At 66.5% G+C, this 56,537-nt stretch carries 51 protein-coding genes and 1 tRNA gene (2 of these 52 running past the window's edge); 35 read left to right on the top strand and 17 right to left on the bottom strand.

The features are described 5' to 3' along the window. A protein-coding gene (locus QPK29_RS22015; RefSeq protein ID WP_371771330.1) for a putative bifunctional diguanylate cyclase/phosphodiesterase crosses the window boundary here: on the top strand, positions 1-1,502 show its 3' portion. 277 nt of this gene lie to the left of the window's left edge; 1,502 of the gene's 1,779 nt are visible here — the last part of the coding sequence; the start codon falls outside the window, past its left edge; it ends in the stop codon at positions 1,500-1,502. Between the two features lie 88 nt (positions 1,503-1,590). On the opposite strand, the gene QPK29_RS22010 is transcribed toward QPK29_RS22015, so the two are convergent. The 3 genes from QPK29_RS22010 to QPK29_RS22000 form a co-directional block, all read right to left on the bottom strand. After that, entirely contained in the window at positions 1,591-2,070 is a 480-nt protein-coding gene (locus tag QPK29_RS22010; RefSeq protein WP_056123914.1) for a chemotaxis protein CheW, read from the bottom strand. A gap of 123 nt (positions 2,071-2,193) precedes the next feature. Next, positions 2,194-3,309, bottom strand: coding sequence for a tRNA 2-thiouridine(34) synthase MnmA (gene mnmA / locus QPK29_RS22005; protein WP_371771329.1), 1,116 nt, complete (start codon positions 3,307-3,309; stop codon positions 2,194-2,196). Between the two features lies 1 nt (position 3,310). Beyond that, entirely contained in the window at positions 3,311-3,814 is a 504-nt protein-coding gene (locus QPK29_RS22000) for an NUDIX hydrolase (protein WP_056123922.1), read from the bottom strand. A 247-nt stretch (positions 3,815-4,061) separates the two neighbouring features. Between QPK29_RS22000 and QPK29_RS21995 the strand changes: the two genes are divergently transcribed. From QPK29_RS21995 to QPK29_RS21985, 3 genes are read left to right on the top strand one after another with little or no spacing between them, the layout of a single operon-like run. Continuing rightward, entirely contained in the window at positions 4,062-5,174 is a 1,113-nt protein-coding gene (locus QPK29_RS21995; RefSeq protein WP_371771328.1) for a Re/Si-specific NAD(P)(+) transhydrogenase subunit alpha, read from the top strand. A 16-nt stretch (positions 5,175-5,190) separates the two neighbouring features. Continuing rightward, positions 5,191-5,544: an NAD(P) transhydrogenase subunit alpha gene (locus QPK29_RS21990; RefSeq protein WP_371767338.1), complete on the top strand. Its 354-nt coding sequence runs from the start codon at positions 5,191-5,193 to the stop codon at positions 5,542-5,544. Continuing rightward, positions 5,541-6,998 (top strand): NAD(P)(+) transhydrogenase (Re/Si-specific) subunit beta, encoded by a 1,458-nt coding sequence (locus QPK29_RS21985; RefSeq protein WP_371771327.1) that lies wholly within the window; start codon positions 5,541-5,543, stop codon positions 6,996-6,998. Before QPK29_RS21990 ends, QPK29_RS21985 begins: the two co-directional genes overlap by 4 nt. Here QPK29_RS21985 and QPK29_RS21980 read toward each other — a convergent pair whose 3' ends face one another. From QPK29_RS21980 to QPK29_RS21965, 4 genes are read right to left on the bottom strand one after another with little or no spacing between them, the layout of a single operon-like run. Beyond that, on the bottom strand, positions 6,999-8,171 hold the full coding sequence (locus QPK29_RS21980; protein ID WP_371771326.1) for an FAD-dependent monooxygenase: 1,173 nt from the start codon (positions 8,169-8,171) through the stop codon (positions 6,999-7,001). Continuing rightward, the gene (gene pepP, locus QPK29_RS21975; RefSeq protein WP_371771325.1) at positions 8,164-9,513 is read right to left on the bottom strand and encodes a Xaa-Pro aminopeptidase; all 1,350 of its coding nucleotides are present in this window, start codon (positions 9,511-9,513) and stop codon (positions 8,164-8,166) included. The genes QPK29_RS21980 and pepP overlap by 8 nt, the downstream gene beginning before the upstream one ends. Then, on the bottom strand, positions 9,510-10,235 hold the full coding sequence (gene murU / locus QPK29_RS21970) for an N-acetylmuramate alpha-1-phosphate uridylyltransferase MurU (protein WP_056123940.1): 726 nt from the start codon (positions 10,233-10,235) through the stop codon (positions 9,510-9,512). The genes pepP and murU overlap by 4 nt, the downstream gene beginning before the upstream one ends. 10 nt (positions 10,236-10,245) lie before the next feature. Next, entirely contained in the window at positions 10,246-11,304 is a 1,059-nt protein-coding gene (locus tag QPK29_RS21965) for an aminoglycoside phosphotransferase family protein (RefSeq protein ID WP_160410660.1), read from the bottom strand. A gap of 312 nt (positions 11,305-11,616) precedes the next feature. Between QPK29_RS21965 and QPK29_RS21960 the strand changes: the two genes are divergently transcribed. The 4 genes from QPK29_RS21960 to rsmA are packed head-to-tail and all read left to right on the top strand — an operon-like array spanning position 11,617 to position 17,200. Continuing rightward, on the top strand, positions 11,617-13,878 hold the full coding sequence (locus QPK29_RS21960) for an LPS-assembly protein LptD (RefSeq protein ID WP_056123946.1): 2,262 nt from the start codon (positions 11,617-11,619) through the stop codon (positions 13,876-13,878). 46 nt (positions 13,879-13,924) lie between these two features. Continuing rightward, positions 13,925-15,346 carry a peptidylprolyl isomerase gene (locus tag QPK29_RS21955; RefSeq protein WP_371771324.1) on the top strand — a complete coding sequence of 474 codons (1,422 nt, stop codon included), beginning with the start codon at positions 13,925-13,927 and terminating at the stop codon, positions 15,344-15,346. Next, entirely contained in the window at positions 15,346-16,416 is a 1,071-nt protein-coding gene (pdxA, locus tag QPK29_RS21950; protein ID WP_371771323.1) for a 4-hydroxythreonine-4-phosphate dehydrogenase PdxA, read from the top strand. The genes QPK29_RS21955 and pdxA overlap by 1 nt, the downstream gene beginning before the upstream one ends. 4 nt (positions 16,417-16,420) lie before the next feature. Next, positions 16,421-17,200 carry a 16S rRNA (adenine(1518)-N(6)/adenine(1519)-N(6))-dimethyltransferase RsmA gene (gene rsmA / locus QPK29_RS21945; RefSeq protein ID WP_371771322.1) on the top strand — a complete coding sequence of 260 codons (780 nt, stop codon included), beginning with the start codon at positions 16,421-16,423 and terminating at the stop codon, positions 17,198-17,200. Here rsmA and QPK29_RS21940 read toward each other — a convergent pair whose 3' ends face one another. Further along, a complete protein-coding gene (locus tag QPK29_RS21940) occupies positions 17,201-17,899 on the bottom strand; it encodes an anti-sigma factor family protein (RefSeq protein WP_371771321.1) in 699 nt (232 codons plus the stop codon). After that, positions 17,896-18,384 (bottom strand): RNA polymerase sigma factor, encoded by a 489-nt coding sequence (locus tag QPK29_RS21935; protein WP_371771320.1) that lies wholly within the window; start codon positions 18,382-18,384, stop codon positions 17,896-17,898. Before QPK29_RS21935 ends, QPK29_RS21940 begins: the two co-directional genes overlap by 4 nt. Before the next feature lie 89 nt (positions 18,385-18,473). Between QPK29_RS21935 and QPK29_RS21930 the strand changes: the two genes are divergently transcribed. Both QPK29_RS21930 and QPK29_RS21925 read left to right on the top strand, forming a co-directional pair. Next, positions 18,474-19,748, top strand: a complete 1,275-nt coding sequence (locus tag QPK29_RS21930; protein ID WP_371771319.1) for a S8 family serine peptidase — start codon at positions 18,474-18,476, stop codon at positions 19,746-19,748. 95 nt (positions 19,749-19,843) lie between these two features. Beyond that, entirely contained in the window at positions 19,844-20,407 is a 564-nt protein-coding gene (locus tag QPK29_RS21925; protein ID WP_371771318.1) for a hypothetical protein, read from the top strand. A 4-nt stretch (positions 20,408-20,411) separates the two neighbouring features. Here QPK29_RS21925 and QPK29_RS21920 read toward each other — a convergent pair whose 3' ends face one another. Further along, the gene (locus QPK29_RS21920; protein ID WP_371771317.1) at positions 20,412-21,188 is read right to left on the bottom strand and encodes a hypothetical protein; all 777 of its coding nucleotides are present in this window, start codon (positions 21,186-21,188) and stop codon (positions 20,412-20,414) included. 226 nt (positions 21,189-21,414) lie between these two features. Here QPK29_RS21920 and QPK29_RS21915 point away from each other — a divergent pair, with 226 nt between their 5' ends. Both QPK29_RS21915 and QPK29_RS21910 read left to right on the top strand, forming a co-directional pair. Beyond that, positions 21,415-21,609, top strand: a complete 195-nt coding sequence (locus tag QPK29_RS21915) for a hypothetical protein (protein WP_056123971.1) — start codon at positions 21,415-21,417, stop codon at positions 21,607-21,609. 20 nt (positions 21,610-21,629) lie between these two features. After that, positions 21,630-21,800, top strand: a complete 171-nt coding sequence (locus QPK29_RS21910) for a hypothetical protein (protein WP_200951814.1) — start codon at positions 21,630-21,632, stop codon at positions 21,798-21,800. 345 nt (positions 21,801-22,145) lie between these two features. Here QPK29_RS21910 and QPK29_RS21905 read toward each other — a convergent pair whose 3' ends face one another. Then, positions 22,146-22,853 (bottom strand): hypothetical protein, encoded by a 708-nt coding sequence (locus tag QPK29_RS21905; protein ID WP_056123975.1) that lies wholly within the window; start codon positions 22,851-22,853, stop codon positions 22,146-22,148. 23 nt (positions 22,854-22,876) lie between these two features. Then, positions 22,877-23,476, bottom strand: a complete 600-nt coding sequence (locus QPK29_RS21900) for a hypothetical protein (RefSeq protein ID WP_056123977.1) — start codon at positions 23,474-23,476, stop codon at positions 22,877-22,879. Between the two features lie 232 nt (positions 23,477-23,708). Between QPK29_RS21900 and QPK29_RS21895 the strand changes: the two genes are divergently transcribed. Then, positions 23,709-24,431, top strand: a complete 723-nt coding sequence (locus tag QPK29_RS21895; protein WP_371771316.1) for an HAD family hydrolase — start codon at positions 23,709-23,711, stop codon at positions 24,429-24,431. A 60-nt stretch (positions 24,432-24,491) separates the two neighbouring features. Continuing rightward, positions 24,492-25,505, top strand: a complete 1,014-nt coding sequence (gene hrcA, locus QPK29_RS21890) for a heat-inducible transcriptional repressor HrcA (protein ID WP_056123982.1) — start codon at positions 24,492-24,494, stop codon at positions 25,503-25,505. Between the two features lie 16 nt (positions 25,506-25,521). On the opposite strand, the gene fur is transcribed toward hrcA, so the two are convergent. Further along, positions 25,522-25,950 carry a ferric iron uptake transcriptional regulator gene (gene fur, locus QPK29_RS21885; RefSeq protein WP_036234473.1) on the bottom strand — a complete coding sequence of 143 codons (429 nt, stop codon included), beginning with the start codon at positions 25,948-25,950 and terminating at the stop codon, positions 25,522-25,524. An 81-nt stretch (positions 25,951-26,031) separates the two neighbouring features. Between fur and QPK29_RS21880 the strand changes: the two genes are divergently transcribed. The 13 genes from QPK29_RS21880 to QPK29_RS21820 all read left to right on the top strand — a co-directional run bounded on the left by QPK29_RS21880 (position 26,032) and on the right by QPK29_RS21820 (position 42,984). Beyond that, positions 26,032-26,649 (top strand): outer membrane protein assembly factor BamE, encoded by a 618-nt coding sequence (locus QPK29_RS21880; protein WP_082577466.1) that lies wholly within the window; start codon positions 26,032-26,034, stop codon positions 26,647-26,649. Then, on the top strand, positions 26,649-27,458 hold the full coding sequence (gene dapB, locus QPK29_RS21875) for a 4-hydroxy-tetrahydrodipicolinate reductase (RefSeq protein WP_056123985.1): 810 nt from the start codon (positions 26,649-26,651) through the stop codon (positions 27,456-27,458). The genes QPK29_RS21880 and dapB overlap by 1 nt, the downstream gene beginning before the upstream one ends. A 168-nt stretch (positions 27,459-27,626) precedes the next feature. Continuing rightward, positions 27,627-27,953, top strand: a complete 327-nt coding sequence (locus tag QPK29_RS21870; RefSeq protein ID WP_056123988.1) for a barstar family protein — start codon at positions 27,627-27,629, stop codon at positions 27,951-27,953. Between the two features lie 60 nt (positions 27,954-28,013). Further along, a complete protein-coding gene (gene leuS / locus QPK29_RS21865) occupies positions 28,014-30,659 on the top strand; it encodes a leucine--tRNA ligase (RefSeq protein ID WP_371771315.1) in 2,646 nt (881 codons plus the stop codon). 3 nt (positions 30,660-30,662) lie between these two features. After that, a complete protein-coding gene (locus tag QPK29_RS21860; RefSeq protein WP_056123993.1) occupies positions 30,663-31,184 on the top strand; it encodes an LPS-assembly lipoprotein LptE in 522 nt (173 codons plus the stop codon). Between the two features lie 15 nt (positions 31,185-31,199). Further along, positions 31,200-32,216 (top strand): DNA polymerase III subunit delta, encoded by a 1,017-nt coding sequence (holA, locus tag QPK29_RS21855; RefSeq protein ID WP_371771314.1) that lies wholly within the window; start codon positions 31,200-31,202, stop codon positions 32,214-32,216. Positions 32,217-32,238: 22 nt separating this feature from the next. Beyond that, positions 32,239-33,504, top strand: a complete 1,266-nt coding sequence (locus QPK29_RS21850) for a glutamate-5-semialdehyde dehydrogenase (protein ID WP_056124001.1) — start codon at positions 32,239-32,241, stop codon at positions 33,502-33,504. 179 nt (positions 33,505-33,683) lie between these two features. Then, the gene (locus QPK29_RS21845; protein ID WP_036234455.1) at positions 33,684-34,097 is read left to right on the top strand and encodes a CopD family protein; all 414 of its coding nucleotides are present in this window, start codon (positions 33,684-33,686) and stop codon (positions 34,095-34,097) included. Between the two features lie 139 nt (positions 34,098-34,236). Continuing rightward, positions 34,237-35,448 carry a THUMP domain-containing class I SAM-dependent RNA methyltransferase gene (locus QPK29_RS21840; RefSeq protein ID WP_371771313.1) on the top strand — a complete coding sequence of 404 codons (1,212 nt, stop codon included), beginning with the start codon at positions 34,237-34,239 and terminating at the stop codon, positions 35,446-35,448. After that, positions 35,449-36,723: a multidrug effflux MFS transporter gene (locus tag QPK29_RS21835; RefSeq protein ID WP_371771312.1), complete on the top strand. Its 1,275-nt coding sequence runs from the start codon at positions 35,449-35,451 to the stop codon at positions 36,721-36,723. A 347-nt stretch (positions 36,724-37,070) separates the two neighbouring features. Beyond that, entirely contained in the window at positions 37,071-39,182 is a 2,112-nt protein-coding gene (locus QPK29_RS21830) for an HDOD domain-containing protein (RefSeq protein WP_371771389.1), read from the top strand. A gap of 7 nt (positions 39,183-39,189) precedes the next feature. Then, positions 39,190-41,409, top strand: a complete 2,220-nt coding sequence (locus tag QPK29_RS21825; RefSeq protein WP_160410649.1) for a putative bifunctional diguanylate cyclase/phosphodiesterase — start codon at positions 39,190-39,192, stop codon at positions 41,407-41,409. Positions 41,410-41,415: 6 nt separating this feature from the next. After that, a complete protein-coding gene (locus QPK29_RS21820) occupies positions 41,416-42,984 on the top strand; it encodes a tetratricopeptide repeat protein (RefSeq protein ID WP_371771311.1) in 1,569 nt (522 codons plus the stop codon). A 3-nt stretch (positions 42,985-42,987) separates the two neighbouring features. Here QPK29_RS21820 and QPK29_RS21815 read toward each other — a convergent pair whose 3' ends face one another. From QPK29_RS21815 to QPK29_RS21805, 3 genes are all read right to left on the bottom strand, one after another. Further along, positions 42,988-43,974, bottom strand: a complete 987-nt coding sequence (locus QPK29_RS21815) for a bestrophin family protein (protein WP_371771310.1) — start codon at positions 43,972-43,974, stop codon at positions 42,988-42,990. A gap of 10 nt (positions 43,975-43,984) precedes the next feature. Further along, complete coding sequence (locus QPK29_RS21810; protein WP_371771309.1) at positions 43,985-44,593, bottom strand: glutathione S-transferase family protein; 609 nt, start codon at positions 44,591-44,593, stop codon at positions 43,985-43,987. A 90-nt stretch (positions 44,594-44,683) separates the two neighbouring features. Continuing rightward, a complete protein-coding gene (locus QPK29_RS21805; protein ID WP_371771308.1) occupies positions 44,684-45,520 on the bottom strand; it encodes an alpha/beta fold hydrolase in 837 nt (278 codons plus the stop codon). Between the two features lie 168 nt (positions 45,521-45,688). Here QPK29_RS21805 and QPK29_RS21800 point away from each other — a divergent pair, with 168 nt between their 5' ends. The 4 genes from QPK29_RS21800 to QPK29_RS21785 all read left to right on the top strand — a co-directional run bounded on the left by QPK29_RS21800 (position 45,689) and on the right by QPK29_RS21785 (position 50,582). After that, entirely contained in the window at positions 45,689-46,918 is a 1,230-nt protein-coding gene (locus QPK29_RS21800; RefSeq protein WP_056124023.1) for a putative DNA modification/repair radical SAM protein, read from the top strand. Further along, positions 46,894-48,432: a UdgX family uracil-DNA binding protein gene (locus QPK29_RS21795; protein ID WP_371771307.1), complete on the top strand. Its 1,539-nt coding sequence runs from the start codon at positions 46,894-46,896 to the stop codon at positions 48,430-48,432. The genes QPK29_RS21800 and QPK29_RS21795 overlap by 25 nt, the downstream gene beginning before the upstream one ends. Positions 48,433-48,547: 115 nt before the next feature. Further along, a complete protein-coding gene (locus QPK29_RS21790) occupies positions 48,548-49,567 on the top strand; it encodes a TraB/GumN family protein (RefSeq protein ID WP_371771306.1) in 1,020 nt (339 codons plus the stop codon). Between the two features lie 10 nt (positions 49,568-49,577). Beyond that, positions 49,578-50,582 carry a TraB/GumN family protein gene (locus QPK29_RS21785; RefSeq protein WP_160410647.1) on the top strand — a complete coding sequence of 335 codons (1,005 nt, stop codon included), beginning with the start codon at positions 49,578-49,580 and terminating at the stop codon, positions 50,580-50,582. Here QPK29_RS21785 and epsC read toward each other — a convergent pair whose 3' ends face one another. Next, positions 50,583-51,515, bottom strand: a complete 933-nt coding sequence (gene epsC / locus QPK29_RS21780; protein ID WP_371771305.1) for a serine O-acetyltransferase EpsC — start codon at positions 51,513-51,515, stop codon at positions 50,583-50,585. 225 nt (positions 51,516-51,740) lie between these two features. On the opposite strand from epsC, the gene QPK29_RS21775 reads away from it, so the two are divergent. The 4 genes from QPK29_RS21775 to QPK29_RS21760 form a co-directional block, all read left to right on the top strand. Beyond that, positions 51,741-51,814 (top strand) — tRNA-Gly (locus QPK29_RS21775). Positions 51,815-51,911: 97 nt separating this feature from the next. Then, entirely contained in the window at positions 51,912-53,951 is a 2,040-nt protein-coding gene (locus tag QPK29_RS21770) for a hybrid sensor histidine kinase/response regulator (RefSeq protein WP_371771304.1), read from the top strand. A 135-nt stretch (positions 53,952-54,086) separates the two neighbouring features. Then, a complete protein-coding gene (locus QPK29_RS21765) occupies positions 54,087-54,629 on the top strand; it encodes a response regulator (RefSeq protein WP_371771303.1) in 543 nt (180 codons plus the stop codon). 101 nt (positions 54,630-54,730) lie between these two features. Beyond that, a protein-coding gene (locus QPK29_RS21760) for a bifunctional diguanylate cyclase/phosphodiesterase (RefSeq protein ID WP_371771302.1) crosses the window boundary here: on the top strand, positions 54,731-56,537 show its 5' portion. Its footprint extends 878 nt past the window's final position; the window shows 1,807 of its 2,685 coding nt (coding positions 1-1,807); the start codon lies at positions 54,731-54,733; its stop codon lies off the right edge, out of view.

The following is a 56,537-nucleotide window of genomic DNA, read 5'->3' as shown; positions in this document are numbered from 1 at the left end:
TGCAGCTGGATGCGTGCTATCACGACGGCGTGCTGGCCGCGTCCGGCGTGCGTTTCTACGCGGGCGCGCCGCTCGTCACGCACGACGGCTGGTGCCTGGGCGCGATGTGCGTGCTGGGCCCGAGCCCGCGCACGATCACGGACGCCGAGCGCGTGGCGCTGACCGACCTCGCGGCGATGGTGATGGAACAGATCGAGCTGCAGCATGCGCTGGGCCGCGTCGACGCCGTCAGCGGCCTGCCGAACCGCACGCAATTCCTCGACGATTTCAAGGACCTCACCATGGACTGCCCGCGCGGCGAACACCGCCTCGCCGCGCTCGTGAACCTGGCGAGCCCGGAGCAGCTGGGCAACGCGATGCGCGCGATGGGCGCGGCCTACCTCGACGAAATCGTCGGCGAGGCCGTGCGCATGCTGGACGCGACGATCGGCAAGACGAGCACCGTGTACCACATCGGCGCGACGGAATTCGCCTTCATCGCGCCAGTGGGCATCGAGCTGGATGCGTTCTACGCGGACCTGGGAGACTGGCTGCGCCAGCGTGCGCAATCGGTGACGTCGCGCTTCGTGACGACGGCGACGGTGGGCATCGTGCCGTTCCAGATCGGCCCTACGGCGTGCGCGGACCTGCTGCGCAACCTGCACTCGGCCGCGCGCCATGCGTTCGAGATGGACCGCAACGTGTCCGTGTTCTCGTGGGAGCAGGATGCCGTGTACCGGCGCCGCTTCTGGCTCATCAACGAATTCGGCGCGGCGCTCGAGAACAGCGGCCAGCTGCGCCTCGTGTACCAGCCCAAGGTCGACCTGGACAGTGGCGCGTGCATCGGCGCGGAAGCGCTGCTGCGCTGGACGCATCCGACGTTCGGCGACGTGTCGCCGGCCGAGTTCATTCCCATCGTCGAGCAGACGTCGATGGTGCGCGCGACCACGCGCTGGGTCGTGGAGACGGCACTGCGCCAGCTGGCGGCGTGGTGGGAAGCGGGTATCGAACTGCAGGTGGCCGTCAACGTGTCGGCCGTGAACCTGCTGGAGCCGGACTTCTGCGAGCGCATCGTCGACGGCCTGCGCCGCCACGGCCTGCCGGCAGCCAGCCTCGCGCTGGAGATCACGGAGAGTGCCCTGATGAAGAACCCGCGTCTGGCCGAGGCCACCCTGCAGGCGCTGGATGCGGCCGGCGTGCGGCTCGCGATCGACGATTTCGGCACGGGCTACAGCAGCCTGGCCTATCTGCAAAGCCTGCCGGCGCAGGTGGTCAAGATCGACCAGTCGTTCGTGCGCGGCATCGAACGCGACGAGCGCAAGCGCTCACTGGTGGCGGCGATGATCAAGCTGTCGCACGACCTGGGGCACCGCGTGGTGGCGGAAGGGGTGGAGACGGCGGACGTCGTGGATGTGCTGAAGCAGGCGGATTGCGACGAAGCGCAGGGCTATCTGTATGCGCGGCCGCTGGCGCCGCAGGCGTTCGTGCAGTGGGTGGAGAAGAGAGCTGCCGTGGCAGCCTGACGTCATCCCCGCGAAGGCGGGGAGCCATACTGAGTTCGCGTTTCCGCACACTCTGCATGGGTTCCCGCCTGCGCGGGAACGACGTTGATCAGGCCGCGTCTTTCGCCGCGGCCAGCAACCCCATCTCTTCCGACCCGAGCAGCTTGTCGATATCGAGCAGGATGAGCATGCGCTCGTCGACGGTGCCCAGCCCGCGCAGGTATTCGCCCGACACGGTGGCGCCCAGGTCCGGCGCCGGCTTGATCTGGTCCGGCGTCAGCGTGACGACGTCCGAGACGCTGTCCACCACCATGCCGATCGTATGGTTGTTGATGTTCAGGACGATCACGACGGTGAACGCGTCATACGTCGGCGCGCCGACGTTGAACTTGATGCGCATGTCGACGATCGGCACGATGCTGCCGCGCAGGTTGACGACGCCCTTCAGGTACTCGGGCGCGTTGGCGATGCGCGTGACGGCGTCGTAGCCACGGATTTCCTGGACCTTCAGGATGCTGATGGCGTATTCCTCGCCGCCCAGGCGGAACGACAGCACTTCGGTCGCGTTGTTGACGATGTTTTCGGCCATTGATAATCCTCGTTAATTTCCGTGTGGCAATATACCGAGAGATTACGACATTTTTGTGTCAGATACGATGGACAAATGACAATCGCGCACAAAAATGCCGTGGCTGCGGGACGAACGCAACAATCAGACGGCGCTCGCCGTGTCGATGATGCCGCCGCCCAGGCAGACGTCGCCGTCGTACAGCACGGCCGACTGGCCCGGCGTCACGGCCCATTGCGGGTCGGTGAAGTCGAGCGTGAAGCGGTCGAGGCCTTCCGGCGTCACCGTGCACGGTACGTCGGCCTGGCGGTAGCGCGTCTTGGCCGACAGCGCACGCGAGGTGTCCGCAACCCCGGGCGGCTCACCGGCGATCCAGCTGGCCTGGCCGGCGCCGAGCTTCTCCGACAGCAGCCACGGGTGATCGTGGCCCTGCACGATGTACAGCGTGTTGGTGGCGATATCCTTGCGCGCCACGAACCACGGCTCGCTCGTACCGTCGGCATTCTTGTGCGACTTCAGGCCGCCAATGCCGATGCCCTTGCGCTGGCCCAGCGTATAGAACGACAGGCCCACGTGCTCGCCCACCGTCTGGCCGTTATCGAGTTTGATCGGGCCCGGCTTGTGCTGCAGGTAGCGGCCGAGGAATTCGCGGAACGGGCGCTCGCCGATGAAGCAGATGCCGGTCGAATCCTTTTTCGCCGCATTGGGCAGGTTCAGCTTTTCCGCGATCTTGCGCACTTCCGTCTTGGCGATCTCGCCCAGCGGGAACAGCGATTTCGACAACTGCGCCTGGTTCAGGCGGTGCAGGAAGTAGCTCTGGTCCTTGGTCGAATCGAGCGCTTTGAGCAGCTCGAATTTTTCGCCGTTCTGGCGCACGCGCGCATAGTGCCCGGTCGCGATCAAATCGGCGCCCAGCTTCATCGCGTGGTCGAGGAAGGCCTTGAACTTGATCTCGGCGTTGCACAGCACGTCCGGGTTCGGCGTGCGGCCGGCCTGATATTCGCGCAGGAATTCCGCGAACACGCGGTCCTTGTATTCGGCGGCGAAGTTGACCGCCTCGATGTCCACGCCGACGACGTCGGCCACGCTGGCCGCGTCGATCCAGTCCTGGCGCGTGGAACAATATTCGGAATCGTCGTCGTCTTCCCAGTTCTTCATGAACAGGCCGACGACTTCATAGCCCTGTTCCTTCAACATCCAGGCCGCGACCGAGGAGTCGACGCCGCCCGACATCCCGATCACGACTTTCTTTTTGTTCATTTCAGGTTACGTCCGGTTTGAGAGTGAGTCCGCCGTCGAAGACCGAGTGGTCCGTGTACAGCAGGTCCAGCGGGGTGCGCTTGCCCGCCAGGTAATCGTCCACGCAGCGCAGCACGATGGGGCTGCGGTGGCGCTCCTGGCACGCGGCCAGTTCGTCGCGCGTGAGCCACAGCGTGCGCAGGATGCCGTGGTCCAGTGCCTGGTCGTACTGCCTGCCGGCCTTGCCGCAGAACGTGAAGCGCAAATACGTCACGTCGTGCCCGCGCGATTTCGAGTGGTAGCGCGACAGATACATGCCGACGAGGGCCTCCGGGATGAACTCGTGCGCCGTCTCTTCCATCGCCTCGCGGATCACCGCCTGTTCGAGCGATTCGTGCGGGTCGAGGTGGCCGGCGGGCTGGTTCAGGCGGATGCCGTCGCTGGTTTCTTCTTCGATCAACAGAAAGCGGCCATCGCGCTCGATGATTGCGGCGACGGTGACTGACGGTCTGAAGGTATGGGTCATGCGCGTCCTTGTAGTGAGCCGACATTCTACCTTGATGGAACGTGCGTTGCTCGGGCGCACGCTGCGGTGCAACAGTTCCGGACAGGTTGGAATATTGATGTGCAACAAAAAGCGTGAAACTTTAGCTAGGTTCTCGGGGGCTTGGCCACGAAAATTGCCGATCTGTTTACGAAAAACCACTCATCTGTATTGATCGAGTGCATTACATGCTAGATTGTAGACAGTTTATCAATTATACGGAGGCATCATGAGAATTGGTGTGCCGGCCGAAACGAGGCCGGGCGAGACGCGTGTCGCAGCAACTCCCGAAACCGTCAAGAAGCTGGCTGCCCAGCACGAAGTGATCGTGCAATCGGGCGCCGGCCTCCACGCTGCCGCGATCGATGATGCCTATGTCGCCGCCGGCGCCCGCATCGTCACGGCGGAAGACGCCCTCGGGGCCGACCTCGTCCTGAAAGTGCGCAGCCCGGATGCCGAAGAACGCGCGCTGATGAAACCGGGCGCCGCCCTCGTCGGCATGCTGAACCCGTTCGATACCGACAACCTGGCCGCGCTGGCCCAGCAGCGCATCACGGCGTTCGCGCTCGAAGCGGCGCCCCGGATCACGCGCGCCCAGTCGATGGACGTGCTGTCGTCGCAGGCCAACATCGCGGGCTACAAGGCCGTGATCATGGCGGCCAACGCATACCAGCGTTTCATGCCGATGCTGATGACGGCCGCCGGCACCGTGAAAGCGGCGCGCGTGCTGATCATGGGTGTCGGCGTCGCCGGCCTGCAGGCCATCGCGACCGCGAAGCGCCTGGGCGCCGTCATCGAGGCGTCCGACGTGCGTCCGCCCGTGAAGGAGCAGGTGGAATCGCTGGGCGCCAAGTTCATCGACGTGCCGTTCCTCACGGACGAGGAGCGCGAGATCGCGAAGGGCGTGGGCGGCTATGCGCGCCCGATGCCGGCCGACTGGATGCGGCGCCAGGCGGAACTCGTGCACGAGCGCGCGAAGCTGGCGGACATCGTCATCACGACCGCGCTGATCCCGGGCCGCAAGGCGCCGGTGCTGATCCTTGACGAGACGGTGCGCGCGATGAAGCCGGGCTCCGTGATCGTCGACATGGCCATCGAGCAGGGCGGCAACTGCCCGCTGACGGAACTGGGCAAGACGGTGATCAAGCACGGCGTGACGATCATCGGCGAGCCGAATTTGCCGGCGCTCGTGGCGGCCGACGCGTCGGCCCTGTACGCGCGCAACGTGCTGGACTTCCTGAAGCTCGTGATCGACAAGGACGGGAAGCTCGTCATCGACCGCGAGGACGAGATCGTGCGCGCGGTGCTGGTCGCCATCGATGGCGACGTGTTACGCAAATAGAAGGGGAGGAGACGCCATGGAAATCAGCCATACCATCATCAACCTGATCATCTTCGTGCTGGCGATCTACGTCGGCTACCACGTCGTGTGGACCGTCACGCCCGCGCTGCACACGCCGCTGATGGCGGTGACGAACGCCGTCTCGGCCATCATCATCGTCGGCGCCATGCTGGCGGCCGGCCTGACGGAAGGCCTGACCGGCAGGGTTGCCGGCACCATCGCCGTGGCGCTGGCCGCCGTGAACGTGTTCGGCGGCTTCCTCGTCACCCAGCGCATGCTGGAGATGTTCAAGAAGAAGGAACCGAAAGCGAAGCCAGCGCCAGGCGCGAAGGATGCCGCCGGTGCCGTCCGTGCCAAGGAGGCCGCATGAACATGATCAGCATGAACGTCGTGACGCTGCTGTACCTCGTGGCGTCCGTGTGCTTCATCCAGGCCTTGAAGGGCTTGTCCTCGCCGTCGACCGCGCGCATGGGCAATGCGTTCGGCATGACGGGCATGGGCATCGCCGTCCTCACGACCATCGCCCTGATGTTCAAGCTGAAGGAGCAGATGCAGACGGGCGGCATGGGTTTTGGACTCGTGCTGCTCGGCGTCGTGGTCGGCGGCGCGATCGGTGCCGTGGCCGCGAAGCGCGTCGAGATGACCAAGATGCCGGAACTGGTCGCCGCGATGCACTCGCTGATCGGTCTCGCCGCCGTGTGCATCGCCATCGCGGCCGTCTCCGAACCGTGGGCTTTCAACATCGCGGCGCGCGGCGAAGGGCTCCCGTTCGGTAATCGTCTCGAACTGTTCATCGGCACGTTCGTGGGCGCCGTCACGTTCTCCGGTTCCGTGATCGCGTTCGGCAAGCTGGCCGGCAAATACAAGTTCCGGCTGTTCCAGGGCGCGCCCGTGCGCTACCCGGGCCAGCACATGATCAACCTGGTCGTCGCCCTCGCCATCATCGGCCTGGGGTTGGTTTTCTGCTTCTCGGATGGCGCCGCGCCCGCATGGACGCCGTATATCGTGATGGCCGTGCTGTCGTTCATCCTGGGCGTGCTGATCATCATCCCGATCGGCGGCGCGGACATGCCCGTCGTCGTGTCGATGCTGAACTCGTACTCCGGCTGGGCGGCGGCCGGCATCGGCTTCTCGCTGAACAACTCGATGCTGATCATCGCGGGCTCGCTCGTGGGATCAAGCGGCGCGATCCTCTCGTACATCATGTGCAAGGCGATGAACCGCTCGTTCTTCAACGTGATCCTGGGCGGTTTCGGCGGCGAGGCGGCAGCGGCAGATACGGGCGGCGCGAAGGAACAGCGCCCGGTCAAATCGGGCTCGCCGGAAGACGCGGCGTTCATCCTGCAGAACGCGGAATCCGTCATCATCGTGCCGGGCTACGGCCTCGCGGTGGCGCGCGCCCAGCACACGGTGAAGGAGCTGGTCGACAAGCTGACGGAACACGGCGTGCAGGTGCGCTACGCGATCCACCCGGTGGCGGGACGCATGCCGGGCCACATGAACGTGCTGCTGGCGGAAGCGGAAGTCCCGTACGACCAGGTCGCGGAGATGGAAGACATCAACGGCGAATTCGGCCAGACGGACGTGGTGCTCGTGCTGGGCGCGAACGACGTCGTGAACCCGGCCGCCAAGGATCCGAAGTCGCCGATCGCGGGGATGCCGATCCTCGAGGCCTATAAAGCCAAGAGCATCATCGTCAACAAGCGGTCGATGGCGTCCGGGTATGCGGGGCTGGACAATGACCTCTTCTATCAGCCGAACACGATGATGGTGTTCGGCGATGCGAAGAAGGTCATTGAATCGATGGTGAAGGCGGTCGAGTGATTACCTGCGGCCGAACATCATCAGTTCGGCCAGCAGCATCCGCGCAGGTTTGACGGTATCCAGCGCGGCCAGCGCGAGCCCGAACAGCGGCTGCAACGGTCCCGTGTTCGCGAACACGCGCGCCATCGCATCCGTCGTGCGGATGATGGCGCCGCGGTCGCGCGCGCGTTCTTCCGCGAAGCGCGCCAGCGCGTCCGCGATGCCGTGATCCTGGTCGATGCCGCGCGCGAGCAGGCGCGCCAGCACGGCCGCATCGCGCAGGCCGAGATTCAAACCTTGTCCCGCGACCGGGTGCAGCGTCTGCGCCGCATTGCCGATGGCGACCGTGCGTGCGCTGAAACGAGGATCCGCATTCAGCCCCAGCGGAAAGGCCGCCCGTTCGGACGCGCGCGTAAAGGTGCCGAGACGTTCGCCGAACGCGTCGCCCAGCTGGCGCAGGAATTCCGGTTCGCCCAGGTCCAGCAACTGCTGCGCGCGTTCCGGCCGCACGCACCACACGAGCGCATATTGATGGCCGTCGGCGCCGTCCTGCGGCAGCAGCGCGAGCGGGCCTTCGTCCGTGAAGCGTTCGAAGGCGCGGTGCGGGATCGCCTGGCTGCCCGACACGCGCGCGATGACCGCGGTCTGCACGTAGTCGCGCCGCCGGGTGCGTTCCGCCTGTTCGCCGAATACGCCGCCCTCGGCCTGCACGGCCACCTTCGCATGGAGCTTGCGGCCATCGTCCAGGTCGAGCACTACGCCGTCGCGGTCTTCGTGGAGCGCCGTCACGCGCACGGGGCGCAAGGTCTGCACGCCCTCGCGGTCGCAGGCACGCACCAGCGCGTCGACGACGTCGCCGTAGCGCGCCACATAGCCCAGCGCGTCGACCGCGTGTTCGGCGCGGTCCATCATGCTGCGGCCCAGGTGGCCGCGGCGCGATACGTGGATCTGGTGGATCGGCGTCGCGTGCGGCTGCACGTTGGCCCACGCGCCCACGTCGACGAGCAGCTGGCGGCTGCCCCACGACAGCGCGATCGAGCGCGGATCGGAGACCGCCTGGCCCAGCGCCTTCGCGTCGACGAGCGCGATGCGCCTGGCGTCCACGCCGCGGCGCGCCATCAATGCCGCCAGCGCGAGGCCGACCGGGCCGGCGCCGCAGATCGCGACATCGACGGAGAGCGTCTCTTCAGCCATGCGTGGTCCCCACGATCGCTTCGATCTCGGCCACCGTCTTCGGCGCGGACGCCGTCAGCAGGCGGTAGCCGTCCCCGGTCACGACGACGTCGTCCTCGATGCGGATGCCGATGTGCCAGAAGCGTTCCGGCACGCCGTCCGCCGGGCGCACGTAGATGCCCGGTTCCACCGTCACGACCATGCCTTCCTGGAGCGGGCGCGAAGGTTTGTCGGCCTGCGTGACGTCGCGGTAGGCGCCCACGTCGTGCACGTCCATGCCGAGCCAGTGGCCCGTGCCGTGCATGTAGAACGGGACGTGGGCCTTGTCGGCGATGGCGTCGTCGACGGTGGCGTATTTCGTCTTGTCGACGAGGCCCAGGTCCAGCATGCCCTGCACGAGCACGCGCAGCGCCGCTTCGTGGAAGGCGCTATACGGCCGGCCCGGTGCGATGGCCCTGAACGCCGCGTCCTGTGCCGCCAGCACGAGCTCGTAGAGTGTCCGCTGGGCGTCCGTGAAGCGGCCATTCACCGGGAACGTGCGGGTGATGTCGGACGCGTAGCCATCCAGCTCGCAGCCGGCGTCGATCAGCACGATGTCGCCGTCCTGCATCTGCCGGTCGTTGACGTTGTAGTGCAGGATGCAGGCGTTCGGGCCGGATGCCACGATGGGCGTGTAGGCAGGGAACTGGGCGCCGTGCTTGCGGAACGCGTACAGCAGTTCCGCTTCCAGCTCGTACTCGAACATGCCGGGCTTTGCCGCGCGCATCGCGCGTGCGTGCGCGCCGCCCGAGATCTCGCCGGCGCGCAGCATCAGCGCCTGTTCGTCGGCGTCCTTGATCAACCGCATTTCGTCCAGCAGCGGGAGGACGTTCACGACCGTGTCGGGCGCCGTCGTGCCGGTGCGGCCTTGCGCGCGCACGGCCTTGATCCAGCCGGTCACCTGCGCATCGAGCGCCGCGTTCGACGCCACCGAGTAGTACAGCGCGGGCGCATTGGCGAGGATGCGCGCCATGTGCGTATCCAGTTCGGAAATGGGATAGGCGTCGTCGAAACCGAACGCCGTGCGCGCCGCTTCCGGGCCGTGGCGGTAGCCGTCCCAGATCTCGCGTTCGACGTTCTTCTCGCGGCAGAACAGGATGGCGCGGGCCGGCTTGCCGCCATGCGCGGCGGCGAGTACCAGCACGCTTTCCGGTTCCGTGAAGCCGGTCAGGTAGTAAAAGGAACTGTCGTGGCGGTAGGGGTAGTCGCTGTCGCCGTTGCGCAGGACTTCCGGCGCGGTGGGCAGCACGGCCACGCTGCCGGGCTGCATCTGCGCGGCCAGGCGCGCTCGCCGTTTCCCGTACTGTGCCGCGTAATCCATCATGCCCCAGCCTTCGCGACGGAGCCTGGCGGCGCGTTGAGTTCTTCCAGCTGGCGCACGGTGCCCACGTTGACCCATTGGCCGTCGTAGATCTCGCCGCCCACGCGACCCTGATCAATGAACTTGCGCATCAGCGGGCCGAATTTCAGGAACTCGCCCGCCTTGATCCCGTCAAACATTTCAGGACGATAGACGCCGATGCCGGCGAAATTCCACTTCGGGTTGCCCTCGTTGGACAAGGTGTACATCGTGAGGCCGAAGTCGCCGTCCGGGTTGTGCCACGGGTTCGGCGTCAGGTACAGCCAGGCGATGTCGCGCTTCTCGGTCGGAATGAGCTGGCCGACGGCGTCGTGGTCCTTCAGCACGTCGAGAACCTGCTCGAAGTCGAAGTAGGGCGCGTAGATGTCGCCGGAGACGGCCAGGAACGGTTCGTCGCCGAGCAGGTGCAGGGCGTTGGCGATGCCGCCGGCCGTTTCCAGCGGCGTCGGCTCGTGCGAGTAGACGATGCGCGCGCCGTAGCGGCTGCCGTCGCCCAGCTCTTCCTCGATCATGTGGCCGAGGTGCGAGTGGTTGATGACGATGTCCTTGATGCCGGCGCGCACGAGGTTCAGCACGTGCCAGGTGATCAGGGGACGGCCCCGCACCTTGAGCAGGGGCTTGGGGCAGGTGTCGGTCAGCGGACGCATCCGCTCGCCGCGGCCTGCGGCGAAGATCATGGCTTTCATCGGCTTGTCTTCAGAAGGTGTAGCCGACCTGCGGCGCCTTGTCCTCGAGCGCGTCGAGCAGGCGCAGGAGCGGCTTGAGTTCGGTGTAGCGGTTGGCGGTCTTGCGCACGTAATCGATTACCGTGGGCAGGTCGCCCAGGTAGTGGGATTTGCCGTCGCGGTAATTCAGGCGGCAGAAGATGCCGAGGATTTTCAGGTGGCGCTGCAGGGCCATGTATTCGAAGTCGCGGTAGAACGCGTCGATGTCCGGATTGACGGGCAGGCCGACCTGCTTCGCGCTTTGCCAGTAACGCACGACCCAGTCCAGCACGAATTCCTCGTCCCACTGGATGTAGGCGTCGCGCAGCAGCGAGGCCAGGTCGTAGGTGACGGGGCCGTAGACGGCGTCCTGGAAATCCAGCACGCCCGGGTTGCCCTGGTCGAGGAACATCAGGTTGCGCGAATGGAAATCGCGGTGCATGTAGACCTGCTGTTGCGCGAGCACGTTCGCCGTGATCGCCTCGAACACTTTATCCAGCTGGGCGCGCTGGATGTCGTTCAGCCTGGCGCCCAGGTGGCGTTCGATGAACCACTCGGGGAACAGGTTCAGCTCGCGCAGGACGAACGCGCGGTCGAATTCCGGCAGCACGCCGGCCTGGCTGGTCATCTGGAACTTGATCAGGGCGTCGATGGCGTCCGAGTACATGAACGGCGCGTTGTCGACGTCCAGGCGCTGCAAATAGGTCGTCGTGCCGAGGTCGGACAGCAGCAGGAAGCCGGCTTCCACGTTGCGGGCCACGATGGCGGGCACGGTGACGCCGGCGTCGCGCAGCAGGCCGTCGACGTGGATGAACGCGGGCACGTTTTCGCGCTCCGGCGGAGCGTCCATGGCGATGAGCGTATCACCCAGCTTGTCGCGTAGCGCCGGCACAACATCGAGGCGGAAGTAGCGGCGGAAACTCGCGTCGGCCGACGCGGGGCGCAGGCTGGCGACGTCGACCAGGTCCAGCGAGACGAGCCATTCGGTCAGCTGGGCGAGGCGGGCATCCTTGTCAGAGGCGGAGGGAGCGTGTTGGGGCGAAGAAGACATGAAGCGTCCCGGTGAACGGGTTCGTGACTGGTTGGTAAGTTTGCCCATGCGCGGGCAGGGCGGTTCGGGTGTAATGATACGTCATTTGCACCCGCATCGGACCATCCGGGGCTAAGGTGGGAAAGATCCCATTGTTAAAATTGTATCTATCGGTAAAAATCATTTCCCTTTGAAAATCAAAGGGTTATGGTCCACCGTCGCGCTTCCAAAGTATTACCGTTGGGCCGACTAACGCGACCGTGCCGCACGAATTCCCCTATAATAAGGGATTCAATCCAAACAATCGCCCTCCATGGTGCAACGCGATCTTTCATGAGCTGGATGACGGCCCTACCATTCCCGCGGCGGCGAACTGCCGCCGCTGTGTCCGCCCTCGTGGCCGTGGCCGCGGGACCGCTGTATGCGCAAACGGCGACACCGGCTGCCCCCCGCACCGACGAGCAGGACCTGCCGATCACGATGCGCGCCGAGTCGTTCAGCGGCCGCCCGGACCGCATCCTGAACATGGAGCGCAACGTCGAGATCACGCGCGGCGCCACCGGCGTCACGGCGGACACGGCGTGCTACCGCCGCGTCGAGGACGAGGTCACGGCCGAGGGCCACATCACGATGTGGCGCTTCGGCGACCGCTACAAGGGCGACGCCCTGCAGCTGAACCTGGAAACGGGTAAAGGCTGGGTGCTGCATCCCGAATATCGGCTGGTGATGAACAATGCGCAGGGCAAGGCGCAGCGCATCAACTTCCTGGGCGAGGACCAGGCCGTCGTCGTCGACGGCACGTACAGCACGTGCGAAGGCCCCGATCCGGACTGGTATCTTAAATCCAGCACGCTGCGCCTGGACCAGGGCCGCGACGTCGGCACGGCCGGCAAGACGATCATCTATTTCAAGGACGTGCCCATCATCGGCACGCCGGCGCTGTCGTTCTCGCTGTCGGGCGCGCGCCGCTCCGGCTGGCTGCCGCCGACGATCGGCGTCGGCTCCAAGGGTTCGGCCGAGCTGATGGTGCCGTATTACGTCAACATCGCGCCCAACCGCGACCTGACGCTGTTCCCGCGCTACATCTTCGCGCGCGGCCTGCAACTGGGCGCGACGGGGCGCTACATGGGCGAGACCGACCGCGGTCCGTACCACGGCGAGACGCACGTCGAATACCTCGCGAACGACCGCCTGGCGCACCGTAATCGCTGGTGGGTCGACACGCTGCACAACCAGTACCTGGACTCCAACTGGACGTTCGGCTGGAACGCGCACGCGGCGTCCGACAACGAATACCCGTCCGACTTCTCGCGCACCGTTGCGGCCAGTGCCGAGCGCCAGCTGCTGCGCGAACTGCGCACGGACTACTACGGCCAGTACTGGAACCTGACGGCGCGCGTGCAGAGCTACCAGGTGCTGCAGGATCCGGGCGCCGTCGCGAATCCGGACCTGACCGTGGCCACGCCGTACAACCGCCTGCCGACGATTAACTTCCACGCCGGCCGCTACGACGTGCTGGGCGGCTTCGACTGGGCGGTGGACGCGGAAGCGACGCGCTTCACGCACCCGGACGACAAGCAGGTGCAGGGCGACCGCGCCAACATGGTGGCGCAGGTGAGCTATCCGTGGGTGCATCCGGGCTGGTTCGTCACGCCCAAGCTGATGCTGCACGCGACGCAGTACAACCTGACGCACAACGCAGTCGGCGCCGACGACAAGATCTCGCGCGTGCTGCCCACGTTCTCGCTGGACAGCGGCCTCGTATTCGAGCGCAAGACGTCGCTGTTCGGGCCGGACGGCACGCAGACGCTGGAGCCGCGCCTGTTCTACGTGCGCACGCCGTACAAGAACCAGGACGACATCCCGAACTTCGACACGGGCGTCGCCGGTTTCAACTACGCCCAGCTGTTCACGGAAAACCGCTTCGTCGGCGCCGACAAGGTGTCGGATGCGAACCAGCTGACGGCGGCGATCGTGTCGCGCTTCATCGAGTCCAACGGCGCCGAGCGCCTGCGCCTCGCGGTCGGCAGCCGCTATTACTTCACCGATCCGCGCGTGCGCCTGAACTCGAACGAGCAAAGCAACCAGACCCGCTCGGACGCGCTGGTCGCGGCGTCGGGCCGCATTTCGGAATCGTGGACCTTCGACAGCGGCGTACAATACGATGCACAGGCGCGCAGCCTGTACAGCTCGAATGTCGGGGTGCAGTGGCAGCCGGCCCCGATGAAGGTGTTGAACGTCGAATACCGCTACCAGCGCGACACCTTCGGCATCGCCAACGGCTTCCGCAACGCCGACGTCTCGGGCCAGTGGCCGCTGTCGCAGCGGTGGTATGGTGTGACCCGGGTCAGCTACTCGGTGCGCGACCGCAAGCTGCTCGAGAGCCTCGTCGGGCTCGAGTACAAGGCGGATTGCTGGGTGTTCCGCATGGGCGCACAGCGCTTCGTGACCGCCGCGCAGAACGTCTCGACGACGAGCTTCTTCCAGCTCGAACTGAACGGCCTGTCGCACCTGGGCTTCGGTAATCCGCTGGAGACTTTCAACAAGAGCATTCCCGGCTACACCCGGCTGAACACCAACGTCGGCCGCCCCTGACCGGGCCATGGACAACTAGATACCTGAAATGAGTGCTTTCCTGAATATGCGTACTACCCGTCTGTCTCCGCTCCGCCCGCACCAGCTCAAGCTCGCGGCGGTGCTGCTGTGCGCCCTCGCCACCGGCGATGTCCTGGCCCAGGCCGCATCTACTGCCAAATCGGCTGCTCCCGCCGCCGCACCGTCGACGAAACCAGGCACCGGCTTCCTGCCGCCGGCGTCCAGCAACGCCCACGTGATCGATTCCGTGTACGTGATCGTCAACGACGAAGTCATCACCAAGCGCGAAGTCGACCAGCGCATGGCCGAGATCGCGCAGCGCCTGAAGGCGCAGGGCGCCCAGATGCCGGCCGAGGAAGACCTGCGCCGCCAGGTCGTCGAGGCCATGATCACCGAGCGCGCCCAGCTCCAGCTGGCCAAGGAAATGGGCGTGCGCGTCGACGACACGACGCTCGACCGCGCCATCGGCCGCATCGCCGAAAACCAGAAGATGACCGTGCAGGACATGCGCAACGCGATGGAGAAGGACGGCCTGCCGTTCTCCCAGTTCCGCGAGCAGATCCGCAACGAGATCATGATGCAGCGCCTGATCGAGCACGAAGTCGACAGCAAGATCCAGGTGACCGACGCCGAGATCGACACGTACATGGCCGCCGAGAAGGCCGCCGCCGCCGACCGCGTGGAGATGGACATCTCGCAGATCCTCGTGCGCATCCCGGAAAACGCGTCGCCTGAACAGATCGCCGCCCGCAAGGCGCGCGCCGACGAAGTGGCGCGCCAGCTGCGCACGGGCGCCGACTTCGCCAAGATGGCCGCGACGTATTCCGATTCGCCGGACGCGCTGAAAGGCGGTTCCGTCGGCTGGCGCGACCCGGACCGCCTGCCCCCGATCTTCGCGAGCGAGCTGCACAAGCTGAAGCCGGGCCAGGTGACGCCGGTGATCCGCACGAACGTCGGCTTCCACATCATCAAGCTCGTCGACCAGCGCAAGCTGGCGGATGCGCAGAAGGCCGACCAGGCCGTCGTGCAGCAGACGCACGCGCGCCACATCCTGCTGAAGATCACGCCGACGCAGAGCGAGGACGACGCCCGCAAGAAGCTCACCGAGATCAAGCAGAAGATCGACAGCAAGCAGGCGACCTTCGAAGACATGGCGCGCCAGTACTCGAACGACGGTTCGGCCTCGAAGGGCGGCGATCTGGGCTGGCTGTTCCCGGGCGACGCGCTGCCGGAATTCGAGAACCCGATGAACGCCCTGAAGCCGGGCGAGATATCTGGCGTCATCAAGACCCCGTTCGGCCTGCACCTGATCCAGGTCGTCGAGCGCAAGTCGGAAGACGTGTCGAAGGAGAAGGAACGCGCGGCCGCGCGCCAGGTCCTCACCGACCGCAAGCGCCAGGAAGCGCTGGAAGACTGGAGCCGCCAGGTCCGCGACCGCGCCTACGTCGAGTTCCGCGAGGACAAATAATGACATCGAGCCTACGGCTCGCGCCAACCTCGCGCCCACGTCCCACGCTGGCGATCACGGTCGGCGAGCCGGCCGGCATCGGTCCGGAGATCTCGATCCGGGCCGCGTGGGCGCTGCGCGCCGACGCGCGCTGCGTGCTCGTGGGCGATGCCGCCTTCCTGTCCCTCACGGCGAGCCTGATCGACCCGGCCATCCGCCTGTCCGCGATCTCCACGCTGGCGCTGCGCCACAGCGGCCTGCCGCACTTCGGCCCGGACATCATCCCCGTCGTCGACGTGCCGCTCGACGCGCACGTCGTCCCGGGCAAGCTGGACGCCGCCAACGGCCGCGCCGTGCTGGCCACGCTCGATCTCGCGATCGAGGGCACGCAGGCCGGCTGGTGGGACGCCATCGTCACGGCGCCGCTGCAGAAAAGCACCATCAACGATGCGGGCGTCGCGTTTTCCGGCCACACGGAATACCTGGCCGAGAAGACGGAGACGCCCAAGGTCGTCATGATGCTGGCCGGCTCGCCGGGCGCGGATCAATCGTACCTGCGCGTGGCGCTGGCCACGACCCACCTGCCTTTGAAAGACGTGCCGGGCGCCATCACGAAGGACAGCCTCACGCAGGTGCTGGACATCCTGCACGCGGACCTCGTGCGCAAATTCGGCATCGCGGCGCCGCGCATCCTCGTGACGGGCCTGAACCCGCATGCGGGCGAAAACGGCTACCTGGGCCGCGAAGAGATAGCCGTGATCACGCCCGTGCTGGACGATGCGCGCGCACGCGGCATCGACGCGCGCGGCCCGTATCCGGCCGACACGCTGTTCCAGCCGAAGTACCTGCGGGACGCCGACGCGGTACTGGCCATGTACCACGACCAGGGCCTGCCCGTACTCAAGCACGCGACGTTCGGCCGCGGCGTCAACATCACCCTCGGCCTGCCGCTGATCCGCACGTCCGTCGACCACGGCACGGCGCTCGACCTGGCCGCCACAGGCCTGGGCGAGGCCGATTGCGGCAGCATGGAAGAGGCGATCCGCGTCGCCGTTTCGATGGTGCGCGCGCAACAGCAACAACCCGCATAAGACAATGAAACACGTAGCCCGCAAGCGCTTCGGCCAGAACTTCCTGACCGACGACCACGTCCTTCACGACATCATCGAAGGCATTAACCCCCGCCGCGGCGACACCATGGTCGAAATCGGCCCGGGCCTGGCCGCGATGACGGCGCTGCTGCTCAAGGAGCTCGACCACATGCACGTGGTCGAACTGGACCGCGACCTCGTCGCGCGCCTGGAAAAAGCGTATCCGCGCGAACGGCTGACCATCCATTCGGGCGACGCGCTGAAATTCGATTTCGGCGGCATCCCCGTCCCGGAAGGGAAGAAGCTGCGCGTGGTGGGCAACCTGCCGTACAACATCTCCAGCCCGCTGCTGTTCCACCTGGCCGATTTTGCCCACCTCGTCGAGGACCAGCACTTCATGCTGCAGAAGGAAGTCGTCGAGCGCATGGTGGCGGAGCCGGGCACGAAAGCCTACAGCCGCCTGTCCGTGATGCTGCAGTGGCGCTACGACATGGCCATGCTGTTCGTCGTGCCGCCGACGGCATTCGATCCGCCGCCGCAAGTCGATTCCGCCATCGTGCGCATGGTGCCGACGCGGCGCCAGCTGCCGGCCGACGCGGCCACGCTTGGCGCCGTCGTGCAGAAGGCGTTCTCGCAGCGCCGCAAGGTGATCCGCAACTGCGTGGCCGGCATGTTCACCGAACAGCAGCTCGTCGACGCCGGCATCGATCCGGGCGCGCGTCCGGAGGCCGTGGGGCTCGAGCAGTACGTGGCGCTGGCCAACATCCTCAAGCCGCAAGGCTGATCAACGCGCGGGCCGCCATCCGCGCGCCCGCGCCGCTTCCTCGCCCGCCGCGTCGAGCGGCCTGTCCGCGATGCGCGCGTCGATCGCGTCCAGCACGGCCGGCGGCAACGCGCTGCCGGCCTGGCGGTAGCCGCCCGCCGCTTCCTTCTCCGCCTCGGCCAGCACGGGAATCTTCCACTGTCCGCCTTCCCGGCACGCGAGGCCGGCCGACGCGCCCATGACGAAGCCGCGGCAATAGGCGCCGTCGCGGGCGGCGAAGCTGACGCCCACTTTCACCGCGCCCTCCGCCTTGCCGCCGACCTGGCGGTCCAGCGCGGCCGCGAGTTCTCCCTGCGCCAACACCTGGTTGCCGTTGCCGGCGATGGCCGGACCGCCGCCGCCAGGGATCATCCGGCCGGCCAGGACGCCGACGACGAGCGTGGCCGCCAGCGCGCCCCATTCCGGCCACGACCAGCGCCGCCGCTTGTCGCGCTCCACAGCCAGAGATACGACGGGTGCCGGCGGCCGCAGCCGCGCTGGCACGGGTTCGTCGAGGATGCCGGCAAACGCGGCGGCCACGTCCGCGCGCAGGGCGCGGTGGCGCTCCACGGCGGCGGCGATGGCGGGATCGGTGCGCATCGCCTGTTCGATGGCGGCCCGTTCGGCGGCTTCGAGCTCGCCGTCGGCATAGGCCATCAGGGTGTCGTCGGAATACGTCATGGTGTCCTTCGTGTAGGGTCGGCCAGCAGTTGCTGCAGGGCGTCGCGGGCGCGTGCGAGGCGGCTCGTGAGCGTCCCGACGGGGATCTCGAGCACGTCGGCCGCTTCCTTGTACGGCAGGCCGTCGACAAGCACGAGGCCGACGACGAGCCGGTGTTCCTCGGACAGCAGGCTGATCGCCTTCTGCAGCGCGAGCCGCTGCTGGTGCGCCTGCGCGGTGTCGTCGCCCACGTGTTCGCCTTCCTCCTCGGGCGCGAACAACTCGGCGCGCCGCGTCCGGCTGCGCACTTCGTCGATCCACGCGTTCTTGATGATCCGGAACAGCCAGCTGTCGAGCCGCGTGCCCGGCTCCCATTGCTCGCCGCGGCCGAGCGCGCGCTCCATCGCGATCTGGACGAGGTCGTCCGCGTCTTCGCGATGAAAGGTCAGTGCCCGCGCGAAGCGGCGCATGCGGGGCAGCAGGGCGGCAATGTCGTCGGCAAGCATGGTCTCTATGAGATAAACGATCCGGGCAGGGATTTTCTTCCCGGTGCCGTTCGTTATTGGGGTATCAGCCAATCATATATGATCCACTCATGAGTCTCTTCGTAAATATGCGTGCTCTCGTGGCCCTGGCACTGCTGTGCGCCACCGCCTCCGCGCACGCGCAGCTGGGCCTGCCCTCGCTGCCGCTGCCCAGCCGCATCGGCCCGCTGGGGCTGGACGGCGTGCGCCGCCCGGTCGACCGGTTGCTCGACCGCGCGCCGTTGCCGGATCTCGGCAACCTGCGCCTCGACACCGTCCGGCGCCTGCTGCGCGACCATCCGGACCAGGTCGAGGCCGACCCGCGCGGCGAGCCGGCATTGCGCGGCGAGGTGCTGGCGGGGGCGCCGTCCGAGGCGGCCTTGCAGGCAGCGCGGGCCGCGGGCGCGTCGGTCGTACGCGACGAGGTGTTGCCGGGGCTGGGCGAGCGCATGGTGGTGCTGCGCCTGCCGGCCGGTGCGTCGACCGCGGCCATGGTCGAACGCCTGCGCGCCATCGATCCCGCCGGCAGCTACGATTTCAATCATGTCTACACGGGCAGCGGGGCGGCGGGCGGCGTGCGCGCCGGGGAGGGAGCCGCCGTGCGCATCGGTCTCGTCGACAGCGGCGTCGATGGCGACCACCCCGTGTTCGAGGATGCCGCGATCACGCGCTGGGGCTGCGGCGGCCAGGTGAGTCCCGCGCCGCACGGCACGGCGGTGGCGGCGCTGATGGTCGGGCGTTCCGACTACCTGCGCGGCGCGGCGCCGGGCGCGCGCCTGTACGCGGCCGACGTGTATTGCGGCAGCCCGGTGGGCGGCGCGGCCGACCGCATCGCCGCCGCGCTGGGCTGGCTCGACCAGCAGCAGGTCGGCGTCGTCAACATCAGCCTCGTCGGCCCGGCCAATGCGTTGCTGGCGCGGGCCGTCGCGGCGATGCAGGCGCGGGGACACCTGCTCGTGGCCGCCGTCGGCAACGACGGGCCGGCGGCGCTGCCGCTGTATCCGGCCAGTTATCCCGGCGTCGTCGGCGTGACGGGCGTCGACCGGCGCGGCCGGCCGCTGCCGGAAGCGGCACGCGGGCCGCAAGTGAAATTCGCCGCCCCGGGCAGCCAGATGGTCAGCGCCACGCCGGGCGCGCCGCCGTACCGCCAGGTGCGCGGCACGTCGTTCGCGGCGCCCATCGTCGCGGCCCTGCTGGCGCAGCGGCTGCCCCGGCCGGACCCGACCGGCGCCGCGCGCGCCGTGGACGCGCTCGCGCGCGAGGCCGGCGGCGCCGTCGCGAACGGCGAGACCGGGTACGGCATCGTCGGCGCCAACCTGCGTACGGACCCGGCGGACCTGCGCTGAAAAATTTTTTTGAAGGGATGGAAGAAAACGGCGAACCCAGCCGTTTTCCTTGTATCGGCGGTGAGAGACACCGCCCCATCACAAGGAGAACAGTCATGAAAGCCAAGTACATCACCCTCGTCCTCGCCCTCGGTCTGGCCACCCAGGCCCACGCACAGCTGCTCGGCGGCCGGCTCGGCGGCTCATTGGGCGGCTCGCTGGGCGGTTCCATGGGCGGCCTCAGCGGGATGAGCGGCATGAACGACATGGGCCGCGTGCACACGATGGGCGGCACGCTGCGCGACGAGACGGCTGGCCGCGCGCGCCGCGCCACCAGCCAGCCGGCAGCCGAGAGCGCACCCGCGCAGCGACCGGGCCTGCTGGCGGGCGCCGGCAGCCTGGCAGGAAATGCGAGCGCCGGAAGCGCAGCCCGCGCAGAGGGGTCCGGCTCGGCCAGCGTGGATGGTCGTGCCGTCACCGGGGCACTCGGCGGTGCCGCCGGCGCGGCCCGTGGCGCGGCAGGCACCGCCCGCGGTGTCGTCGGCTCGGTTCGCGACACGGCATCGTCCATGAGCGGCAGCGTGGCCGTCGAAGGCAGCGCGAGCGGTTCAGCGGCGGGCAGCGCGGGCGGCTCGGGCACGGGCGCGAGCCAGGCATCCGGTACCGCGTCGCGCCAGTAAGGCGTTACATATCCCCTTGCCAGTACCGGCGCGCCTTGTCGAACACGCGCGCGCCGATCTTTCTTCCCACGTCCTGACCGGGCCCCGGTCCCGCCTGCGCCGCCAGGTCCGTGAATGTGACGTCGTCCAGGATGTCGCTGCCCGTGAAGCGGCGCAGCGCCTCGGCGGCGGCAAAGGCGGCGCACACGTCGTCGCGCGCGGCGTGGTCCGCGTCGGCCAGCGCATTGGCCAGCACGAAGAACAGCAGCACGTCGCGGTCGTCGTCATGCCCGGCGCGAAGGGACACGCGCTGCGCCACGTCGCACCACACCGCGACGAGCGCCAGCGGCCGTGCGGCGGCGGCCGGGCGGACCTCTGCCGGCATCAGCGCGAACGGCTGGTCGCGGTGGCGGACGTCGAGCAGCGCGGCCGCCTGCATGCGCCCGATGCCCTCGGGCGTGAACAGACCGGCATCCGTGCCCGCATCCGCGCCAGACCGGGCGTCCAGGCCGGCGAGGACCGCATGGGCCGCACGACCCATCGCGGCGGCCTGGCTGGCGGCGTCGCGTTCGGCCCGCGGCAGGCGCACGGCCACGCCATGCGCGGTCTGGCCGGCGTGATCGTCGTACGCCGCCCACGCGTTGTACATGCAGGTATGCACGAGGGCGAGCGCACGCGCGGGCTCATGTGCGAGTGCCACGGTGCCGATCGTTCCGAGTGCCAGCGCATTCCAGGCCCGCACCGTCGCCAGGGGCGTAGCCGCCCCGTTTGCCTCGAGTTCCAGGATGTTTTGCCGATCCATGTCGCCCCCTTTGTGCCCTCGAGAAGTATCGCCAGCGAATCCGACCCGGCTGTTGAGCGTTCTCATGCGTCGGCTGCTCATGCGGCAACGCACCATCCGCTTTTTGGGCGCGCTTTTGATCCTTCCATCCCGTGTTTTTTGCGTTTCGTCGCACGCCGGTGGAAGGGAAGGGGGCGGTCGCCTACAGTGACACCATCGACGAAACAAACACACAAGGAGAGCCAAAATGAACGTCCTCAAACACATGGAAGCCATCTTCCTCGCAGCCGCCGTCCTCGTGGGTGTGACGAGCGCCGCACACGCCGCCAGCATCGCCAAGCACGCCCGCTACGACGCGCAGGTGACGATCGAAGGCCAGCAGATGGCCGTCGTCAAAGTGACCGCGAAACGCCTCGCCGCCGTCGGCAAAGCCGCCATCTGAACACGTCAAGGAGAGCCCAAATGAACATCCTGAAAAACATGGAAGCCATCTTCCTCGCAGCCGCCGTCCTCGTGGGTGTGACGGGCGCCGCGCACGCCGCCAGCGTCGCCAAACACGAGCGCTACGATGCGCAGGTAACGATCGAAGGCCAGCAGATGGCCGTCGTCAAAGTGACCGCGAAGCGCCCGTAACACCCGTAGTGGAAGCAGCTGCCGCCCGGCAGTGATGACGCAGAACGCGCAGCTCGAGAGCGCCGTTCGGCCCCGGCCCCAGAGGCCGATCGCACCAGACAACACCGGCACCTCCGCCGGCACCCCGCAGACCTCGACCAGCCGCGACGGCATGCCGCCGCAGGGACGCTTGTTGCCGTATGGGCGAAAAAAAAGCCCGCTGTTGAGGCGGGCTTAAATCCAATTCTTTCTGAGGAGAGTTGGAGGAGACAGGTGCAATTATGCTGCGCTACAGCATATCAGTCCAATTTTTGTTTCGCATATTCGTTATAAGAATTTGCGATATCTCATCCATTCTCTCTGGGCTCAGTTATTGACGCAGGTCACGACCAGGTTGCCCACGCCGCCTGCCGCTTCCGCCGCATCGTCCATCGTGCCGCCGCCGAAGCCGTTCGCGCCGCCGGTAACGGTGCAGGTCTGGGCCGGGCTGGTGGGCTGGGTCAGGACGGTCACGCCATAAGTCGTGTTGTACGGAACCGAGTTCATGATGAGGGCCACGTCCGCGCCGGTCGGTTTCTGGTTGGCGTCCAGCGCGGGGCTGACGCCGATGGTACCCGTCGTGCTGCCGTTTGCCAGGACGAGGCCGGTACCGGTCAGGCCCTTGACCGTGCCGCCGAGCGGGTAGGCGTTGATGGCGCAGACGAAGCGGATGTCGATCCTGGCCAGTTGGCCGGCCGTGCCGTACGGCAGGTATGGCGATGCCGCGCATTGCTGGTGTTTCGGCTGGGTGCCGCCGACCGGGGTGTGATTGGTGACGACCGCGCCTTTCGGGATCACTTCATAGATCTGGCCGTATTCGATCTGGTTCGGGAAGACGGCCGTGACGTCCTGGCCGGCCGTGGCCGGCGGATTGATGGGCAGGTCCTGGCCGTTCGTGCTCAGGACCAGGCCCGGGTATTGCAGGCCGGAGACCGTGACGTTGATCGGGAACGTGGCCTTGCCGCCACCGCCGCAGGCGGCCAGCGTGGCCAGGATCGCGAGGGCGAAGGCCGGACGCGCGAGGGAAAACTTCATGTGGGTCTCTCCAGATTCCAGATTTAAGCGCAGGTGACGGTGACGGTCGTGTCTTCGGTCGCGCCCATGGTGCCCGCACCCTTGCCGTTGCCGCCGCCGCTGACGGTGCAGGTCTGGCCGGCCGGCTGCTGCAGGACGGTGACGCCGTATGCGCCGTCTTCGTTCACGGGTGCCATCGGCACGGTTGCGGTGCCCGCCGCGACTTCCTTGCGGTCGGCGCCATTGATGATCACGAGGCCGCTGGTCGTCAGGTTGACGATGCTTGCGGTCAATTTACGCTGGCGGATCGCGCAGTCCACGCGAATCTGTGCGATCGTGTAGTAGTTGGCGCGCGCCTTGCCGTTGGTGACGATGCAATCCGAGATCTTCTCGACGTTCGACGGGACGCTCTTGACCGTGATGTTGAACTGGTCGTCGGTCGAGATGCGGTTGTTGAACTGGAACGAGGTGTAGGGCGTCGTCACGGCCAGGTCTTCGCCGTTATTCGTCAGCACCAGACCGTCCTTGGTGACGTTATAGACCGCGCCGGTCAGGTACAGGTCGCCGCTCCCGCCGCCGCAGGCGGACAGGCCCAGCGCGCATGCCAGCGCTACAACGCCGGCACGCAGGATCGAGCTCTTCATAAAATCTCCACAGTGGAATGGGTGGCGCGCGGACGCTGCGCCGGTACGGCTGAATAGAAAAATGCCCATCATTTTAGTGCATTTGGCAAGCTGCGGCCCTATTTGGCTTTGTATCACGGTGTAACCATTAGCCCGTGTCCGGGGCGCCATTGCTTTTCGGCGCTGCCCTCGTTATGCTTGGACCGCTCCTTTCCACTCTCCAAGCTTCGTTTCCGGAGCCGCAATCCCGACCATGAACACGCGCCGCGCCTGGCCCAAAGCCATCCTGTTCGACCTCGACGACACGCTGTGGCCCATCGCTCCCGTGATCCTGCAGGCCGAAGAGAAGCTGTTCGCGTGGCTGCGCGAGCACGCGCCGCGCGTGGCCGATCGCTTCACCATCGACACCCTGCGCCAGGCGCGCCTGGAGCTGCTGGCGAGGAAGCCCGAATTCCAGCTCGATCTCGGCAAGCTGCGCCATGCCGGCCTCGTCGATGCCTTCCAGCAGGCCGGCGAGGATGCCGCCAAGGTCGAGCACGCGATGGCGCAGTTCTTCGCCGCGCGCAATGCCGTGATCCCGTACGACGACGTGCTGCCGGGCCTGCTGAAACTGAAGAACCGCGTGCTGATCGGGTCGATCTCGAACGGCAACGCCGACCTGCGCACGATCGGCCTGTCGCACCATTTCAAGGTGTCGGTGGCGGCGTCGGCGTTCGGCGTCGCCAAGCCGGATGCGGCGATCTTCCTGGCCGCCTGCGAGGAGCTGGGCGTGGCGCCCGAGGATGCGGTCTACGTCGGCGACGACGTGCTGCTCGACGTGCGGGGCGCCCAGCGCGCCGGCCTGCGCGCCGTGTGGATGAACCGCACGGGTTCGACGAAGCACATGGAGCACGAAGTCGTGCCGGATGCGATCGTAAGCGACTTCGACGAGTTGCTGGACTGGCTCACGCGCGAACACGAACAACAGCGCGGATAAAGCACAAGCGCGCATCGAGCGTGCATAATGACATAAATGAAACGAAATCCTGGCTAGACCATGCAACTCGATAACCGTGCACAAACCCTGTTGAAAGCCCTGGTCGAGCGCTACATCGCCGACGGCCAGCCGGTCGGTTCGCGCGCGCTGTCGAAGATCTCCGGCCTCGACCTTTCTCCGGCCACGATCCGCAACATCATGGCCGACCTCGAGGAAATGGGCTACGTCGCCAGTCCGCACACGTCGGCCGGCCGCATTCCCACGCCGCGCGGCTACCGCCTGTTCGTCGACACGCTGCTCACCGTGCAGCAGATCGACGAGAACGCGGTCGAAGCCGGCATGCGCCTGCCCGCGCACCAGCCGCAGAAGGTGATCGCTAACGCGGCGCAAATGCTGTCGTCGCTGTCGCAGTTCGCCGGCGTCGTGCAGAGCCCGCGGCGCGAATCGGCGTTCCAGCAGATCGAATTCCTGCGCCTGTCGGAAAAGCGCATCCTGCTCGTCATCGTCGACCCGCGCGGCGACGTGCAGAACCGCCTGCTGCTGACCGACGTGGATTATTCGCCGTCTCAGCTGATCCAGTCCGCGAATTACCTGAACCAGCATTTCGCCGGCCTGTCGTTCGACCAGGTGCGCGCGCGCCTGACGGGAGAATTGCGCCAGCTGCGCGACGACATGGGCCGCCTGATGCAGGCCGCGGTGGAGGCGGGCAGCGAAGCGCTGGCCGAGACGGACGACATGATCATCGCGGGCGAACGCAACCTGCTCTCGGTGGCCGACCTGTCGTCCAACATGAGCTCGCTACGCCAGATGTTCGAGATGTTCGAGCAGAAGACGGGCCTCATGCAGCTGCTCGACGTGTCGAGCAAGGCCGGGGGCGTGCAGATCTTCATCGGCGGCGAATCGAAGCTCGTGCCGATGGACGAGATGAGCGTCGTCACCGCGCCGTACGAAGTGAATGGCAAGATCGTCGGCACCCTCGGCGTCATCGGGCCCACGCGCATGGCCTATGAGCGCGTGATCCCGATCGTCGACATCACGGCCAAGCTGCTGTCGAATGCGCTGAGCCACTCCTGAGCGGAGCGGCAGGCGGTCAGTGCCGGTGCGGGCAATCCGTCTTCTGGCAGTGGCCGTAGATGGCCAGGGCGTGCTCGGCGATCTTGAAGCCGCGTTCGCTGGCGATCTTCTGCTGGCGGCTTTCGATCTCGTCGTCGTAGAACTCTTCCACGTGGCCGCAGTCGAGACACACGAGGTGGTCGTGGTGCGAGCCGGCGTTCAGCTCATAGATCGCCTTGCCGGTTTCAAAGTGATTGCGGTTCAGGAGGCCGGCCTGTTCGAACTGGGTCAGCACCCGGTAGACGGTCGCCAGGCCAACGTCCATGTTTTCGTTCAGCAGGGTCTTGTAGACGTCTTCCGCCGTCAGGTGCCGCACCGCGCTGTTCTGGAAAATTTCCAGGATTTTTAGCCGAGGCAAGGTCGCTTTCAGGCCGCTGGCTTTCAGGTCGGTTGGATTGTTGCTCATGTTTTGTTACTCGGATATGGGCGGAGTGCTTTATGATATAGCGTTTTACAAGCTCCCGCCTCATCGATTTTAAGGTCAGATATGCGCACTAAAGCCGTTTTCCATCGTTCCCACGCACGGGCAGCGCTCGTGGCCGGCCTCGCCTGCATGACGCTGGCGCTGTCCGGCTGCGCGGCCTGGCGTAACCAGACCAAGCCGGCGGCGCCGGTGAGCACCGCCCCCGACGCGGTCGCCGCCGATGCCGGCAAATCGGCGGCAATCGCGAATTCGGGCGCGCAGACGACGACCGTCACCAAGCTGCAGAAATTCCTGTGGATTTTCTCGCCGTACCGGCCGGACATCCAGCAGGGCAATTTCGTGTCGCAGGAAATGCTGAACCAGCTGAAGGTCGGCCAGACCCGCGACCAGGTGAGATTCATCCTCGGCAGCCCGCTGCTGCAGGACGCCTTCCACAAGGACCGCTGGGATTACCCGTTCTACCTTGCGCGCGGTAACGGCGAGCTGACCACCAGCCGCGTCACCGTCTATTTCAAGGACGACAAGGTCGACCACTTCGACGGCGGCAACCTGCCGACGGAACGCGAATACATCAATCGCCTGATCGGCATCTCGAAATACGAAACCAAGACCGAGCAGGAGTCGCTGGACGAGCTCAAGCGCAAGCGCGACGAGGCTGCGAAAGGCGGCGGAGGACAATAATGACCCAACTGAAAATCGCCGTTGCCGGCGCCAGCGGCCGCATGGGCCGCATGCTGATCGAAGCCATCGCCGCCGCGCCGGACGCCGTCCTCGCCGGCGCCCTCGACCGCGAAGGCAACCCGTTCATCAATTCGGACGCCGGCGCGTTTTCCGGCCAGCTGACCGGCGTCGTGATCCAGTCCGACCTGGCCAAGGGCCTGGCGGACGCCGACTTCCTGATCGATTTCACGCGCCCGGAAGGCACGCTGCAGCACCTGGAATACTGCGCCGCGCACGGCATCAAGATGATCATCGGCACCACCGGTTTCGATGACGCCGGCAAGGCCGCCATCCGCGCCGCCGCCGAGAAGACCGCGATCGTCTTCGCCCCGAACATGAGCATCGGCGTGAACGTCACGCTGAAGCTGCTGGAAATGGCTGCCAAGAATTTCTCCGAGGGCTATGACATCGAGATCATCGAGGCCCACCACCGCCACAAGGTCGACGCCCCGTCCGGCACCGCGCTCAAGATGGGCGAAGTGATCGCCGACGCGCTGGGCCGCGACCTGAAGGAATGTGCCGTCTACGGCCGCGAAGGCGTGACGGGCGAGCGCGACCCGTCGACGATCGGCTTCGCCACCGTGCGCGGCGGCGACATCGTGGGCGACCACACCGTCCTGTTCGCCGGCATCGGCGAGCGCATCGAGATCAGCCACAAGTCGAGCAGCCGCGTCAGCTACGCCCAGGGCTCCCTGCGCGCCGCGCGGTATATTGCCGACAAGGCAACTGGGCTGTACGACATGCAGGACGTGCTGGGTCTCAAGGCCTGATCCGAACTGGACGGCCTGGCTGGCGATCTGCTGGCATACTGGCTACCAACCCGTCATCGTATAACTACCGTCATTCCCGCGCAGGCGGGAATCCATGCTGAAGTGACCCAGGTCAGCTCAGCATGGGTTCCCGCTTCCGCGGGAACGACGCGAATGAAGGAGATTTCCATGGCCACCGTCGAGCTCAACGGCGCCGCGATCACCGATGCGGAAAGCTTCCACGTCGAGAGCCAGCGTGCGTTCGGCTTCCCCGATTCGTACGCGCACACGATGGATTCCTGGGTCGATTGCCTGAGCTACCTGCGCGACGAGGACGGCATGAGCAGCGTCCGCCTGAAGAAGGACGAGGTGCTGCACATCGTCGTGACGCACTCGGAGGCCCTGCGCGAACGGGCGCCGGACGTGCTGGAAGAGATGGCCTTTTGCATCATCGGCATCAACGAGCGCTACGAGGACTACGGCGAGAAGGCGGCGCTTGAGCTCGAACTGCGGTAGGTCGCTTGTCATGTGACACGATATAATGTTCTGCTCACCTCCTTCAGTCCGCAGAACATCATGCAAGAAAAATATAGTCCAGCCGAAGTCGAACAGGCCGCGCAGGCCTACTGGAAGTCGATCGACGCGTATAAAGCCGTCGAGAACGACCCGCGTTTCCCGAAAGGCAAGTATTACGCCTGCTCGATGCTGCCCTATCCGTCGGGCAAGCTGCACATGGGTCACGTGCGCAACTATACGATCAATGACGTGATGTACCGCTACCTGCGGATGAACGGCTACAACGTGCTGATGCCGATGGGCTGGGACGCCTTCGGCATGCCCGCCGAGAACGCGGCGATGGCGAACAACGTGCCGCCGGCCCAGTGGACCTATTCGAACATCGCCCACATGCGCGGCCAGATGGAGTCGATGGGTCTCGCGATCGACTGGTCGCGCGAAATGACCGCGTGCAAGCCGGACTACTACAAGTGGAACCAGTGGATGTTCCTGAAGATGCTCGAGAAGGGCATCATCTACCAGAAGACCGGCACCGTGAACTGGGATCCGGTCGACCAGACCGTGCTCGCGAACGAGCAGGTCATCGACGGCAAGGGCTGGCGCTCGGGCGCGGTCGTCGAAAAGCGCGAGATCCCGATGTACTACGTGCGCATCACGGACTACGCCGACGAACTGCTGGACCACGTCGAGAACAAGCTGCCGGGCTGGCCGGAACGCGTGCGCATCATGCAGGCCAACTGGATCGGCAAGTCGACCGGCGTGCGCTTCGCGTTCCCGCACGTGATCATGGACGAGCAGGGTGAGCTCATCAACGAGGGCAAGCTGTACGTCTTCACGACGCGTGCCGACACGATCATGGGCGTGACCTTCTGCGCCGTCGCGCCGGAACACGCACTGGCCCAGCACGCGGCCAAGGACAATCCGGAACTGCAGGCATTCATCGCCGAGTGCAAGCAGGGTTCCGTCATCGAAGCCGACATGGCGACGATGGAAAAGAAGGGCATGCCGACTGGCCTGTTCGTCACGCACCCGATCTCCGGCGAGCAGGTGCCGGTCTGGGTCGGCAACTACGTGCTGATCACGTACGGCGACGGCGCCGTGATGGGCGTGCCGGCCCACGACGAGCGCGACTTCGGCTTCGCGAAAAAATACGACCTGCCGATCAAGCAGGTGGTGGCGGTCGAAGGCGAGACGTTCTCGCTGGACGGCTGGCAGGATTGGTACGGCGATAAAGAAAAGGGCGTCGTCATCAATTCGGGCAAGTACGACGGCCTGGATTACACGTCGGCCGTCAACGCCGTCGCGGGCGATCTCGCGAACCTGGATCTGGGCGACAAGAAGGTCACGTTCCGCCTGCGCGACTGGGGCATCTCGCGCCAGCGCTACTGGGGCACGCCGATCCCGATGATCCACTGCGAGAAGTGCGGCACGGTGCCGGTCCCCGAGAAGGACCTGCCGGTCGTGCTGCCGGAAGACTGCGTCCCGGACGGTTCCGGCAACCCGCTGAAGAAACACGAGGCGTTCCTCAAGGTCGACTGCCCGTGCTGCGGCGCGCCGGCACGCCGCGAGACGGACACGATGGACACGTTCATCGACTCGTCGTGGTACTACATGCGCTATACGTCGCCGGGCTCGAACGACGCGATGGTCGACCCGGCCCGCAACGATTACTGGATGCCGATGGACCAGTACATCGGCGGCATCGAACACGCCGTGCTGCACCTGCTGTACGCGCGCTTCTGGACGAAGGTCATGCGCGACTTCGGCCTCGTGAAATTCGACGAGCCGTTCGTCAACCTGCTCACCCAGGGCATGGTGCTGAACGAGACCTATTATCGCGAAGACGCGTCCGGCAAGAAGACGTGGTACAACCCGGCCGACGTCAGCCTCACGTTCGACGACCGCGGCCGTCCGCAATCGGCGGTGCTGAAGGACGACGGCCAGCCGGTCGTCATCGGCGGTACCGAGAAGATGTCGAAGTCGAAGAACAACGGCATCGACCCGCAGGCGCAGATCGAGCAGTACGGCGCCGACACGGCCCGCCTGTTCACGATGTTCGCCGCGCCGCCGGAGCAGACGCTCGAGTGGTCGGAGTCGGGCGTTGAAGGCGCGAGCCGCTTCCTGCGCCGCGTCTGGGCGTTCGGTCATGCGAAGCAGCAGAGCGTGGCCGCCGCACTGGCCGCCCAGCAGCAAGGCACGCTCGATGAAGACCAGAAGACGTTGCGCCGCGAAGTGCACAAGGTGCTGCAGCAGGCCGACTACGACTTCAAGCGCATCCAGTACAACACGGTCGTCTCGGCGTGCATGAAGATGCTCAATACGCTGGAGTCGGCCAAGCTGGCCGAGGGTGCTGCGAGCGACGCCGTGATCACGGAAGGCCTGTCGATCTTCCTGCGCATGCTGAACCCGGTCGCGCCGCACATCACGCACGCGCTGTGGCAGGAACTCGGCTACGCCGGCAAGTACGGCGACATCCTGAACGTGGCCTGGCCGGAAGTGGATCCGGCCGCGCTGGAGCAGGCCGAGATCGAGCTGATGATCCAGGTGAACGGCAAGCTGCGCGGATCGGTGAAGGTGCCGAAGGAGGCCGACAAGGCCGCCATCGAAGCCGCCGCGCTGGCGTCGGAAGCCGCGCAGAAGTTCGTCGAAGGCACGCCGAAGAAGGTCATCGTCGTCCCCGGCAAACTGATCAACATCGTGGTGTAAGCCATGCGCGCCCTGACCCGGAAGTTGGCGGTGCGCGCGGCCGCGGCCCTGCTGGTGGCATCCGCCATCGCAGGCTGCGGCTTCCAGTTGCGCGGTTCGAACGGCAGCTACACGATGCCGTTCCACAGCATCTATCTCGGCTTCCCGGACACGTCCGCGCTGGGCACGGAGCTCAAGCGCAACCTGCGCGCGACGGACCAGGTGGTCATCGCCGACAAGGCGGCGGATGCCGAGGCGCAGTTCGTGCTGCTGGGCGAGTCGCGCAACAAGTCCATCCTGTCGCTGAACAGCCTGGGCCGCGTGCGCGAATACCTGCTGACGTACACGATGTCGTTCACCGTGCGCGACGCGAAGGGCGCGGAACTGGTGCCGCCCACGCAGATCTCGCTGCGCCGGAACATGGCGTTCGACGAGACCCAGGTGCTGGCCAAGGAATCGGAAGAAGCGCTGCTGTACCGCGACATGCAGGCGGACCTCGTGCAGCAGATCATCCGCCGCCTCGCGTCGATCAAACCAGCGACTTGATTAAAAAGGACCACCATGCAGTTGCGGCCTGAGGCGCTCGACGGGCACCTCGCCAAGGGGCTCGCGCCCCTGTACGTGATCACCAGCGACGAGCACCTGCTCGCGCTGGAGGCGGCGGACAAGATCCGCCGTGCCGCGCGCGCGCAAGGGTATTCCGAGCGCGACGTGCTCACGGTCGAGCGCAACTTCAAATGGGGCGAGCTGCTGGCCGCCAACCAGGCCATGTCGCTGTTCGGCGACAAGAAGCTGATCGAGCTGCGCATCCCCGGCGGCAAGCCCGGCAAGGACGGCAGCGCGGCCCTGCAGAACTATGCGAAAGACCTGAATCCCGACAACCTCACCCTGGTCACCCTGCCGAAGCTGGACTGGCAGACGGCCAAGGCGTCGTGGGTGGCGGCGCTGCAGCAGGCGGCGGTCTACGTCGAGATCCCGAACGTGGAACGCGCGCAGCTGCCGGGCTGGATCGGCACACGCCTGGCCGCGCAGAACCAGAGCGCGGACCGCCAGAGCCTGGACTTCATCGCCGACCGCGTCGAGGGCAATTTGCTGGCGGCGCACCAGGAAATCCAGAAGCTCGGCCTGCTGTACGAACCGGGCAAGCTGACGTACGAGCAGGTGCATGACGCCGTCCTGAACGTGGCGCGCTACGACGTCTTCAAACTGTCGGAAGCGATGCTGGCCGGCGACCCGGCGCGCCTCGTGCGCATGCTGGAAGGCCTGAAAGGCGAGGGCGAGGCGCTGCCGCTGGTGTTGTGGGCCGTCTCCGAAGAAATCCGTACGCTGCTAAAATTAAAGGCAGGGATGGCGCAGGGACGCCCGCTGGGCGCCCTGCTGAAGGAATACCGCATCTGGGGCCCGCGCGAGCGCATGATGGAACCGGCGCTGCGCCGGATCTCCCTGCCGACGCTGGAAGCGGCGCTGCAGCAGGCGGCGCAGGTCGACAGGATGGTCAAGGGCCTGCGCGCGAAGCAGTTCGCGGGCGATGCGTGGGATGCGATGCTGCAGCTGGCGTTGAAAGTCGCGTCGACATAACGAAATCACAGGAAGAAGCACGATGGATATCACCGAGACCATGCACACAATGGGCCGCCAGGCACGCGCGGCGTCGCGCGGCATGGCGCGCGCGGACAGCGCCACCCGCAACCAGGCCTTGCTGCTGATCGCCGCCGCCATCGAGCGCGACGCCGACCAGCTGCGTGCCGCCAACGCGCGCGACATGGAAGCGGCGGCGGCCGCCGGCCTGGAACCGGCGCTGCTCGACCGCCTCGCGCTGTCCGACAAGGCCATCGCCACGATGGTCGACGGCCTGCGCCAGATCGTCGCGCTGCCCGACCCGATCGGCGAGATCACCGACCTGAAATTCCGCCCGACGGGCATCCAGGTGGGCCGCATGCGCGTGCCGCTGGGCTCAATCGGCATCATCTACGAAGCGCGTCCGAACGTGACGGTCGACGCGGCCGGCCTGTGCATCAAGAGCGGCAACGCCGCCATCCTGCGCGGCGGCTCGGAAGCCATCCACTGCAACCGCGCGCTCGCGGCCCTCGTCGCCGAAGGCCTGCGCGGCGCCGGCCTGCCGGAACACGGCGTGCAGGTCGTCGAGACGACGGACCGCGCCGCCGTCGGCGCCCTCATCACGATGCCGGAATTCGTGGACGTGATCGTCCCGCGCGGCGGCAAGGGCCTCATCGCGCGGCTGATGAAGGAATCCACCGTCCCGATGATCAAGCACCTGGACGGCATCTGCCACGTCTACATCGACGCCAAGGCGGACATCGCCAAGGCGCTGCCGATCGCGATGAACGCGAAGACGCACCGCTACGGCACGTGCAACACGATGGAGACGCTGCTCGTCGCCCGCGCGATCGCCCCGGCCGTGCTGCCGCAACTGGCCGAGCTGTACGCCACCAAGGAAGTGGAGTTGCGCGCGGATCCGGAAGCGCTGGCGATCCTGCAGGGCTATCCGCATCTGACGCCCGCGACGGAAGAGGACTGGAGCACGGAATACCTGGCGCCGATCCTCGCCGTGAAGATCGTGGACGGCATCGACGCGGCCATCGAGCATATCAACACGTATTCCTCGAAGCACACGGACGCCATCGTCACCGAGGATTACACGGACGCGATGCGCTTCCTGCGCGAAGTCGATTCGGCCTCCGTGATGATCAACGCGTCGACGCGCTTTGCGGACGGCTTCGAATACGGCCTGGGCGCGGAGATCGGCATCTCGAACGACAAGCTGCATGCGCGCGGCCCCGTTGGGCTGGAAGGCCTCACGTCGCTGAAATACGTGGTATTCGGCCACGGCGAAGTGCGCAAATAAATTCGGGGTCAGAGCACATTTGAGGACAATTGTTCCTACGTGCCTCTACTAGCTGCAGACTGCATCCGCGAGGCGGGAAGCGGGACTTCGTAGATCTCTTGGCGCCCGTAGATTCTTAAGAGCCATTGCGCAAAAAAGTGCTCTGACCCCGAATTGGAGCTCTTGAATAAAGGAATTGCATGTACCTCTGGATCAAAGCGCTGCACATCGTCTTCGTCGCCTCGTGGTTCGCCGGCCTGTTCTACCTGCCGCGCATCTACGTGAACCTGGCCCAGGAAAGCAATCCGGCCGTCGTCGAGCGCCTGCTCGGCATGGGGCGCCGCCTGTACCGGTTCACGACGATCCTGATGGTGCCGGCGCTGTTGCTGGGCCTGTGGTTGTGGCTGGGCTTCGGCATCAAGGGCGGCTGGCTGCATGCAAAACTGGCGCTCGTGATCCTCGTGATCGGCTACCATCATGCGTGTGGTTCGCTGCTGAAAAAATTCGAACGCGGCGTCAATACGCGCAGCCACAAGTGGTTCCGCGTGTTCAACGAAGTGCCGGTTTTACTGTTGCTGGCAATCGTGATCCTGGTCGTCGTCAAACCGTTCTGACCTGAAGATGCAACCAGATTGATTGGCGGCCGGGCCTACATCCCCGGCCGCTTCGTTTTAGTCAGTCGGGGTCAGAGCCCACCCGTGAAAACCGGGCTCTGACCCCGAATGTTTTTCAACTACGGATAAAGGGTACCCCATGACTTCCTATTTTTGCCCCTGCCCGCGCGGCATGGAACAGGCGCTCGCCGACGAGCTGGCCGAGATCGCACAGACCACCGGCAGCACGTCGCTGAAGGTGCACAACCAGGTGCCGGGCGGCGTCCACTGCTCGGGCACGGACACGGACGCGTACCGCATCAACCTGCATTCGCGCATCGCGTCGCGCGTGCTGCTGCGCATCGCCAACCGCACGTACGCCAACGAGAACGACATCTACGACCTCGTGCTGGAACAGCCGTGGGAAGACTGGTTCAGCGTCGACCACACGATCCGCGTCGACATCACCGCGATCAAGTCGCCGCTGACGAGCCTCGAGTTCACGACCTTGAAGATCAAGGACGCCGTCTGCGACCGTTTCCGCGACCAGTTCGGCCGCCGCCCGTCCGTCGACACGCGCACGCCGGACATGCGCATCATGGGCTTTCTCGACCAGCGCAACTTCACGATCTACCTCGACACGTCCGGCGAAGCGCTGTTCAAGCGCGGCTGGCGCGAGGAGACGGGCGACGCGCCGCTGCGCGAAAACCTGGCCGCCGGCCTGCTGCGCGTGGCCGGATGGAAGCCGGGCATGACGCTGTTCGATCCGATGTGCGGCTCGGGCACGATCCTGATCGAGGCCGCGCAGATGGTGCAGGGCATCCCGCCCGGCGCGCGCCGCCGCTTCGCGTTCGAGAAATTCAGGAACTTCAATGCCAAGGCCTGGCAGGAGATGAAGACGGCGATCAAGCCGAATCCGCTGCCGGCCGAACCGACGATCTTCGGCTCCGACATCTCCGGCGACATGGTCGCGATGACGCGCCATAACCTGCGCTCGGCCGGCATCCTGTTCGAGGTGCCGCTGAAGCAGATCGAGGCGCAGCAGGTGCAGCCGCCCACCAGCCAGCCTGGCCTGCTGGTGACGAATCCCCCGTACGGCGAGCGGATCGGCGTGCGCGGCGACTCGACCATCCCGCAGGACGAGATGGCCGTCGGCTTCTACCAGCAGCTCTCCGCCACCCTGAAGCAGCGCTTCGCCGGCTGGACGGTGTACCTGTTCACGGCCGACCTGGGCCTGCCGAAGATGCTGCGCCTGAAGGAATCGCGCAAGACCCCGTTCTTCAACGGCGCCCTCGAATGCCGTTTGTTCCGCTTCGACATGGTCGCCGGCTTCAACCGCCGCGACGCAGCCAAACCCAAAGACGACCAATAAATGCTACCCGAACCCGAACCGGACAATCTACCGAAAGATCCCGTTACTCCGATCCCGCTGCCGGCGCCGCACAAGATCGCGATGCTGTCGGCGGGCGGCCTCGCCACCCTGCTGGCCGCGCTGTCGATGCTCGGCCCGTTCTCCGTCGACGCCTACCTGCCCGCGTTCCCCGCGATCCAGGCATCGCTGCACGCGACCGGGCTGGAAGTGCAGCAGACGCTGACGGCGTACATGCTGGCCTTCGCCGCGATGTCGCTGTGGCATGGCGCGCTGTCGGACGCGTTCGGGCGGCGCAACGTGGTCCTCGTCGGATTGATCGTGTTCGCGGTCGGGACGCTCGGCTGCGCGTCCGCGCATTCCGTGCACTACCTGTGGATCTTCCGGATCATGCAGGGCGTATCGGCCGGTGCCGGCGTCGTCGTGGGCCGGGCGATCATCCGCGACCTGTATTCGGACGCGCCGGCCGCGCGGCTGCTGTCGATGGTGACGATGATCTTCTCGATCGCGCCGGCCATCGCGCCCGTGCTGGGCGGCTGGGTCGTGTCCGCGTTCGACTGGCGGTCGATCTTCCTCGGCCTGCTCGCGTTTTCCGTCGTGCTGTGGTGGGTGTGCTGGCAGCACCTGCCCGAGACGATGCCGGTGGACCGCCGCCAGCCCTTCAACCCGCGCTTCCTCGCGCGCAGCTACTGGGACATCTTCAGCTCCGTGCTGTTCCAGATGAAGTCCGGGATCGTCGCGTTCAACTTCGGCGGCATGTTCCTGTTCATCGCGGGCGCGCCGGTGCTGCTGCCCGTGCACCTGCACCTCGGGCCGTCGGATTTCGCGTGGCTGTTCGTGCCGGCCGTGAGCGGCATCTTCCTGGGCGCGCTGGTCGCCAACCGGCTCGCGGGCAAGATGACGTTCTCGCGCCAGATCGCGATCGGCTATGCGTTGATGCTGGCGGCCGTCACCGGCTCCGTCGCCTACCACGCCGTGCTGCCGCCGGCGCTGCCGTGGACCGTGCTGCCGATGTTCTTCTATAACTTCGGCAGCTCGATCATCAACCCCAGCGCCACCTTGCTCGCGCTCGACCTGTTCCCGCACATCCGCGGCACGGTGGCGTCGTGCCAGTCGTTCGTGACCACGTTGATGGGCGCGCTGGTGGCCGGCATCATCGCGCCGGCGCTGACCCATTCCGTGCTGGCGATGGCGCTCGGCCAGGCCGCGTTCGCGCTGGCGTCGCTGGCATGCTGGATGACGTCGCGCCAATACCGCCGGTACAAGGCTCTCGCTTAAAAAGTAGTTACGGTAATGATAGTGAACGTAAATAAATGCTAAATTTCGGGAACTTTTCTGTGCATTGTCAATACATTTCAGTTGAAATTTGATTCTAAAACGCGTCAATTTTCTTGGAAAGTATTGTTCCTGGTCAGAAATGTATATATGCTAAGATAAGTTTTTCATGCTTGGAATAATGATGTGAGCATTGCTCTATTCCAGGGACCGCAAGAACGAACACTGTGGCAGCCCCCGCAGGGGAGAGCGGCCATCACCCAAAAACCAAGTTGGCGGCCGTGCTTGAATCCATACATCAACCTGACCAGGACATCCGCAATCGCCTGCTGATCGCGCGCTTGCCGGCCATGCCCCAGATCCTCATCAAGCTGCTTGCACACCTGCAGGCGGACGATCTGGGCATGCCCGAACTGGCCGCGCTGGTTGCGAAGGATGCCGGCATGACGGGCAAGATCCTCACCGTCGCCAACAGCTCCGCGTACCACCGCAACAGCCGCCAGCCGAACCTCGAGCAGGCGATGGTGGCGCTGGGCACGGACATGATCAAGACCCTGGTCATCAGCGACTCCGTCTTCCAGACCTTCAACAGCTTCCCGAATTCCAGCGCCACCGACCTGCGCGCGTTCTGGAAGAACTCGTTGACGGCCGCCGTGCTGGCGCGCGAGACCGCGCGCCGCATGAACTACGCGCAGCCGGAAGAAGCGTATCTCGCCGGCCTGCTGCACAATGTCGGCCGCCTGGCGCTGCTCGCGACGGCACCGAAGGAATACGCCTTCAACTTCACGGCGCGCGACGACGAAGACTTGTGCGCCGTCGAACAGCGCACCCTGCAGATCACGCATGCGGAAGCGGGCGCCTGGCTGATCGAACGCTGGCAGCTCGATTCCTTCCTCGCCGATTCCGTGCTGTACCACCATGAGCCGAGCGAGCGCCTGGAAGCGGCGCATCCCTTGATCCGCATCGTGCGCGTGGCCCACGTGCTGGCCTGCCACGCGCACGACGATGCCCTCGTGGACGAGGCGCGCGCGCTGTGCGGCCTCGGTCCGGAAGCGCCGGACGAATTGCTGGGCCTCGCCGCGCGCCAGGTCGAAAAGGCCGCGATCCACCTCGGCATCGATCTCGCCGGCGCCGACGACCTGCCCGTGCCGGCCGCGTTCGCGCCGCCGCCGCCCGTCGATCCCGTGCAGCAGCGCCTGTCCGAGGAAGTGCGCAACCTCGTGCTCGTGTCCGAAGTGGGCCAGACGTTCGCGCGCCAGCAAGGTGAATCGGGCCTGCTGGAAGCGATGACGCGCTCGGCGCGCATCCTGTTCGATTTCGAGAACGCCGTCGTGCTGCTGGAGAACCCGACCGGCCAGGCCCTCATCGGCGCGCCGACCGCGAACCAGCAGCGCATTGCCGAATTCACGGTACCGCTGGCGAAGGGCGGCGCCGTCGCGCAGGCCGCGCTGGACCGCCGCCTCGGCTTCATCCGCCGCGACGGCCGTCCGCTCGGCCTCGCGGAAGAACAGCTGCTGCGCATGCTCGGCACGGAATCGCTCGTGTGCCTGCCGCTCGTCGCGGGCGCGCGCTGCCTCGGCGTGATGATCGGCGGCGTCGCGACGTGGCAGCTGCCGACGTGCCAGAAGCGCGAACGCTTCCTGCAGGCGTTCGGCGCGCAGGCCGCGGGCGCGCTGGAGACGGCGATGTCGGAACGCGGCCACGCGCGCCGCCAGCTCGCCCACGTGGCCGAGGAATACCGCGAAGCGTCGCGGCGCGTGGTGCACGAAGTGAACAACCCGCTGGCTATCATCAAGAACTACCTGTCGGTCCTGGACAGCAAGCTGGAACGCCAGGAACCCGTCAGCGCCGAGCTGTCGATCCTGAACGAGGAGATCGACCGCGTGGGTCAGCTGGTGGGCAGCCTGACGGAGATCCAGCCCGGCGTGGCGACGTCGAAGGCGGACAGCGCACCGGCGACCGACGTGGCCCGCGTCGTGGACGACGTGTTGCGCCTGTTCCGCACGACGAATTTCATTCCGGCGAACGTGGAGATCGTCGTGAGCATGTCGGACGCCGAGAGCCGCATCGAAGGCGATCCGGACATCCTCAAGCAGATCCTCGTGAACCTCGTCAAGAACGCGATCGAGGCGCTGTCCGGCAGCGGCGGCCGCATCGAGATCGCCAACCGCGGCCACGTGAACCGCGAGCGCAGGCTGTACCTGGAACTGGTCGTCTCCGACACCGGCCCGGGCCTGTCGCGCGAGGTGCTGGCCAATCTGTTCTCGGCCGTGAAGAGCACCAAGGAGGGACCGCACCACGGTCTCGGCCTGTCGATCGTGCACAGCCTGGTCAAGAAGCTGAACGGGCATATCGCCTGCCGCAGCGGAACGACCGGCACCAGTTTTGAAATCCTGCTGCCGGCGCATGCCGGCGCCGGCGCCCCGGCCACATTGCCGGTGCGCGCGCTTGGATCCGTATAAGGTAACAATGAATCCATTCTCCGCCAGCGCCACGTCGTCCAGCCCCCACGACACGCAATCCTCGCTCGGCATCGACCAGCCCCGACTCCTGCTCGTCGACGATGAACCGCGCCTGCTCACCTCCCTGTACGAACTGCTGCAGGGCCGCGGCTACCAGCTCGTCACAGCCGCCACCGGAGGAGAAGCCCTCGCGCACCTGGCGCGCCTGCGCTTCGATCTCGTGCTGCTCGACCTGCGCCTGCCCGACATCGGCGGCCACGAGATCATGGACTTCATCAACGAGAAGGGCATCGACGCCGACGTGATCGTGATGAGCGGCGAGGTCGGCATCGACGCCGCCATCGGCGCGCTGAAACGCAACGCCTACGATTACCTGCGCAAGCCGTACAGCCGCGAGGAACTGCTCAAGACCGTCGCGAACGCACTGAAGCAGCGCCGCCTGCAGGAAGCCAATGCGCGCATCGCGAACCAGCTGGAAAACTCGGAGAAGATGTACCGCTACCTGGTGGATTCGTCGCCGGACATCATCTACACGCTGAACCACGAAGGCAAGTTCACCTTCATCAACGACCGCGCCTACCAGCTGCTCGGCTACAAGCGCGAAGAACTCATCGGCCAGCATTACTCGATCCTCGTGCACGACGAAGACCTGGAGCGCGCGCGCTACGTCTTCAACGAGCGCCGCGTCGACGAGCGGGCCTCGCGCAATGTCGAACTGCGCCTGAAATGCCACGCGGGCGCCAACCAGGAACGCACCTTCAACAACACGCTGATGACGATCTCGCTGAACGCCATCGGCATGCACGTGCCCGACCAGGAAGTCAAAAGGCTCGAGTTCTACGGCACCTACGGCGTCGCGCGCGACATCACGGACCGCAAGCGCGCCGAGGAAGTCATCTCGTACCAGGCCTACCACGACATCCTGACCGACCTGCCGAACCGCATCCTGTTCAAGGACCGCCTCGGCCTCGCCGTCATCCAGGCCAAGCGAAAACAGACGGAACTGGCCGTGATGTTCATCGACCTGGACCGCTTCAAACTCGTCAACGACACGCTCGGCCACGTCAAGGGCGACGAACTGCTGCAGCAGGCCGCGGGCCGCCTGAAGGAATGCCTGAGGAAAGGCGACACGCTGGCGCGCCAGGGCGGCGACGAATTCACCATCGTGCTGCCGGAACTGCGCGACCGCGACGACGCGCGCATGGTGGCCGACAAATTCCTCGAAGTGCTGCAGGAGCCGTTCGACCTGGACGGCCACGCCGTGCACATCTCGGCGTCGATCGGCATCGCGGTCTATCCGGCGCACGGCGAATCGATCGACGAGCTGCTGCGCCACGCCGACATCGCCATGTACCAGATCAAGGGACAGGGCAAGAATGGCCACGCGTTCTACGACCCGGCGATGCAGGACGTGTCGCACCAGAAGATCGCGCTGGAACAGAGCCTGCGCCGCGCGCTCGAGCACAACGAGCTGGAGATGTACTACCAGCCGCAGATCGACGCCATCAGCGGCCGCATCGTCGGCGCCGAGGCGCTGATGCGCTGGAACCATCCCACGCGCGGCATCGTGTCGCCGGGCGAATTCCTGCCGTTCGCCGAAGAGAACGGCCTGATGCTGCCGATCTCGGACTGGATGATCGGCGCGCTGTGCCGCGACATGCTGCAGTGGAAGAACATCGGCAACCAGGTGCGGCTGTCGCTGAACCTGTCGCCGCAATACCTCGACCGGGGCGACTTCTTCGAAAAGATGCGCGGCGCGCTCCTGCGTTACGGGATCGCGCCGGGCCAGATCGAAGTCGAAATCACCGAGAACATCTGCATCCGCAACCCGCAGCACGCGATTGAGCAGCTCAACAAACTCGGCCAGCTGGGCGTGTCCGTCGCGATCGACGACTTCGGCACCGGCTATTCGTCGCTGGCCTACCTGCACCGCTTCCCGGTCCACACGATCAAGATCGACCAGTCGTTCGTCAAGGAGATCCACGACGAGCACGGGCACTATCCGGTCGTGCTGGCGATCATCTCGATCGCGCGCGGCCTGGGCCTGAACCTGATCGCGGAAGGCGTCGAGACGGACTCGCAGGCCCGCTACCTGCGCGCGAATGGCTGCCTGACGATGCAGGGCTATTTGTACCACCGCCCCATGCCGCTCGGCCGCTTCATCGACGTGCTGCGTGGGCAGACACTGCCGGCGGGCGTCTTGAACGTGCTCGCCTTCCAGGCCTGATGCGCCATGCCACTCAGCGAGATGGACGCCCGTCACACGGCTGAATTTTTGCGGGTAAAAGCGCTCGCCGAGCGCGGCGTCGCCACGGCCCAGCACAGCCTCGGCTTCATGTACGTGAACGGCCAGGGCGTGCCGCGCAACGACGAGCTGGCCGTCGCGTGGTACCGCATGGCCGCCAGCAGCGGCCTCGAACAGGCGCAGTACAACCTCGGCGTGATGTACCAGAAGGGGCAGGGCGTGGCGCAGGACCTGGGCCAGGCGCTGCACTGGTACCGGCAAGCCGCGGAACAGGGCTACGTCCAGGCCCAGTACAACCTGGGCTGGCTGTACGCGAAAGGCCAGGGCACGCCGGCCGACGTGCACGAGGCGCTGCACTGGTTTAACAAGGCCGCCGCACAGGGCGACCCCGGCGCCCAGCACAATCTCGGCATGATGTACGAGGGCGGCAAGGGTGTCGCGCAGGACGTCGCGCAGGCCGTCGAGTGGTATCGCAAGGCGGCCGACCAGAATTATGCGCGCTCCCAGTTCAACCTCGCGCTGCGTTACGACAGCGGCCAGGGCATCGCGCGCGACGCGCAGCAGGCCATCCACTGGTTCCGCAAGGCCGCGGAGCAGGGCTATGCGCCGGCCCAGTTCAACCTGGGCCTCCGCTACGACAAGGGCCAGGACCTGCCGCAGGACAGCGAAAAGGCGATCCTGTGGTACGGCCGCGCGGGCGAGCAGGGCCACGCCAGCTCGCAGTTCAACCTCGCGCTGATCCACGATGCCGGCCACGGCGTCGCGCGCGATCCGCAGCTGGCGCTCGCGTGGTTCCGGCGCGCGGCCGAGCAGGGGCATGCGGGCGCGCAGGACAACCTTGGGCTTCGGTACGAACATGGCCAGGGCGTCGAGCAGGACTATGCGCAGGCCGCGCACTGGTACGCCCTCGCGGCGGAGCAGGGCTTCGCCGGTGCGCAGTACCATCTGGGCCAACTGTATGACGCGGGCCATGGGGTCGCGCAGGATCCGTCGATCGCGCTGGACTGGTATCGCAAGGCCGCGGAACAGGGCCACCTGCGCGCGCAGTTCGATCTCGCGCTGCGTTTTGAAAGCGGCAACGGCGTCACGCAGGACGAGCGCGAAGCCGCGTACTGGTACCGCAAGGCGGCCGACCAGGACTACGCGCCCGCGCAGTACGCGCTGGGCCAACTCCTCGACCGCGACGACACCGGCACGGTCGACCCGCGCCAGGCGACGCTGTGGTACCGCAAGGCGGCCGAGCAGGGTCACGCGCTGGCGCAGTTCGCGCTGGGCCTGCGCCACGACAGCGGCCACGGCGCCGAACGCGATTACGAGGCGGCCCATTTCTGGTACCTGTGCGCCGCGCGCCAGGGCCATGCGCGGGCCCAGTTCAACCTCGGCGTGATGTATGCGGCGGGGCAGGGCGTGCCGCTCGATCTCGTCGAAGCCTATGCATGGCTGCACCGCGCGGGCGCCGCGGGCATCGCGCCGGCCGCGAACTACATCCGGCGCATCGCGGCGCGCATGGAGCCGGCGTTGCTGGCGCAGGCCAACGGCTATATCGGCGCGGCGTAGATCCTAGAGCACGATGTGCCCGGCCGGCGCCGCCGGTGGCGGGGCGTGGGGCAGGCGATGGAGCACGCTCAACTCGACTTCGATCGCCCGCGACAGGGACGTGATCGGCACATCGTTGGCGCTGCCTTCGAACGGATTCTCGGTGCTGGCGCCGACCTGGTCGAGTGCCAGGTACATCCATCCGATCAGCACGCTGAACGGGACGGCCAGCCACGCCATCTGCCCGTCCAGCCGCGCGAATTCCCGCACCATCCCCAGTGGCAGCAGCAGGGCGAACAGCCAGACGAACAGCGAATTGACGATCGCGTACTGGCGCGGATAAGGAAAGTTCTTGAGACGTTGCGCGCGCGCGTGCTGATCGATCAGGTCCTTCAGGGTCTTTTGCAGCTCGGCGTATTGCAGCATCTGCAGCGCCTGGTCGTGGAACAGGTCGCGGATGGCGCGGCTCTGCAGGGACATGAGCGCGGCGGGGACGTCGTCGACGGTCAGGAGGTGGGCGACGGTGTCCGGCGGCAGATGGCGGGCCAGCTCGGCCTCGAGCGGCACGCTGCGTTCCGCCACGTCGAACATGCGTTCCCGGTATTCGGCATTGGGCGCGGCCGCGGCGGCTTCCCACACGCGCGGTGCGCGCAACTGGTAGCGGACGGCCGTCAGCCAGGCCAGGTGGCGGGTCACCAGCGCGGGGATCGCGCGTTCGTCGGTCGGAAAGTCGCGGCAGATCAGGCCCCAGTGGCGGCTGGCTGCCGCGAGGGACGACCAGATCTGCTGGGCTTCGACCGTGCGGCCATAGCTTTGCGCATTCTTGAACCCGACGATGAACGACGCGGCGGTACCCAGCAGCGCGAGCACGGGCCACGGCAGGGAAAGCCAGTGCCAGCCGCCCAGCTGGTACAGCGCCACGGCCGTGCCGGCGCACGCGGCGAGCGGGTAGACGCGGCGCCGGGTCCAGTGCACGAACTCGAACAGCCCGTAGGACTTCCCGATGTGCATGGGCGTTCGGTCAGGCTTCCTCGGCGCGCAGCGCGTCGCGGACCGCCGGATCGCGCGACATCCGCTCGTGGAACGCGGCCAGCGCATGCAGGTCCGACATGTCGACGCCTTTCGCTTCTGCCCAGCGCAGCACGACGTAGAGGTAGGGATCGGCGATCGAACGTTGTCCCGTGAGCCAGTCGCGGTCCGCGAGCGCGCCGTCGAGGCGTTCGAGGTATGCCCGGACATGGCGGCGCGCGTTGGCCGCCAGCTGCTCGTCCAGGTCACGCCCGTCGAGGAAGCGTTCCGGCGCGAACAGGGGTTTGAATGCCTTGTGGACGTCCGAATTGAGGAACGCCAGCCAGCGCATCACCTCGGCCCGGCCGCGCGGACTGCCGTCGCCCGCCAGCTGGGCATGTGGATGGAGGTCGGCCAGGTAGCCGAGGATGGCGACGTTTTCCGTGAGGGCGAGGTCGCCGTGCACGAGCAGCGGCACGTTCCCGCCGGGGTTGAGCGCCAGGTAGGCCGGCGCCTTGATCGAGTCGAGCGTCATCGGCACGATCTCGTGCGGCACGCCGAGCCAGCCGAGAACGATCAGGTCGGCCAGCGAACAGGCGCCGCGCATGTGGTAGAGCTGCATGGTGTCTCCGGTGGTGTCGATAGCGGCGCCACTATCGCACGGGACCATGCCGCGCATTGGTGCATTTTCGGCACCGGATTGCGTCCTGCCTTACACTGCCGGATTGGCGGCGAGCCGTCCATCCTGGCGCAACGCCCGCGCGAGGAAGGTATCGATCGCGACCGAGCTGGCCGTCGGCGCGCTCAAATGCGGGCAGTGGCCCACGTTGTCGATGACCTGCAGCGTGCTGTGCGCCAGGTGCTCGTGCAGCCACTCGCCCACTTCGCGCGGCGCGATCAAATCGTCGCTGCATTGCAGGATCAGGGCCGGGACCGTGGAGCGTGCCACCTCGGTGCGGATGTCGGCCTGGAAGGTCACGCGCGCGAAATGCTTGGCGATGGCGGGATCGTTGCGGCAGAAGCTGCGCGTCAGTTCCGCGCCCAGTTCCGGACGATTGGGCGCGCCCATGATCGCGGGCGCCATCTTGCGCGACCAGTCGAGGAAGTTCGTCTCCATCGCCTGCAGCAGGCCGTCGATGTCCTCGCGGTTGAAGCCGCCGATGTAGTCACCGTCGTTGATGTAGCAGGGCGACGGTCCGACGAGGACCTGGGCCAGGAAGCGCTCCGGCGCCGCCACCGTCGCCAGCAGCCCGATCGACGCGCCGACCGAGTGCCCGACGACGATGGTCGGACCGGCCGCGCAGGCGTCGAGCACGTCCAGCAGGTCCGTCACGTGGCCCTGCAGGCTGGCGTACTTCGCGCGGTCGTAGGCTTCCCAGTCGGAGCGGCCGCTGCCCGTGAGGTCGTACAGCACGACGCGGAAGCGCTCCGCGAACGCCGGCGCCAGGAAGCGCCACATGGCCTGGTCGCAACCGAAACCGTGCACGAACACCATGGTGACCGGCCCCGAGCCCGTCACGTGAACGTTGTTGCGAAACTGTACAGACATGGTGAATCCTGGCCGAAGCATGTAACAATCCACTGATCTTACCACTGTGAAACCACCATCAGCGGTACTCACATTGATCTAGCGCAAACCGCACCACAGTGCGTTCGCGCACGGCACGGCAGGGACGATTCGCGATATACTGTTCATATATACAGTATTTATCGCCCGATGGAACTCAAAGACAAGCTCGAGATCCTGGCCGACGCGGCCAAGTACGATGCCTCCTGCGCCAGCAGCGGCGCGCCCAGGCGCGATTCCGTCGACAAGGACGGGCTGGGTGCGACGAACGGCATGGGCATCTGCCACAGCTATACGCCGGACGGACGCTGCGTGTCGCTGCTGAAGATCCTGCTGACGAACTTCTGCGTCTACGATTGCCAGTACTGCGTGAACCGGCGCACGTCGAACGTGCCGCGCGCCCGTTTTTCCGTCGACGAGGTCGTGAAGCTCACGCACGATTTTTATCTGCGCAACTACGTCGACGGCCTGTTCCTCAGCTCCGGCATCATCCAGTCGAGCGACTACACGATGGAGCAGCTGGTCGAGGTCGCGCGCCGCCTGCGCGAAGAGCACCAGTTCCGCGGCTACATCCATTTGAAAACGATCCCGGACGCCGACCCGCGCCTCATCGAACTGGCGGGCCGCTATGCCGACCGCCTGTCGGTGAACATCGAGCTGCCCACGCAGGACAGCGTGACGAAGCTCGCGCCGGAAAAAAGCGTCCACACGATCAAGCTGGCGATGGGTTCCATCCGCACGAAGCTGGACGAAAAGGACGACCACCCCAAGGCGCCCACGTTCGCGCCGGCGGGGCAGAGCACGCAGATGATCGTCGGCGCGGACGCCAGCGACGACCAGACGATCCTGAATACCGCGCAGACGCTGTACGGCAGTTATAAACTGAAACGCGTGTACTACTCGGCGTTCAGCCCGATCCCGCACAGCCCGTCCAGCGTGCCGTCCGCGCCGCCGCCGCTGCTGCGCGAACACCGTTTATACCAGGCCGACTTCCTGCTGCGCGGCTATGGTTTTACGGCGAAGGAGCTGATGCCCACGGCCGGGAACCTGGCGCTGGACATCGACCCGAAGCTGGGCTGGGCGCTCGCGAACCGCGACCACTTCCCGCTCGACCTGAACCGCGCGGACGAGACCATGATCGCGCGCGTGCCGGGCATCGGGCTGCGCACGGCCAAGCGCCTGATCGACCTGCGGCGGCTGCGGCGCATCCGCTGGGAAGACCTGTCGCGCCTGCGCTGCAGCCTGAAAAAGCTGGCGCCCTTCGTGATCACGGCGGACTACAAGCCGGCGCAGGGCACCGCGTCGTCCGACCTGCTGCGGCGTAACCTGGCCGACGCCCCCCAGCAGATGAATTTGTGGCCGGAACTGCGGGCGGCGTGATGGCGGCGGATGCGCTGGTCCGGACAGGGCAGCCGGTGCAGGTCGAGACGTTCGCCGAGTGGCGCGAGGCCGCGCGCGAGCTGCTCGTCCACGGCATCCCGCCCGACCAGGTGACGTGGGGCGTGCCGCATATGGGCGACCTGCTGGCGGGCAGCGACCTGTTCACGGGTGCGCCGGCCGCCGCCGAGGCACCGCATAATCCTTCCATACCGCCGCCGGACGAGCCAAAGAATGAGCCACTGAGGCCCGCGCCGCACATCCCGCGCTCGTTGATGGAGATGTTGCAGTCGGCCGCCTGCTGCCGCGTGCCGGACCGCTGGGCCTTCCTGTACCGCGTGATCTGGCGCTGGCAGCAGGGCGAGCACGACGTGCAGTCGCCGGCCGACGAGGACGGTGCCCGGCTGAATGCGATGGTGAAGGCGGTCCGCCGCGAGGAACACGACATGCATGCCTACATCCGCTTCCGCGAGCGCCCGGAAGAAGCCGGCCCGCCGCGCTTCGTCGCCTGGTACGAGCCGCGCCACGACGTGCTGCCCCAGGTGGCCGACCATTTTGTCTCGCGCATGGGCAAGGTCAGCTGGATGATCGCCACGCCCGAGGCGAGCGTCCTGTGGGACGGCCATACGCTGCACAATACCGGACCGTTGGTGCGCGATGCGGCCGACCTCGAAGACACCGGTGAAGCCCTGTGGCTGACGTACTACCGCAGCGTGTTCAATCCGGCCCGCCTGAACACGAACGTGATGCACCAGCATATCCAGTCGGACCGGTGGAAGAATTTGCCGGAGGCGAAGATCGTGCCGCACATGGTCAGCGAGGCGGCGCTGGGCGCGCGCAAGGTGGGGCAGTACGAGGCCGTCGGCCAGCGCAAGGGCACGACGATCCCGATCGCCCCCGAGGACGCGCAGCCGGAACGCCAGCAGCCGTCGAAACTGGACGAATGCCGGCGCTGCGAGCTGTGGCAGTTCGCGACGCAGGCCGTGGGCGGCGAGGGACCCAGGCGCGCGAAGATCATGTTCGTCGGCGAGCAGCCGGGCGACCAGGAAGACCTGGCGGGGCAGCCGTTCGTCGGCCCGGCCGGCAAGCTGCTGGACCGCGTGTGCGAGGCGGCCGGCGTCGACCGCGACACGATCTACGTCACCAACGCCGTCAAGCATTTCAAATGGGAGCCGCGCGGCAAGCGGCGCCTGCACAAGACGCCGGCCCAGCGCGAAATCGAGGCCTGCTACTACTGGCTCGACAAGGAACTGGCGAGCGTCAAGCCGACCGTCATCGTGGCCCTCGGCGCCACGGCGTTGAAGTCGGTGCTGCGCACGGCCAACGTCACGCTCAAGAATTCCCTCGGCAAACCGCTGCGCCACGAAGGGCACTGGGTCGTCACGACATACCACCCGTCGTATGTTCTGCGCGTGCCGGGCGAGGACGCGAAGCGCGAGGCCTTTAACACGATGGTCGAGGGCCTCAAGCTGGCGCACGAGCTCCTGGATCGCCCGGGCGACGTACCGGACGCGTGAACGTTGCTGTTGCGACATATGCATGTCAAAGTTGTAACACTTCGTTGCCTTGATAGGCTAAGCTCATCGGTGGCGCTAAGCTTTTGCGCACACAACAACAACGATGGGATGCCCGATGAGCAAACGGTATGCATGTGCGCTTTACCTGAGTTTCCTGACCCTGCCGGTCCTGGCCCAGACCACGCCCGAGCCTGAACCCGCGCCCGCCGCCGTCGAGGCCCTTGACACCGTCCCCGCGACCGTCGTGGTCGAAGGCCGCCGGCCCGGTCCCGGCGTCTGGAAAGTCTCGAAGGGCGACCACGTGATGTGGGTGTTCGGCGTGTATTCCCCGCTGCCGCAAAAGATGGAGTGGGATGCGGCGCGCGTGGAGCGTCTTGTCGGCAAGTCGCAGGAAGTGCTGACGCGGCCGGGGGCCCGCATGGAGGTCGGCTTCTTCCGGGGCCTGACGCTGCTGCCGACCGCGATCGGCATCGACAAGAATCCGGACGGCGCCACGCTGCACGACGTGCTCCCGGCGGACGTGTATGCGCGTTGGCAGGTATTGAAGGGCAAGTATATCGGCGATGACGACGGCATCGAGCGGCGCCGCCCGATCTTCGTCGCCGACACGCTGCTGAGCAAGGGCTTGTCGAAAAGCGGCCTGACCCAGAATACCGGCGTGGAAGAGCAGATCGAAAAGGCGGCCAAGCACAACAAGGTCAAGATCACGTCGACGACGCTCAGCATGGACGTCGACGATCCCCGTGCGCTGATGAAGGAATTCAAGAAGTCGCAGGTGGAAGACGTGGCGTGCTTCACCAAGACCCTGGAACGGCTGGAAGGCGATATCGACGCCATGCGCGTGCGCGCGAACGCCTGGGCCAATGGCAATATCGCCGAGATGTCGAGCCTCGATTATGCCGAGCGCGACAAGGCGTGCAACGACGCCATCTTCAACAGCCAGTTCGCCAAGAACGCTCCCGCATTCCAGCATCTTCCCGAGCGCATCCGTGCCAACTGGATGAAGGCGGCCGAGAAGGCATTGGCCGATAACACGGCGACATTTGCGCTCCTGCCGATGAAGAACGTCATCGGTCCGCAGAGCTACCTGGCCGACCTGCAGGCGCAAGGCTATACGGTCGAGAGCCCGAAATAAGGAACACGCCATGACGAAGACAATCAACGGGTATGTGTTCTCGTTGGCTCTGCTGGTCCCTCCGGCGTTCGCGCAGAGCGTGGGCCAGACCGCGCAACCCGCCGACGGCGTTCCCGCGACGGTCGTCATCGAAGGCCGCCGTCCCGGCCCCGGCGTGTGGAAGGTGTCGAAGGGAACGCACGTGATGTGGGTCTTCGGCACCTATTCTCCGCTGCCGCGGAAGATGGAATGGGATGCGTCGCGCGTCGAGCGCCTCGTGGCGAAGTCGCAGGAAGTCCTGATGCCGCCCGTCGCGAAAGCCCACATCGGTTTCTTCAGCGGATTGACGGCCTTGCCCAGCCTCATCGGCATCAAGCGCAATCCGGACGATGCGGTGCTGCATGACGTGGTCCCGGCCGACGTCTACGCGCACTGGACGGTGCTGAAGGCCAAGTACGTCGGCGAAGACGACGGCATCGAGCATTACCGGCCCGTCTTCGCGGGCGAGGAACTGCTGCTCGCCGGCCTCAAGAAAAGCGGCCTGAGCTATGGGAGCGAAGTGCTCGGCAAGATCGAGGACGTCGCGAAAAAGAACAAGGTCAAAATGACCGACTCGGGCTATGACGTGATGGTCGACGACCCGCGCAAGCTCGTGCGCGACTTCAAGAATTCGCAGGTGGACGACCTCGTCTGCTTCACGAAGACGCTCGACACCCTGGACACCGATCTCGAAACGATGCGCGTGCGCGCGAATGCCTGGGCCAACGGCGACATCGGCGAGATCCGCGGCCTGAACTTCGCGGAGCGGCGGGATGCATGCCTGGACGCCGTCATGAACAGCTCGATCGCGAAGGACGCCGCGGCCCTGCGCCAGGTGCGCCAGCGCCTGCGCACCTCCTGGCTGAAGGCGGCGGAGAATGCGCTGGCCAGTAACGCCATCACCTTCGCCGTGCTGGAGATCCAGGACATCCTCGGCCCGACGAGCTACCTGGCCGGCCTGCAGGCCAGGGGTTACGTCGTCGAAAGTCCGAGGTAACTAAGCCGACTCGCCCGATATGTCCGATGCGCCCAGGTCGTCCTCGCGCGATGCGGCCTGGGCCACGCGGGCACCCGCCGGCACGTCGTGCGTCAGCCAGACATTGCCCCCGATGACGGCGCCCTTGCCGATCGTGATGCGGCCCAGCACGGTGGCGCCCGCATAGATGACGACGTCGTCCTCGACGACGGGATGGCGCGGCAAGCCCTTCTGCAAGGTGCCGTCGACATTCGCGGGGAAGCGCTTCGCGCCCAGCGTGACGGCCTGGTACAGGCGCACGCGCTGGCCGATGACGGCCGTCTCGCCGATCACGACGCCCGTGCCATGGTCGATGAAGAAGCCGGCACCGATCGTCGCGCCCGGATGGATGTCGATGCCCGTTTCCGCATGCGCCTGCTCGGCGATGATGCGTGCGAGCAGCGGCAGGCCGAGCCCGTACAGACAATGCGCGAGGCGGTAATGGATCATCGCGTGGATGCCCGGATAGCACAGCAGCACTTCGTCGACGCTGCGTGCGGCCGGGTCGCCCTGGAAGGCGGCGATCACGTCGCTGTCGAGCAGGGTGCGGATGCCGGGCAGCGCGGCGCCGAACGCGCGGGTGGCCTCGAGCGCCTGCGGCTCGATGTCGGTATGGGTCAGGTGGCGCAGCGCGGCGCTGTAACGCAGCTCGATGCGGACCTGGCGCAGCAGCGCGTGCAGGGCGGTGTCGAGCGAGTGCGCGACGTGGAAATCCTCGCTTTCCTGGCGCAGGTCGGGCGGGCCCAGGCGCAGCGGAAACAGCACGCCTTTCAACTGCCCGACGATGGTCGCCAGCGCGTCGCGCGACGGAAACTCGATGCCGCGCACTTCGCCGGCCGGACGATGCGCCTGGCGCCATTGGCGGCGCGCCTCGTTCAGGTCGCGCACGATCGCGCCGATGTCGAAGTCGGCCATCAGTCGTGCTCCCGGAGGCGGTGTTGGTCGGAAAGAATTGGCCTCACGGTGCCTCCGCTGTGCTGATGGACGAGTGTTCAATATACGAGCCCATCCATGGAAGGCTCAACGAATTTTTCGACACAAGCTCATGCCGAAAAATGTCTAAGGTCAGCTGCGTTCGATCCTGATCAATGTCATGATGAATTGTCAAATTGGCTGGAACGGGCGTAGAATGCGGGCAACGCGGGTGTAGCTCAATGGTAGAGCAGAAGCTTCCCAAGCTTACGACGAGGGTTCGATTCCCTTCACCCGCTCCATGCTTCGATCCCTCCCCCGATCCATAACGACCGCTGCGCGCGCCCTGCGGCAAGCCCTTATGGCACACTGGCGTTGTTGCTTCAACCAGTGTCAATCATGCAAGAAAACAGACAACAGTCTGACGAAAACCATGCCGGCGCCCTGATGTTCCTGAGCGGCGGCGGCGAAGTGGGCGCGATGATGCGTGCGCACGACTGGTCCACGTCGCCGCTGGGCCATCCGCGCACGTGGCCGCAGGCGCTGCGCACGGTCGTCGGGCTGATGCTGAACTCGAAATTCCCCATGTTCGTCGCCTGGGGGAAGGAACTCGCATTCCTGTACAACGATCCGTATCGCGAGATCCTGGGCGACAAGCATCCGGCCGCGCTGGGCGGGCGCTTCCACGACATCTGGGCCGAGATCTGGCACGACATCAACCCGCTGATCGAACGCGCGCTGCGCGGCGAGGCGACGTATGCCGACCGCCTGTACCTCGTCATGAACCGCCACGGCTACGACGAGCCGACCTGGTTCACGTTCTCGTATTCGCCCGTGCGCGACGAGAACGGGGCCATCGCCGGCATGTATTGCGCGTGCGTCGAGGTCACCGACCAGGTGCTGGCCGAGAAATACCGCAACGAGGAGAACGAGCGGCTGCGCGGCCTGTTCTCGCAGGCGCCGGGGATCATGGCCGTGCTGCGCGGCCCCGAGCACGTGTTCGAGCTCACGAACCAGTCGTACATGCAGCTGGTCGGCCACCGCCCGATCGTCGGCAAGCGCGCGCGCGATGCGCTGCCGGAAATCGTCGGCCAGGGCTTCCTCGAACTGCTCGACCGCGTGTACGCGACGGGCGAGCCGTTCGTCGGCCACGCGCTGCCCGTGCGCCTGCAGCGCGAACCGGAAGGGCCGCTGGAAGAACGCTACATCGACTTCGTCTACCAGCCGATCCGCGACGAGAACGGCGCCGTCAGCGGCATCTTCGTGGAAGGCAGCGACGTCACCGACCGCAAGCTCGTCGAGGACGAGCTGCGCGCCGCCAACCGCCAGAAGGACCAGTTCCTCGCGATGCTGGCGCACGAGCTGCGCAATCCGCTCGCGCCCATCATGACGGCGGCCCAGCTGCTGAAGCTCGGCCGGCTGGACGCCAAGAGCGTGGCCAACGCCAGCGAGATCATCGTGCGCCAGGCCGAGCACATGACGGACCTCGTCAACGACCTGCTGGACGTCTCGCGTGTCACGCGCGGCCTCGTCACGCTGGAGAAGGACGAGCTGGACCTGAACGTGATCGTGTCCGCGGCCGTCGAGCAGGTGCGGCCGCTGATCGATGCGCGCCGCCATGCGCTGACCCTGCAGCTGTCGGGCCAGCCGGCGCACGTGACGGGCGACCGCACGCGCCTCGTGCAGGTCATCTCGAACATCCTCAACAACGCCACCAAGTACACGGCGCCGGGCGGCCGCATCGTGCTGGCCGTGACCGTGGGCGACGAGCAGGTGACCGTGTCCGTGCGCGACAACGGCGTCGGCATCGCGCCGGAAGTCCTGCCGTACATCTTCGACCTGTTCACGCAGGCCGAGCGCACGCCCGACCGGTCGCAGGGCGGGCTCGGGATCGGCCTGGCGCTGGTGAAAAGCCTCGTCGCGCTGCACGGCGGCACCGTGCATGCCAGTAGCGAGGGCCTGGGACAGGGCAGCGAGTTCTCGATCTGCCTGCCGTGCGCGGCGCGCGCGCCGGCGGACGCGGCCAACGATGGCGGCGGGGCCGCGGCGGGCGCGGCGCCGGACAATGGCAACCTGCGCGTGCTGGTCGTCGACGACAATGCCGACGCGGCCCAGATGCTGGCCGCGCTGCTCGAAGTGCAGGGCCACGCGGTCAGCGTCGAATTCGATGCGCGCGGCGCGCTGGCGCGGGCGAGAAACGAGCATCCGGACGTCCTGCTGCTCGACATCGGCCTGCCCGACATGGACGGCTACGAACTGGCGCGGCGCCTGCGCGCCCAGCCCGAGAACGCAGGCGCCACGCTCGTCGCCCTGACCGGCTACGGCCAGAACCAGGACCGCGAGGAAGCCCAACAGGCCGGCTTCGACCATTACCTCGTCAAGCCGGCCGACCTGAACGAGGTCAACGAGGTGCTGGCCCGGGCGGAAGCGCGGCGTTGAACGTTCTTGCGTGCGCGTATTGCCGCGCGGAACAAGGAGCGTTATCCTGAGTGCATGCCCTCCTGCGTAGGTTGCGCGCCGGGGCGGCGTATTTTCGTACCATAGTCAACGCGGGCGAAAAACGGGGACGAACATATGTACGACACCATCGAAGAGCCGCAGGAGATCAGTCTCCTCGAGCGGCATGGCGGGCAGGCGGCGACGCAGGGCGTGGACCCGGACAAGGGGGCCGCGTCGACGGCCAGGCCGCCGCATGCGGGCCCGGCGCCCGCGGTCCGGGACGCTGCCGGCGCAGCGGCGGCCCAGCCGGGCGTGCGGCGCGTGCTCGTCGTCGACGACAACGCCGACGCCGCCCAGACGGTGGCCATGCTGCTGGAGGTGCTGGGCCACGAGGCGTCCATCGAATACGACCCGCTGCAGGCGCTCGCCTGCGCGCGCGATCGGTCCTTCGACGCGTTCGTCCTCGACATCGGCCTGCCGGGCATGGACGGCCACGAACTGGCGCGCCAGATCCGCGCGCTGCCGCGTGCGGCCGGGGCGCTGTTCATCGCGCTCACGGGCTATGGCCAGCAGCAGGACCGCGACGCATCGAAGGCCGCGGGCTTCCATTACCACTTCGTGAAGCCGGCCGACGTGGATGCGCTGGCGCAGGCGCTGGCGAAGGGCACGCCGGCCTGACGCGCGGCCTTGTCATCATCCCGTCACTTTCTTTTCTTACACTGCGAGTTGCTGAACAGTAACTGAGCGTGCATCCCCGCACGCCTTCTGACGGAACCCGCATGTCCAAGTCCAGTGCGCACACCGCCCCGCGCACCCACCGATTCCTCGCGCTGCTGTGGCCCGCGCTGGCCCTGCTCGTCTGTGCCGCCCTCTGGACCGCCACCATCCTGCACGCCGGCGCCGAACGCCGGCGCGCCGAGGAGCAGGCGTTCAAGGAGGCCGACGCGTATGCCGAAGCCTACGAGCAGTACGTCACCCGCTCGGTCGCCCAGGTCGACCAGATCACCATGCAGCTCAAGCACAGCTGGGAGCACGCGCGCGACCGCAGCCTGATCGAGAACATGCGCCGCGACGGCATGTTCACCGACGCCGCCTTCGTCAACGTGAGCGTGATCGGGCCGGACGGCGCGGTCCGCTCCTCGAGCCGCATCCACGCGCGCGGGCTGGATCTGTCCCGGGCCGACTTCTTCATCCAGCACCGCAACGCCATCTCGACCGCGCTGCGCATCGGCACGCCGCCGCCGGAACTGGACGAAGCCCGTGGAACCATTCTCTTCACACGCCGGCTCGACACGCAGGACGACGGCTTCGACGGCGTGCTGCTGATGGCCGTCGACGCCGCATATTTCACATCGTTCGTCAGCTCGCCCACGCTGGGGCCGGGCAGCCTGCTGGCGCTCGTCGGCACCGACAATGCCTTGCGCGTCGAGCAGGACGCCAGCGGCATCGTGCGCTCGATGGGCGCCGCCTCGCTGCTGCCCGCGAACGCCGACCGCTGGCCGGTGGCGCGCGGCGTGCAGCTGGTCGACGGGCAGGGCGGCTTTGCCGACGGCGAGCCGCGCGTGCTGGGCTGGCGCCGCTCCGGCGCGTATCCGCTCGTGGCCCTCGTCGCGCTGTCGCATACGGCCGTGCTGGAAGCGGCCGACGCCTACTGGACGGACAGCCGCAACCACACGCTGGTGGCGACCGCCGTGCTGACCATGCTGGCGCTGGGGGCGAGCATGCTGTCGCTGCGCGCGTCGGCGCGGGCGCGCGAGCGGGCCGAGATCCAGCGCGCCTACCGCACGGCCACCGAGAGCGGCAACGACGGCTTCTACATGGTCGCGCCGGTGCGCGACCGCAAGGGCCAGACGGTCGACTTCCGCATCGTCGACTGCAACGAACGCGGCGCCTTCTTCTACGGCAGCACGCGCGCGCAGCTCGTCGGCAGCCTGATCTCCGCGGTCCACCACGGGAAGTCCTTCGACGAACTGGTCGCCAACTACCGCACGGCGCTGGCCGTCGGCTTCCACCAGGAAGACCGGCGCATGCCCGACAACAACCGGCTGAACATCCGCTGGGGCCATCGCCGCATCGTGCGCGTGGGCGACAACCTCGCCGTCACCTTGCAGGACATCAGCGAGCGCAAGGAACACGAATCCCAGCTCGCGCGCCTCGCGAACGAGGACAGCCTCACCGGCCTGCCGAACCGCCACTGGTTCCTGAACTTCGTGCCGGTCGCGCTGGCGCGCGCCGAGGACGGCGATCATGGCGCGGCGCTGCTGTTCATCGACCTCGACGAATTCAAGCAGGTCAACGATACGCACGGCCACGCCGTCGGCGACCGCCTGCTCCAGCTGGCGGCCGAGCGCCTGCTGTCGCAACTGCGTCCGGGCGACAGCGTGGCGCGTTTCGGCGGGGATGAATTCGTCGTCCTGCTGAGCCCTTTCGACAGCGACCAGCAGGTGGCCATCGTCGCCACGCGCATCGTCGAAGCCTTCAGTAAACCGTTCCCGATCGCCGACGACCAGCACATGATCGGCGCCTCGGTCGGCATCGCCGTGTACCCGCGCGACGGCCTCGATGCGGCCACGCTGATCCGCCACG

This window comes from Massilia orientalis (assembly GCF_030411975.2).
GTDB lineage: Bacteria > Pseudomonadota > Gammaproteobacteria > Burkholderiales > Burkholderiaceae_D > Telluria > Telluria orientalis.
This window is presented reverse-complemented; position numbering and strand designations above follow the sequence as displayed.

Bases quoted from the DNA above. Each gene is read 5' to 3' on its own strand.
- QPK29_RS21965 (WP_160410660.1), bottom strand. From the start codon at position 11,304: ATGTCTTCTTCGCCCCAACACGCTCCCTCCGCCTCTGACAAGGATGCC.
- QPK29_RS21960 (WP_056123946.1), top strand. From the start codon at position 11,617: ATGAGCTGGATGACGGCCCTACCATTCCCGCGGCGGCGAACTGCCGCC.
- hrcA (WP_056123982.1), top strand. From the start codon at position 24,492: ATGCAACTCGATAACCGTGCACAAACCCTGTTGAAAGCCCTGGTCGAG.
- QPK29_RS21880 (WP_082577466.1), top strand. From the start codon at position 26,032: ATGCGCACTAAAGCCGTTTTCCATCGTTCCCACGCACGGGCAGCGCTC.
- QPK29_RS21820 (WP_371771311.1), top strand. From the start codon at position 41,416: ATGCCACTCAGCGAGATGGACGCCCGTCACACGGCTGAATTTTTGCGG.
- dapB (WP_056123985.1), top strand. From the start codon at position 26,649: ATGACCCAACTGAAAATCGCCGTTGCCGGCGCCAGCGGCCGCATGGGC.
- QPK29_RS21955 (WP_371771324.1), top strand. From the start codon at position 13,925: ATGCGTACTACCCGTCTGTCTCCGCTCCGCCCGCACCAGCTCAAGCTC.
- mnmA (WP_371771329.1), bottom strand. From the start codon at position 3,309: ATGAACAAAAAGAAAGTCGTGATCGGGATGTCGGGCGGCGTCGACTCC.
- QPK29_RS21845 (WP_036234455.1), top strand. From the start codon at position 33,684: ATGTACCTCTGGATCAAAGCGCTGCACATCGTCTTCGTCGCCTCGTGG.
- QPK29_RS21915 (WP_056123971.1), top strand. From the start codon at position 21,415: ATGAACGTCCTCAAACACATGGAAGCCATCTTCCTCGCAGCCGCCGTC.
- holA (WP_371771314.1), top strand. From the start codon at position 31,200: ATGCAGTTGCGGCCTGAGGCGCTCGACGGGCACCTCGCCAAGGGGCTC.
- QPK29_RS21835 (WP_371771312.1), top strand. From the start codon at position 35,449: ATGCTACCCGAACCCGAACCGGACAATCTACCGAAAGATCCCGTTACT.
- QPK29_RS21895 (WP_371771316.1), top strand. From the start codon at position 23,709: ATGAACACGCGCCGCGCCTGGCCCAAAGCCATCCTGTTCGACCTCGAC.
- QPK29_RS21815 (WP_371771310.1), bottom strand. From the start codon at position 43,974: ATGCACATCGGGAAGTCCTACGGGCTGTTCGAGTTCGTGCACTGGACC.
- QPK29_RS21870 (WP_056123988.1), top strand. From the start codon at position 27,627: ATGGCCACCGTCGAGCTCAACGGCGCCGCGATCACCGATGCGGAAAGC.
- QPK29_RS21995 (WP_371771328.1), top strand. From the start codon at position 4,062: ATGAGAATTGGTGTGCCGGCCGAAACGAGGCCGGGCGAGACGCGTGTC.
- epsC (WP_371771305.1), bottom strand. From the start codon at position 51,515: ATGGCCGACTTCGACATCGGCGCGATCGTGCGCGACCTGAACGAGGCG.
- QPK29_RS21910 (WP_200951814.1), top strand. From the start codon at position 21,630: ATGAACATCCTGAAAAACATGGAAGCCATCTTCCTCGCAGCCGCCGTC.
- QPK29_RS21840 (WP_371771313.1), top strand. From the start codon at position 34,237: ATGACTTCCTATTTTTGCCCCTGCCCGCGCGGCATGGAACAGGCGCTC.
- QPK29_RS21765 (WP_371771303.1), top strand. From the start codon at position 54,087: ATGTACGACACCATCGAAGAGCCGCAGGAGATCAGTCTCCTCGAGCGG.
- QPK29_RS21935 (WP_371771320.1), bottom strand. From the start codon at position 18,384: ATGCTTGCCGACGACATTGCCGCCCTGCTGCCCCGCATGCGCCGCTTC.
- leuS (WP_371771315.1), top strand. From the start codon at position 28,014: ATGCAAGAAAAATATAGTCCAGCCGAAGTCGAACAGGCCGCGCAGGCC.
- QPK29_RS21930 (WP_371771319.1), top strand. From the start codon at position 18,474: ATGAGTCTCTTCGTAAATATGCGTGCTCTCGTGGCCCTGGCACTGCTG.
- murU (WP_056123940.1), bottom strand. From the start codon at position 10,235: ATGAAAGCCATGATCTTCGCCGCAGGCCGCGGCGAGCGGATGCGTCCG.
- QPK29_RS21920 (WP_371771317.1), bottom strand. From the start codon at position 21,188: ATGGATCGGCAAAACATCCTGGAACTCGAGGCAAACGGGGCGGCTACG.
- QPK29_RS21830 (WP_371771389.1), top strand. From the start codon at position 37,071: ATGCCCCAGATCCTCATCAAGCTGCTTGCACACCTGCAGGCGGACGAT.
- QPK29_RS22000 (WP_056123922.1), bottom strand. From the start codon at position 3,814: ATGACCCATACCTTCAGACCGTCAGTCACCGTCGCCGCAATCATCGAG.
- QPK29_RS21925 (WP_371771318.1), top strand. From the start codon at position 19,844: ATGAAAGCCAAGTACATCACCCTCGTCCTCGCCCTCGGTCTGGCCACC.
- QPK29_RS21810 (WP_371771309.1), bottom strand. From the start codon at position 44,593: ATGCAGCTCTACCACATGCGCGGCGCCTGTTCGCTGGCCGACCTGATC.
- QPK29_RS21770 (WP_371771304.1), top strand. From the start codon at position 51,912: ATGCAAGAAAACAGACAACAGTCTGACGAAAACCATGCCGGCGCCCTG.
- QPK29_RS21860 (WP_056123993.1), top strand. From the start codon at position 30,663: ATGCGCGCCCTGACCCGGAAGTTGGCGGTGCGCGCGGCCGCGGCCCTG.
- QPK29_RS21800 (WP_056124023.1), top strand. From the start codon at position 45,689: ATGGAACTCAAAGACAAGCTCGAGATCCTGGCCGACGCGGCCAAGTAC.
- QPK29_RS21900 (WP_056123977.1), bottom strand. From the start codon at position 23,476: ATGAAGAGCTCGATCCTGCGTGCCGGCGTTGTAGCGCTGGCATGCGCG.
- QPK29_RS21790 (WP_371771306.1), top strand. From the start codon at position 48,548: ATGAGCAAACGGTATGCATGTGCGCTTTACCTGAGTTTCCTGACCCTG.
- QPK29_RS21980 (WP_371771326.1), bottom strand. From the start codon at position 8,171: ATGGCTGAAGAGACGCTCTCCGTCGATGTCGCGATCTGCGGCGCCGGC.
- QPK29_RS21850 (WP_056124001.1), top strand. From the start codon at position 32,239: ATGGATATCACCGAGACCATGCACACAATGGGCCGCCAGGCACGCGCG.
- QPK29_RS22010 (WP_056123914.1), bottom strand. From the start codon at position 2,070: ATGGCCGAAAACATCGTCAACAACGCGACCGAAGTGCTGTCGTTCCGC.
- QPK29_RS21785 (WP_160410647.1), top strand. From the start codon at position 49,578: ATGACGAAGACAATCAACGGGTATGTGTTCTCGTTGGCTCTGCTGGTC.
- QPK29_RS21985 (WP_371771327.1), top strand. From the start codon at position 5,541: ATGAACATGATCAGCATGAACGTCGTGACGCTGCTGTACCTCGTGGCG.
- fur (WP_036234473.1), bottom strand. From the start codon at position 25,950: ATGAGCAACAATCCAACCGACCTGAAAGCCAGCGGCCTGAAAGCGACC.
- QPK29_RS21905 (WP_056123975.1), bottom strand. From the start codon at position 22,853: ATGAAGTTTTCCCTCGCGCGTCCGGCCTTCGCCCTCGCGATCCTGGCC.
- QPK29_RS21825 (WP_160410649.1), top strand. From the start codon at position 39,190: ATGAATCCATTCTCCGCCAGCGCCACGTCGTCCAGCCCCCACGACACG.
- pepP (WP_371771325.1), bottom strand. From the start codon at position 9,513: ATGATGGATTACGCGGCACAGTACGGGAAACGGCGAGCGCGCCTGGCC.
- rsmA (WP_371771322.1), top strand. From the start codon at position 16,421: ATGAAACACGTAGCCCGCAAGCGCTTCGGCCAGAACTTCCTGACCGAC.
- QPK29_RS21940 (WP_371771321.1), bottom strand. From the start codon at position 17,899: ATGACGTATTCCGACGACACCCTGATGGCCTATGCCGACGGCGAGCTC.
- QPK29_RS21805 (WP_371771308.1), bottom strand. From the start codon at position 45,520: ATGTCTGTACAGTTTCGCAACAACGTTCACGTGACGGGCTCGGGGCCG.
- pdxA (WP_371771323.1), top strand. From the start codon at position 15,346: ATGACATCGAGCCTACGGCTCGCGCCAACCTCGCGCCCACGTCCCACG.
- QPK29_RS21990 (WP_371767338.1), top strand. From the start codon at position 5,191: ATGGAAATCAGCCATACCATCATCAACCTGATCATCTTCGTGCTGGCG.